This is a genomic window from Pseudomonas sp. 2995-3 (assembly GCF_002742565.1).
Classification (GTDB): domain Bacteria; phylum Pseudomonadota; class Gammaproteobacteria; order Pseudomonadales; family Pseudomonadaceae; genus Aquipseudomonas; species Aquipseudomonas edaphica.
This window is the reverse complement of sequence record NZ_LJSB01000210.1, coordinates 55,302-107,610: the sequence shown is the minus strand read 5'-3', so window position 1 is coordinate 107,610 and position 52,309 is coordinate 55,302. Positions and strand designations below refer to the sequence as shown.

General features: G+C 59.5%; 47 protein-coding genes and 2 pseudogenes (1 of these 49 running past the window's edge). 23 read left to right on the top strand and 26 right to left on the bottom strand.

Annotated elements, in window-relative coordinates; all coding sequences use genetic code 11:
- Both AOA62_RS32245 and AOA62_RS19465 read left to right on the top strand, forming a co-directional pair.
- A pseudogene (locus tag AOA62_RS32245) lies at positions 1 to 265 on the top strand (hypothetical protein); the annotation flags it as partial.
- 300 nt (positions 266 to 565) lie between these two features.
- On the top strand, positions 566 to 895 hold the full coding sequence (locus AOA62_RS19465; RefSeq protein ID WP_099489620.1) for a hypothetical protein: 330 nt from the start codon (positions 566 to 568) through the stop codon (positions 893 to 895).
- Between the two features lie 199 nt (positions 896 to 1,094).
- Here AOA62_RS19465 and AOA62_RS19455 read toward each other — a convergent pair whose 3' ends face one another.
- From AOA62_RS19455 to AOA62_RS19435, 5 genes are all read right to left on the bottom strand, one after another.
- On the bottom strand, positions 1,095 to 1,745 hold the full coding sequence (locus AOA62_RS19455) for a glutathione S-transferase family protein (RefSeq protein ID WP_099549468.1): 651 nt from the start codon (positions 1,743 to 1,745) through the stop codon (positions 1,095 to 1,097).
- A 47-nt stretch (positions 1,746 to 1,792) separates the two neighbouring features.
- Positions 1,793 to 2,428, bottom strand: coding sequence for a LysE family translocator (locus AOA62_RS19450; RefSeq protein WP_099549467.1), 636 nt, complete (start codon positions 2,426 to 2,428; stop codon positions 1,793 to 1,795).
- Between the two features lie 535 nt (positions 2,429 to 2,963).
- A complete protein-coding gene (locus tag AOA62_RS19445) occupies positions 2,964 to 3,272 on the bottom strand; it encodes a DUF3077 domain-containing protein (protein WP_017135426.1) in 309 nt (102 codons plus the stop codon).
- Between the two features lie 474 nt (positions 3,273 to 3,746).
- The gene (locus tag AOA62_RS19440; protein WP_099549466.1) at positions 3,747 to 4,322 is read right to left on the bottom strand and encodes a PIN domain-containing protein; all 576 of its coding nucleotides are present in this window, start codon (positions 4,320 to 4,322) and stop codon (positions 3,747 to 3,749) included.
- Positions 4,319 to 4,789: a helix-turn-helix domain-containing protein gene (locus AOA62_RS19435; RefSeq protein WP_017135424.1), complete on the bottom strand. Its 471-nt coding sequence runs from the start codon at positions 4,787 to 4,789 to the stop codon at positions 4,319 to 4,321. The genes AOA62_RS19440 and AOA62_RS19435 overlap by 4 nt, the downstream gene beginning before the upstream one ends.
- Before the next feature lie 191 nt (positions 4,790 to 4,980).
- Here AOA62_RS19435 and AOA62_RS19430 point away from each other — a divergent pair, with 191 nt between their 5' ends.
- Positions 4,981 to 6,132, top strand: a complete 1,152-nt coding sequence (locus AOA62_RS19430; protein WP_099549465.1) for a colicin E3/pyocin S6 family cytotoxin — start codon at positions 4,981 to 4,983, stop codon at positions 6,130 to 6,132.
- A 6-nt stretch (positions 6,133 to 6,138) separates the two neighbouring features.
- On the top strand, positions 6,139 to 6,396 hold the full coding sequence (locus AOA62_RS19425) for a colicin E3-like toxin immunity protein (protein WP_099549464.1): 258 nt from the start codon (positions 6,139 to 6,141) through the stop codon (positions 6,394 to 6,396).
- 197 nt (positions 6,397 to 6,593) lie between these two features.
- Here the strand turns inward: AOA62_RS19425 and AOA62_RS19420 are convergent, their stop codons facing one another.
- A complete protein-coding gene (locus AOA62_RS19420; RefSeq protein ID WP_099549463.1) occupies positions 6,594 to 7,967 on the bottom strand; it encodes an ATP-binding protein in 1,374 nt (457 codons plus the stop codon).
- Complete coding sequence (locus AOA62_RS19415; RefSeq protein WP_017135419.1) at positions 7,964 to 8,626, bottom strand: response regulator; 663 nt, start codon at positions 8,624 to 8,626, stop codon at positions 7,964 to 7,966. The genes AOA62_RS19420 and AOA62_RS19415 overlap by 4 nt, the downstream gene beginning before the upstream one ends.
- A 218-nt stretch (positions 8,627 to 8,844) precedes the next feature.
- Between AOA62_RS19415 and AOA62_RS19410 the strand changes: the two genes are divergently transcribed.
- The 3 genes from AOA62_RS19410 (at position 8,845) to AOA62_RS19400 (ending at position 12,818) form a co-directional block, all read left to right on the top strand.
- Positions 8,845 to 10,113, top strand: coding sequence for an exo-alpha-sialidase (locus AOA62_RS19410; RefSeq protein ID WP_099549462.1), 1,269 nt, complete (start codon positions 8,845 to 8,847; stop codon positions 10,111 to 10,113).
- Positions 10,113 to 10,724: a hypothetical protein gene (locus AOA62_RS19405; RefSeq protein ID WP_056858300.1), complete on the top strand. Its 612-nt coding sequence runs from the start codon at positions 10,113 to 10,115 to the stop codon at positions 10,722 to 10,724. Before AOA62_RS19410 ends, AOA62_RS19405 begins: the two co-directional genes overlap by 1 nt.
- Before the next feature lie 72 nt (positions 10,725 to 10,796).
- The gene (locus AOA62_RS19400; RefSeq protein ID WP_099549461.1) at positions 10,797 to 12,818 is read left to right on the top strand and encodes an LTA synthase family protein; all 2,022 of its coding nucleotides are present in this window, start codon (positions 10,797 to 10,799) and stop codon (positions 12,816 to 12,818) included.
- Here the strand turns inward: AOA62_RS19400 and AOA62_RS19395 are convergent, their stop codons facing one another.
- Positions 12,819 to 13,193, bottom strand: coding sequence for a cytochrome c family protein (locus AOA62_RS19395; RefSeq protein WP_017135415.1), 375 nt, complete (start codon positions 13,191 to 13,193; stop codon positions 12,819 to 12,821).
- Between the two features lie 181 nt (positions 13,194 to 13,374).
- On the opposite strand from AOA62_RS19395, the gene AOA62_RS19390 reads away from it, so the two are divergent.
- The 8 genes from AOA62_RS19390 (at position 13,375) to AOA62_RS19355 (ending at position 21,191) form a co-directional block, all read left to right on the top strand.
- Positions 13,375 to 13,755 carry a response regulator gene (locus AOA62_RS19390; RefSeq protein WP_017135414.1) on the top strand — a complete coding sequence of 127 codons (381 nt, stop codon included), beginning with the start codon at positions 13,375 to 13,377 and terminating at the stop codon, positions 13,753 to 13,755.
- Between the two features lie 194 nt (positions 13,756 to 13,949).
- A complete protein-coding gene (locus AOA62_RS19385; protein WP_099549460.1) occupies positions 13,950 to 14,564 on the top strand; it encodes a biliverdin-producing heme oxygenase in 615 nt (204 codons plus the stop codon).
- On the top strand, positions 14,561 to 16,789 hold the full coding sequence (locus AOA62_RS19380) for an ATP-binding protein (protein ID WP_099549459.1): 2,229 nt from the start codon (positions 14,561 to 14,563) through the stop codon (positions 16,787 to 16,789). The genes AOA62_RS19385 and AOA62_RS19380 overlap by 4 nt, the downstream gene beginning before the upstream one ends.
- A 142-nt stretch (positions 16,790 to 16,931) precedes the next feature.
- Complete coding sequence (locus AOA62_RS19375) at positions 16,932 to 17,129, top strand: hypothetical protein (RefSeq protein ID WP_017135411.1); 198 nt, start codon at positions 16,932 to 16,934, stop codon at positions 17,127 to 17,129.
- Positions 17,130 to 17,237: 108 nt separating this feature from the next.
- Positions 17,238 to 19,136 carry an alkaline phosphatase D family protein gene (locus AOA62_RS19370; protein WP_099549458.1) on the top strand — a complete coding sequence of 633 codons (1,899 nt, stop codon included), beginning with the start codon at positions 17,238 to 17,240 and terminating at the stop codon, positions 19,134 to 19,136.
- A gap of 166 nt (positions 19,137 to 19,302) precedes the next feature.
- Positions 19,303 to 19,686: a type II toxin-antitoxin system RelE/ParE family toxin gene (locus tag AOA62_RS19365; RefSeq protein ID WP_178075644.1), complete on the top strand. Its 384-nt coding sequence runs from the start codon at positions 19,303 to 19,305 to the stop codon at positions 19,684 to 19,686.
- A complete protein-coding gene (locus AOA62_RS19360) occupies positions 19,679 to 19,987 on the top strand; it encodes an XRE family transcriptional regulator (RefSeq protein ID WP_017135408.1) in 309 nt (102 codons plus the stop codon). Before AOA62_RS19365 ends, AOA62_RS19360 begins: the two co-directional genes overlap by 8 nt.
- Positions 19,988 to 20,177: 190 nt before the next feature.
- Positions 20,178 to 21,191 (top strand): sensor domain-containing diguanylate cyclase, encoded by a 1,014-nt coding sequence (locus AOA62_RS19355; protein ID WP_099549457.1) that lies wholly within the window; start codon positions 20,178 to 20,180, stop codon positions 21,189 to 21,191.
- A 331-nt stretch (positions 21,192 to 21,522) separates the two neighbouring features.
- On the opposite strand, the gene AOA62_RS19350 is transcribed toward AOA62_RS19355, so the two are convergent.
- Positions 21,523 to 22,539: an amino acid ABC transporter substrate-binding protein gene (locus AOA62_RS19350; RefSeq protein ID WP_026013555.1), complete on the bottom strand. Its 1,017-nt coding sequence runs from the start codon at positions 22,537 to 22,539 to the stop codon at positions 21,523 to 21,525.
- A 223-nt stretch (positions 22,540 to 22,762) separates the two neighbouring features.
- Here AOA62_RS19350 and AOA62_RS19345 point away from each other — a divergent pair, with 223 nt between their 5' ends.
- Positions 22,763 to 24,013 carry an aspartate aminotransferase family protein gene (locus AOA62_RS19345; RefSeq protein WP_099549456.1) on the top strand — a complete coding sequence of 417 codons (1,251 nt, stop codon included), beginning with the start codon at positions 22,763 to 22,765 and terminating at the stop codon, positions 24,011 to 24,013.
- Here AOA62_RS19345 and AOA62_RS19340 read toward each other — a convergent pair.
- Positions 24,010 to 26,025 carry a c-type cytochrome gene (locus AOA62_RS19340; RefSeq protein ID WP_099549455.1) on the bottom strand — a complete coding sequence of 672 codons (2,016 nt, stop codon included), beginning with the start codon at positions 26,023 to 26,025 and terminating at the stop codon, positions 24,010 to 24,012. The two genes, AOA62_RS19345 and AOA62_RS19340, sit on opposite strands and share 4 nt — an antisense overlap.
- 64 nt (positions 26,026 to 26,089) lie before the next feature.
- Here AOA62_RS19340 and AOA62_RS19335 point away from each other — a divergent pair, with 64 nt between their 5' ends.
- A complete protein-coding gene (locus tag AOA62_RS19335) occupies positions 26,090 to 26,728 on the top strand; it encodes a DUF6622 family protein (RefSeq protein WP_368665711.1) in 639 nt (212 codons plus the stop codon).
- A 70-nt stretch (positions 26,729 to 26,798) separates the two neighbouring features.
- A complete protein-coding gene (locus tag AOA62_RS19330; protein WP_099549453.1) occupies positions 26,799 to 27,518 on the top strand; it encodes a hypothetical protein in 720 nt (239 codons plus the stop codon).
- A 117-nt stretch (positions 27,519 to 27,635) separates the two neighbouring features.
- On the opposite strand, the gene AOA62_RS19325 is transcribed toward AOA62_RS19330, so the two are convergent.
- Both AOA62_RS19325 and glyA read right to left on the bottom strand, forming a co-directional pair.
- Positions 27,636 to 28,715, bottom strand: coding sequence for a pyridoxal phosphate-dependent aminotransferase (locus tag AOA62_RS19325; RefSeq protein ID WP_099549452.1), 1,080 nt, complete (start codon positions 28,713 to 28,715; stop codon positions 27,636 to 27,638).
- A 96-nt stretch (positions 28,716 to 28,811) separates the two neighbouring features.
- The gene (gene glyA / locus AOA62_RS19320) at positions 28,812 to 30,167 is read right to left on the bottom strand and encodes a serine hydroxymethyltransferase (RefSeq protein WP_099549451.1); all 1,356 of its coding nucleotides are present in this window, start codon (positions 30,165 to 30,167) and stop codon (positions 28,812 to 28,814) included.
- A gap of 274 nt (positions 30,168 to 30,441) precedes the next feature.
- Here glyA and AOA62_RS19315 point away from each other — a divergent pair, with 274 nt between their 5' ends.
- Both AOA62_RS19315 and AOA62_RS19310 read left to right on the top strand, forming a co-directional pair.
- The gene (locus tag AOA62_RS19315) at positions 30,442 to 31,047 is read left to right on the top strand and encodes a helix-turn-helix transcriptional regulator (RefSeq protein ID WP_017135066.1); all 606 of its coding nucleotides are present in this window, start codon (positions 30,442 to 30,444) and stop codon (positions 31,045 to 31,047) included.
- Positions 31,034 to 31,912 carry a queuosine precursor transporter gene (locus AOA62_RS19310; protein WP_017135067.1) on the top strand — a complete coding sequence of 293 codons (879 nt, stop codon included), beginning with the start codon at positions 31,034 to 31,036 and terminating at the stop codon, positions 31,910 to 31,912. The genes AOA62_RS19315 and AOA62_RS19310 overlap by 14 nt, the downstream gene beginning before the upstream one ends.
- A 128-nt stretch (positions 31,913 to 32,040) precedes the next feature.
- Here AOA62_RS19310 and queC read toward each other — a convergent pair whose 3' ends face one another.
- From queC to cyoA, 6 genes are all read right to left on the bottom strand, one after another.
- A complete protein-coding gene (queC, locus tag AOA62_RS19305; protein WP_017135068.1) occupies positions 32,041 to 32,739 on the bottom strand; it encodes a 7-cyano-7-deazaguanine synthase QueC in 699 nt (232 codons plus the stop codon).
- Positions 32,740 to 32,842: 103 nt separating this feature from the next.
- On the bottom strand, positions 32,843 to 33,730 hold the full coding sequence (gene cyoE, locus AOA62_RS19300; protein ID WP_017135069.1) for a heme o synthase: 888 nt from the start codon (positions 33,728 to 33,730) through the stop codon (positions 32,843 to 32,845).
- A gap of 11 nt (positions 33,731 to 33,741) precedes the next feature.
- A complete protein-coding gene (gene cyoD, locus AOA62_RS19295; RefSeq protein WP_010206434.1) occupies positions 33,742 to 34,083 on the bottom strand; it encodes a cytochrome o ubiquinol oxidase subunit IV in 342 nt (113 codons plus the stop codon).
- Positions 34,083 to 34,709 carry a cytochrome o ubiquinol oxidase subunit III gene (locus AOA62_RS19290; protein WP_010206435.1) on the bottom strand — a complete coding sequence of 209 codons (627 nt, stop codon included), beginning with the start codon at positions 34,707 to 34,709 and terminating at the stop codon, positions 34,083 to 34,085. Before AOA62_RS19290 ends, cyoD begins: the two co-directional genes overlap by 1 nt.
- Positions 34,710 to 34,712: 3 nt before the next feature.
- Entirely contained in the window at positions 34,713 to 36,731 is a 2,019-nt protein-coding gene (gene cyoB, locus AOA62_RS19285; RefSeq protein WP_017135070.1) for a cytochrome o ubiquinol oxidase subunit I, read from the bottom strand.
- A 3-nt stretch (positions 36,732 to 36,734) separates the two neighbouring features.
- Positions 36,735 to 37,676, bottom strand: a complete 942-nt coding sequence (gene cyoA / locus AOA62_RS19280) for a ubiquinol oxidase subunit II (protein WP_026013527.1) — start codon at positions 37,674 to 37,676, stop codon at positions 36,735 to 36,737.
- 27 nt (positions 37,677 to 37,703) lie between these two features.
- Here cyoA and AOA62_RS32665 point away from each other — a divergent pair.
- Positions 37,704 to 37,995: pseudogene (locus tag AOA62_RS32665) on the top strand (hypothetical protein).
- A gap of 474 nt (positions 37,996 to 38,469) precedes the next feature.
- On the opposite strand, the gene AOA62_RS19270 reads toward AOA62_RS32665, so the two are convergent.
- Complete coding sequence (locus AOA62_RS19270; protein ID WP_017135072.1) at positions 38,470 to 38,976, bottom strand: disulfide bond formation protein B; 507 nt, start codon at positions 38,974 to 38,976, stop codon at positions 38,470 to 38,472.
- A 197-nt stretch (positions 38,977 to 39,173) separates the two neighbouring features.
- Positions 39,174 to 40,355, bottom strand: a complete 1,182-nt coding sequence (hmpA, locus tag AOA62_RS19265; RefSeq protein WP_017135073.1) for an NO-inducible flavohemoprotein — start codon at positions 40,353 to 40,355, stop codon at positions 39,174 to 39,176.
- Positions 40,356 to 40,502: 147 nt separating this feature from the next.
- On the opposite strand from hmpA, the gene norR reads away from it, so the two are divergent.
- A complete protein-coding gene (norR, locus tag AOA62_RS19260; protein WP_017135074.1) occupies positions 40,503 to 42,047 on the top strand; it encodes a nitric oxide reductase transcriptional regulator NorR in 1,545 nt (514 codons plus the stop codon).
- Between the two features lie 95 nt (positions 42,048 to 42,142).
- Here norR and AOA62_RS19255 read toward each other — a convergent pair whose 3' ends face one another.
- Positions 42,143 to 43,045, bottom strand: a complete 903-nt coding sequence (locus AOA62_RS19255) for a DMT family transporter (protein WP_017135075.1) — start codon at positions 43,043 to 43,045, stop codon at positions 42,143 to 42,145.
- Positions 43,046 to 43,182: 137 nt separating this feature from the next.
- Here AOA62_RS19255 and AOA62_RS19250 point away from each other — a divergent pair, with 137 nt between their 5' ends.
- Positions 43,183 to 44,058 carry a helix-turn-helix domain-containing protein gene (locus tag AOA62_RS19250; RefSeq protein WP_017135076.1) on the top strand — a complete coding sequence of 292 codons (876 nt, stop codon included), beginning with the start codon at positions 43,183 to 43,185 and terminating at the stop codon, positions 44,056 to 44,058.
- Here the strand turns inward: AOA62_RS19250 and AOA62_RS19245 are convergent.
- The 5 genes from AOA62_RS19245 to AOA62_RS19225 all read right to left on the bottom strand — a co-directional run.
- Complete coding sequence (locus AOA62_RS19245) at positions 44,055 to 46,550, bottom strand: LuxR C-terminal-related transcriptional regulator (protein ID WP_099549450.1); 2,496 nt, start codon at positions 46,548 to 46,550, stop codon at positions 44,055 to 44,057. The genes AOA62_RS19250 and AOA62_RS19245 overlap by 4 nt on opposite strands.
- Positions 46,551 to 46,807: 257 nt before the next feature.
- Complete coding sequence (locus AOA62_RS19240) at positions 46,808 to 48,166, bottom strand: DUF1329 domain-containing protein (protein ID WP_099549449.1); 1,359 nt, start codon at positions 48,164 to 48,166, stop codon at positions 46,808 to 46,810.
- A gap of 26 nt (positions 48,167 to 48,192) precedes the next feature.
- A complete protein-coding gene (locus tag AOA62_RS19235; protein WP_099549448.1) occupies positions 48,193 to 49,983 on the bottom strand; it encodes a DUF1302 domain-containing protein in 1,791 nt (596 codons plus the stop codon).
- Positions 49,984 to 50,465: 482 nt separating this feature from the next.
- Entirely contained in the window at positions 50,466 to 51,377 is a 912-nt protein-coding gene (locus tag AOA62_RS19230) for an SDR family oxidoreductase (RefSeq protein WP_017135080.1), read from the bottom strand.
- 173 nt (positions 51,378 to 51,550) lie between these two features.
- Positions 51,551 to 52,309, bottom strand: partial view of an alpha/beta fold hydrolase gene (locus AOA62_RS19225; RefSeq protein ID WP_099549447.1) — the 3' portion only. The gene runs 144 nt beyond the window's last position; only the last 759 of its 903 coding nucleotides appear in the window; the start codon falls outside the window, past its right edge; its stop codon occupies positions 51,551 to 51,553.

Here is a 52,309-nt window from a genome sequence, read left to right as displayed (position 1 = left end):
TGCTGATAATCTTGTTGACTATCAGTCTGACTCCACAAGCACCCACACGAATTGCTTGATTCAGTTGTTAAAGAGCGATTGGTTAAGATCTTTCGTCTCAACCGAGGCGCGCATTCTACAGCAGCCTCATTTGCTGTCAAGCGATTTCTTTATCAAAATCAACTACTTGAACCAGAACCGGCTTCAAGCTGCTCGTCAGCGGGAGGCGAATAGTACAGCATTCAAATATGTGGTCAACCCCCTTCCTGAAATTCTTTTCGATTAATCCACAGTGCCACGGTTGCAGCTATTTAGAGTGTTCGATCGCCTGACAGCGCGGCTCATGGCAAACGCGCGACCTCGCCCAGGCGTTACGGTTTGCAATCGGCGGCGAGGAAAAGCCGGCGAATCAGCAGACCTGGCATTTGCGTAGGCGCGCAATGCCCCTTCAGCCCCTGACTATCAAACCCACTCTCACCCGCTTTTACACAGGTCCGAAAGAAAGCCATTGAAATTCAAGGGCTTTTTTTTCGCCCGCAGAAACGTGAGTATGTGCGGGCGAACGCAGACATGAGGAATCGGAACCATGGAATTGACGCTGGAAGCTGTTGCGCTTTTTGCTCTCAAGCTGGTGCATGAGACGGACGGCGCGAGCCCGTTGCTGCGCGATGACCTGGTGATGGATGGGTATGAGCGCGAAGTGTTTGGGTTGTTGGTGCGCCAGGGGGATTTGGCGACGATTCAACACAAGCTTAATGAGTGCATTGCCCAGGCCTTGAATGCACTAGGCGGCGCCGACACGGTGCTGGGCCGTGAACTGCTCAAACTGTTTACAGATGTGCAACAGGCCAGCAGCCTTGATGAGCTAAGTACCCCGCTGATTACCCTCAAAGACTATCTGAAAGATATCCAGTGAGTCGGTGATCAACATACCGGCCAGGTACACCATCAATACGGCTACGCCAGCGTCCAGGCATCGCCAGACCACGGGCGTGCGAAACAGCTAGGTCAATCGCTGGCATCCCAGCGCCAACCAGATTAACGGCGCCGGCAGGACTCGCTGAGCAACAGCTTTTCAAGACCAGAAGTTTCAACGCCCCTTCTGATCCCCTCGGCTAATAATCCAACCGACCGAAAAGCTCTTCGAAAGGGATCATGACGTGCTCGCGATAAGCTTCACGCTCCCGGAGTCTTTGATACCACGCCTCAACGTGAGGAATGAGTGGGCGGGAAATAGCTAAAGAGAAGTAACGGTACAGATGTGTGCCAACAGTAATGTCTGCCAACGACAAACGTTCCCCACCCAGAAAGGGCTGCTCGCTCAAGACCTGGTCAAGTAACTCAAAATATTGATCGCAGAGGCTGATGCTTTTTTCGATAGCTTGCGGATCCCGCAACGCCTCAGGGGTTCGGTAAAAGCCCCAAAACACACCATTTAAAAACGTCGGCTGCAAGCTGGTTTGAGACCAATCCATCCAACGGTCAACTTGAGAGCGCTGAGCTGGGTCCTCACTCCAGAAACCAGATGCCCCATGACGCGCGGCAAGGTATCTGAGAATACTGTGCGACTCCCACACCACTGTCCCGTCGTCATCTTTTATGACAGGCACGCGCCCATGGGGGTTCATGCGCAGAAACGCTGGCGAATCCTTGAGGCCGTATTGGCCGCCCGCGGGAATATGGCGGTGGGCCAGACCTAACTCACCTATAAGCCACATGACCTTCTGAACATTGAATGACGAACGTCGCCCCCACACTTCAAGCATGCAACCTCCTGTTAACCACCCCTAACTACAACGTTGCAACCACCCTCTTACCGCCGCCCTTCAACCGCCATCCGCACAGCCAAGCCCATCAGCACCGAACCCATCACCCAACGCTGAACCGCCTGCCAGCCTGGACGGGTGACGAAGAACACGGCGATGGAACCCGCCATCATTGCAATCACCGCATTGACGCTCACGCTGATGGCAATCTGCGTAAAACCCAGGATCAGTGATTGCATCAGCACACTGCCATGCCCATTCGGGTCAATAAACTGCGGCAACAACGACAAATACATCACCGCCACTTTGGGGTTCAGCAGGTTGGTCAACAAGCCCATCATGAACAACTTGCGTGGGCTGTCCTGGGGCAAGTCCCGCACTTGAAACGGCGACCGGCCACCCGGCTTCACCGCCTGCCAGGCCAGGTACACCAGGTACATCGCGCCACCGAGCCGCAACGCGTCGTAGGCAAACGGCACCGCCATCACCAATGCGGTAATCCCCAGCGCCGCGCAGAACATATAAACGAGGAAACCCAAGGCAACGCCACCGAGGGAAATCAACCCGGCCGTGCGCCCCTGGCAGATCGAGCGGGAAATGAGGTAAATCATATTCGGCCCGGGCGTCAGCACCATACCGAGGGAGATCAGGCCATAAGCAAGCCAGCTGGACAGTTCGGGCATGGTGTCGCTCCTGCAGTATTGTGCTGGGTGCCATGGTAGGGCGTTGAAAAGCAGGGCGTTAGATACAGATCCGCGAGCAAAACGTCATACACCGCTCACGGTAAGGTACATGATCGACTTCGCCTCGCTGCCGTACACAAACATCGCGCACGTTTGATCTGGATTCTGCAGGCAAAAAAAGACCCTGGCGTCCCAAGGTCTTTTTTACTGCTAACGCTGCTTCAACAGATGTACACCGACCGATGTGTGAGCTGGCTTGCCTGCGATGACCATAGGTATCTACACAACCGGTTAAAACGAAGTCTGTGGTAGGTGGGCTGTTGTGGCGAGCAGGCTTGTCCTGCGTTGGGCTGCGAAGCGGCCCCAGTAAAGGCACTGCAATTTTCCTGAAAGTACTCAGTGTCAGGGTTTGGGGCCGCTTCGCGGCCCAACGCAGGACAAGCCTGCTCGCCACAGGAGAAAGTGGCGGCCTTCAAAAGTTGTGTAGATACCTATGCTGCGATGACGCCAGCCGCCACACCCTCAAACCACCCACTTACACCGAAACAGCGTCCCCCTCCTCCATCACCCCATTGGGCAACATCCCATTCGCCAAATCATCCACCACAGCCTTCGCCATCTCCCCCAAATAATGCGCCGCCCAGGCATAACGGTCCGCGCCTTTGTCCATGGCCGCATCCAATGCGAGCATTTTGGAACAGTGCAGCAACTCGGAAGCATGCTCCAGGGCGTCACGAATGGGCACGCCAGCATTGACGCGGAATAGACGGTGCAGGTTGGGCTGTTTGCCGCAGGTGGAGAAGGTGATGATGCCGAGGGTTTTGTTGAGAGGTGGATTGATCATTGGGCACCTCCGGGCTGGGCGGTGGTGTGGGTTGCAGTATTACAAGGATAAAACCTTTCAGAAATGATCATTGGTATAGCTCCCATTCTTTATAGAGAGCTGCCCCATTCGTTTCCAGGCGAATGGGTGGCAGCTGTGCGCAGGCTGGAAACCGGGGGAATAGGCAAACCCGGCAGACTCGAAAGTCTCCCACGCACAGCCGCCATAACACGCATATGCTGGCACAAAAATGGCACCAGCGGTCGTGATAAATGGTGGCGCCTATGCGCCTATACCCACGGGTTTCCAGGCCCGGTCGCTGATTCGCAGCGACGAGCGAGAACTTAGCTTTAAAAAACAGATGATCAAAGCCGAGCCTTGTGACGAAAAATGTCATGAGGCTGGTACGGGGGTAAATGCCTGTTCTTTCGAGGAGGCCAAAGATAAGCAAGCCAACCAGAGTGATGCCCAGCAAATAGGCCCGCTCATTCGAACCTACAACATCACCCCATATGGCCCAAGCACCTTACTCGTCTGCACCAACCCCTGGCGCATCAACATCTCAAGATAACTCCCAGCCTCCATCGGCGGCCGCTTCAACGTTCGCCTTTGCTTCTGCGCCGCCCCCAACACCGCCGCCTGATCCAAATCCCACAGATCCGAAATAAAGTCATCCGGATGCATAGGCTCAATGTCATAGGCAGCCAGGATATGCGCCGGGAAATCTTTCAAATTGAAGGTCACGATAACTTCAGCCTTGCTTCGAATCGCCGCCGCCAGCACATGACGGTCATCAGGATCAGGCAAATCCAAACTTGAACACAGATCCTCGTACCCCGTCACCAATGCATCGGGTATCGCCTTATCCATCAGCGCCGACGTGCAATTGACTTGCTCAGCCGTAAGATCCGGTCGGTTTTTGAGAACGTTGCGCTTCCACTCCTCATGGATCTGGCTCGTCCATCGAGCTCGATACAGTCCCGACAAACCAAGCCACATCAGCAAATCCCGGAGTGCCGCCGGGTAGAGAACACACGCATCGTATACCGCAGTAAACGGCGAACACCTCATCCGTCATACCCCATTCCCAACGCCTGAGCTTGTTGCGCCAGCGCTTCCATTGCCTCTTGGCTTTCTTCATCACGGCGCTGCTTGAACGCCATCAGATCCGAAAACCGGATTCGCCGATGCCGGCCCGTTTTTGTAAAAGGAATGGCGCCCTCCTCCAGCATCTTGACCAGGTGCGGGCGCGAAACGTTGAGCAGGTCGGCGGCCTCCTGAGAGGTCAATTCGGCATGCACCGGCACGACCTTGACGGCGTTACCGATAGCCAATTCGCCCAGGATATCGACCAACAGGCGCAGGGCTGAGGTCGGGAGTACAAGTGTGTGGGGTTTATCTTCTTTGTCGAAGATGTCGATGCGCTGGGTTTCAAATTTGGTCGAAAGCAAAGATGCCAGTTCTCGCTGGCCTTGCACGGCGGCTTCGACTTCCTTTTCCAGCGGCAGGATCGTTTTGGGGAGTTGATTGGTGATCATGATGCAGCTCCGGTGTTACGCAATTCGGTTGAATCAAAGCTAAACGAAACAAACGAAAATCGCAATAATCGAAACAGTCCTGGCTAACCATACGCCAGTCTCCTTTTCCCACACCAACCATCGAACGAAGCCGACATAAGCCTCCGCTCCCACCTCATAGGCTCACTCCCACACAAGGAAGTGAGCCAGTCATGTCAGAACGCTCGTACCCCATTACCGAAGAAGAACAACTCAAACGGCGGATCCTGACGCCGCAGCCGAAGCGCGCGCCTTATTCACCGCCGATTGATTTATTTGAGCCGCCTCCCACCCCAGCGCCAACACCCGCCAAACCGCCAGGCTGCGTCTTCACAAAACCCTGCCAACTGCCCAACGGCATCATTCGCTACAACGACCCCACCGGTTACGTACCGCTGGAGTTGATCAAGGACTACGGCCATTTCAGCCTGTTGGGTGGCCACGAGGTAGACAGCCGTGGCGCGGTTGCCTTGCGCAAGATCAGCGGCAGTGCCCTGCCTGTCGGCTTGGGGCAATTGGCGTTGCGATCGGCGGCAGTGGAGTCGGCAGCGACTGCTGTTGGCACTGTCGCCGGTGGGCTGTTGAGTGGGTTGGTCGCGTTGTTATGGCCATCGGCGCTGGGCGATAGCGCGCTCTACAGCGAGGAGCAATTACGCTCGCTGCAACGGGCACGGTCGCAGATGCGTTTTGTCGAGCAGCGTGAGGACGGCACACTCAAGGGATATGGGTTTTACACGGGCAACAACCCCGATTGGCAGATGATCGATGTGGTGCAGTTCCAAAGCCGTGGCGATCAGTTTGTGGCGGATTTGGGTGAGGGCGTGGAGCTGATCTGGACGCCAGCGGTTGATCCGCGCGACACGCTGGGGATTCCCGCCTTGGAGGCTGCGCCGCAAGCGCCGGTGATCTGGATTTATCCGCCGACGGAGAAGGCGGCACAGATTCTGGTGAACCCGATTTACCCACCGCAGTATCGGGATTTTATTCTGGTGTTCCCGGTGGAGTCGGGGGTTCGGCCGCTGTATGTAGTGGTGAGTGTTCGGGCTGGGGATCACAAATACCACAAGCCGCCTAAAGAGGAGCAAATAAGCGGCTTTCTAAACCTGATAAAAACAAAGCCTAAAACTCCAAAACAGGGAGGTGGCGGGTTAAGAGAGCGCTGGATTGATGAAAAAGGACGAACGATTTATGAATGGGACTCACAACACGGCGAGCTGGAAGCCTATCTGGCAAGTGACGGAAGCCACCTCGGGGCTTTCAGTCATATAACCGGCGAACAGCTAAAGCCGGCAAAGAAAAAGCGAAACATCAAAAAATACTTGTGAGGCCGCATGGGACTTAAAGTGAGATTGGAATGGTTCGACAAAACCACGGAATACGCGTGTGGCACGGAAGACTCAAAGGACTTGGGCGAGGACTACTCCATCGTTACAAAGCTTGGGCTCTCGAAGGGAGAGGCCGTGAATAACGGTATGTTTGAACTACGCCGGGATTGGCTAACGCATGTGCAACCATTCTTCGTTCATGAAATCGTTCTTTCGAAAAGCGACTATTTCATTGCTCTCGATTACGAAGCTGCACAAATGTGAGCTCACTCGGAAAAACTAGATCCCATGCGCAGTGGTTCGCTGATAAACAAGAAACTCCGCCCGTCTCTGAATACCTGAGGGTACTCACGGTCGAGATGGACGTGCAGCAGTTCTATCTTTGGGGCTGCTTCGCAGCCCAACGCAGGGCAAGCCTGCTCGCCACAACGAGGCCGTTGGCTCGTAACAGGTGGGGATCATTAATCGGTTATGTTACGCGGCACTTTCTGGTCAAAAACCAACTGCGCGCACAAGCCGCCCTGCTCCAAATTTCGCAGGCTCAACGTACTGCCAATCTTCCCCACAATCATCTCCACAATCGCCAACCCCAACCCGGCGCCATTGGCGTTATCCCGGCTGTAAAACCGCTCAAACAAGCGCCCCACCTGCGCCTCATCAATCCCCGGCCCTTGGTCCTCCACGCGCAAACCATTAACGCCGATCACCACCCGTACCTCGCCACCCACCGGCGAAAAGTTAAGCGCATTGGTCACCAAGTTTTGCAGCGCAATCGCCAAGGCCACCGGCTCGGTTTGCACCCAACATTCTTCATCGCCTTCCAGCACCAGTTCCACGCCTTTCTCCATGGCCAGGGGCGTCAGCTCGGCGAGTTCTTCACGCACCAGTTCCGTCAGTTGCACGGGCTTGCGCACGGGGTTGCTCAGTTGTGGCTCGATGCGGGCCATGGTCAGCAGTTGGCTGCCAATGCGTGTTGCGCGGTCGACGCCGTTTACCAGAAAGTCCAGGGCTTCGCGCCGTTGTTCTTCGGTGGCAGCGCTTTGGGCGTTTTGCGCGTGGATGCGCAGGATCGCCAACGGTGTGCGCAACTCGTGGGCGGCGTCGGCGATGAAGCGGCGTTCGCGTTCCAGCAGGTCGTCCATCTGCACCAGCAGCCGGTTGAGTGCGGTTTGCATCGGCTCCAGCTCGCTCGGCAGTGGGTTCACGTGCAGCGGTTGCAAGGCGTTGGTGTTACGCCCGCGCAGCTTGCGGGCCATGGTGCGCAAGGGCGTCAGCCCCCAGCCAATGGCCAACCAGATCAGTACGGTCAGCAGCGGCACGCCTATCACGGTAGGCCAGAGGGTGTGGCGCACGATACGCTCGATCACACTCTGGCGAACGTCGTCACGTTCGCCCACCCATATCAGCAGGCCTTGTTGCGGGTCGGCGAGGAGGAAGGCGCACCAGTCGTTGCCGCTGTCCATCAGGTCATGGGCGCCGAGCGTAGTGGGCGGTGCAGTGAGGACAGGGGCTTCGGCAGAACGCATGAGCAGTTGCCCGTCGCTGCGCCAGACCTGGAAGGTCAGCCGGGTCTCATAAGGATGGGCCACGCCCTCCTCGCCCACGCGGCTCATGGCCTGGTCGAACGCCTCGTACAAGCGGCCCCAGTCTGCGTCGCCAGGTTCGCGCTGGCGCAGTACGCCTTGCAGCAGGCGGGCACTTTGGGCGAGTTGGGCGTCGTAGACTTCTTCGATTTCGTGGTGGCTGTCGCGCAGCACCAGCCAGCTGATCAGGGCGTCGCCGAGCAGGATCAGGACCAGCACCGGAATAATGATGCGTGCGCGTACCGAACTCATGGTTTGAGCGCCAGCACATAGCCCACGCCGCGCACAGTGCGGATCAGCTCTGTGGATAACTTCTTGCGCAGGTTATGGATCAACACCTCCAACGTATTGCTTTCCACCCGGTCCTGCCAGCCATACAGGGCGCGAGACAGCCGCTCGCGGGTCACAACTTTACCGGGGCGCACCATCAGTTGGTGCAGCAGTTGGTATTCCATCGGGGTGACGATGATCTCATCGCCCTGGTAGCGCACTTGCTGGGTGGCCGGGTCGAGGCTGACGCCGGCGTGTTCGAGCATGGGTTGGGCGCGGCCCTGGCTGCGGCGCAACAGCGCGCGCACGCGGGCTTTGAGTTCCTCGACGTCGAAGGGTTTGATCAGGTAGTCGTCGGCGCCGGCATCCAGGCCAGCGATGCGTTCGGCGGTGCCATCGCGGGCGGTGAGGATCAGCACCGGCAGGTCATGCTGCCCGGCGCGCAGTTGCTGCAACAGGTCGAGACCATCGAGGCGCGGCAGGCCGAGGTCGAGCAGCAGCAGATCAAAACTTTCGGTGCGCAGGGCGTGCAAGGCGCTGAGGCCGTCTTGCAGCCAATCCAGGGTGTAGCCTTCGGCGCCCAATGCCACGCGAATGCCTTGGCCGAGGGCGCGATCATCTTCGACAAGGAGTAGGCGCATAGCGAAATCTCTGTAGGAAACGGCGAAATCATGCCGGTTCTACGCAGGGCTATTCGGGCAAAGATGTTACGGCTCGTTGCCAACTAAGGTTGCGCTAAGGTTGGTTTTGCACTGTGCCGGCAGGTACGGGACCACCTGTCGTTATGCACGCTCACCGGCCGCAGGAAGCGCCTGCCGGGTGAACGTGCGCCGTCATCCTTTCTTCTCACAGGTTCCCTATGCGCTGCGCCCTACTGATCTTCAGCCTGCTAGGCGTCTTTATCGCCGCCTGGCTGAGCCATCCGCCCCACGTGCTGGCACCGTTTGCCCAGGCGAACCCGAGCCCGGCGAAGGTGGCGGCAGCCCCGCAATACACCAGCCGTTTTGTGTCCTCACAGCTCACCGACTTTGTGCACTCCTCCTCCGTGACCGCCCTGCCCGGCGGTGACTTGATGGCCGTGTGGTTTGCCGGCTCCCGCGAAGGCGCTGCCGATGTGCAGGTGCGCACGGCGCGGTTTGATGCACGCAGTGGCGAATGGGGCGGCGAGCAGGTGTTGGCCACGCGGGAAAGCACACGCGACGGCACCCAGCGTTACATTCGCAAACTGGGCAACCCGGTCATTGCCCTGGGGCCGGATAAACGCCTGTGGATGTTTTATGTGTCGGTGTCGGTCGGCGGCTGGGCCACCAGTGCGATCAACGTGATGGTCTCCGATGACCTCGGCGCGAACTGGTCGGCGCCTCGGCAATTGGTGACCTCGCCGTTTTTCAATATCAGCACCTTGGTACGCGCCGCGCCGGTGTTCCATGCCGACGGCTCGATTGGCCTGCCGGTGTATCACGAGTTCATGGGCAAGTTTGCCGAGTACCTGTACTTGAGTGCCGACGGCGCGGTGATCGACAAATTCCGTATCAGCCGCGGCAAACATTCGCTGCAGCCAACCATCGTGGCGCAAGACGGCCAGCGGGCCGTGGCGATGCTGCGCTACGCCGGTGAAACCCATCACCGCGTGCTCGCCAGCCGCACCGAGGATGCCGGGCAAACCTGGAGCGAGCCGTTCCCGCTGGAACCGGCCAACCCCAATTCTTCGCTGGCGGCCGTAGGGACTGAAGACGATGGTCTACTCGTCGCCCTCAACGACCTGCAAGACGGCCGCTTCAAGCTCAGCCTCTACGGCACCGACGCGCAAATGACGCAATGGCGCACGTTGGTGCAATTGGACCAGTCGCCGGACCCGCTCGGCCAACCGTTCTCTCCAGAGGCTTATAAAGAAATCATCGGCGAAGGCTTCCGCGCCTCCAGCGGCGCCAAGCGCCTGCCACTGGAACAGCGCTTTCTGAGCAACCTGGATTACCGCGTGTGCAAACCCCGTGGCTGTGATTTCGAATACGAATACCCGTACTTCAGCCGCAGCCCGGACGGCATGTACCACTTGGTCTACTCGTGGAATAACACCTTTATCAAACATGTCAGCTTCAACGAAGCCTGGCTGGCGGAGCGCTTGTGATGATGGCGTTGTGGCAAGCCCATTTGAGTTTTGTATTGCTGGGGTTTGTGCTGCTCAGCACGTTCCGATTTACCGCGCCGTGGCGGCCATGGTTGTTGCCGGTGTTGGTGGCGTTGAGCTTTATCCCGGTGAATGAGCTGCCGTTGGCCGCGTATGTACGCAGTTTTACCGATGACCTGGCGATTAGCACCTTGGTGTTGTTGGCGTGGGTGGCGGTGTGCCGGTTGGGGCTGGTGCAGCCGCTTGGCCGGCCACATCAGGTGCAACTGCTGGTGCTGTTTGGCGGGCTGTGCCTGGTGCTGTACCCGGCGGCGATGGGGCTGACGTATTTCGATCCCTACCGTTGGGGGTTTAACCCTCGGCCGATGATTGTGTTGATAGGCGCATTGACGCTGTTGATGCTGGCGCTGCGCAACAGGCTGGCGGTGTGGATGCTCGCCGTGGGCACGCTGGCATTTGCGCTGCGGCTCAAGGCGTCAGAGAACTATTGGGATTACCTGGTCGACCCGCTGTTGATGGGTTACTGCCTTGTAGCTGGATTAATGCAACTCAAACTGTGGGAGCTGGCTTGCCTGCGAATGCGCCGCCTCAGGCAGCACATCGGGCACTGACACACCGCTATCGCAGGCAAGCCAGCTCCCACAGTGGGTCTGCGTCGTTTTTTGAAATGGGGAAGGTTAACGATGACTGCGTTGCAATCACGCCGCCTGCGCTACGGCGTGGGCGCGATCGGGTTGGTGTTTGTGCTGCTGGCGGCGTTGCGGCTGGTGTTTTTAATCAGCTTTTCCGGCCTGGATTTAAATACCGAGGGCTTGCTGGAAACCCTCGGCATCGGTCTGCGTTTCGACCTGCGCCTGGCGGTGTTGCTCCTGCTACCCGTGGCCGTGCTCGCCTGGCTACCGCGCTGGAACCTTATCACCCTGCCCGCCCTGCGCTGGCTGGCACGCGGCTATCTGCTGATTGCACTGGCCGTGGTAGGCCTCATCTACATCATCGACTTCGGCCACTACGCCTACCTCGGCGTGCGCATCAACGCAACGGTGCTGCGCTATCTGCAAGACGCGCAGATTTCTCAACAGATGGTGTGGGAAACCTACCCAGTGCTGTGGATAACTGCCTGCTGGTTGGCGGCGGTGGCCGTGTGGGTGTGGGCGCTGGTGTGCCTGGAGCGATTGACGCTGGATCGTGCGCCCAAAACCATCGGCAAACTCACAGTGGCGTCGGTGTCCGTGATCGGTGTGGTCATTGTGCTGCTGGCCCTGCTGGGCCGGGTGGCCAATCTCAACCTGGAAAACCCGGTGCCGCTGCGCTGGAGTGATGCGTTCTTCTCCGGCAACAGCCAGGTCGCCGCCGTGGGCCTGAACCCGGTGCTGTTTTTGTACGACACGCTCAAGGTTGGCCAGTCGCAATTCGATGAAGCCCAGGTGCGCACGCATTACCCACAAGTGGCCGAGTACCTGGGCGTTGACCAGCCTGACGCGCAGCAGCTGAATTTCATCCGCGAACAAGGCGTGCAGCCTTACAAACTGGCAGGCGAGCGCCCGCCCAACGTAGTTTTCGTCATGCTCGAATCCCTGGGCACCAGCGCCGTGGGCGCCTATGGCAACCCGCTGAACCCCACGCCGAACCTGGACAAGCTGGCGACGCAAAGCTGGTTCTTCAAACACTTCTATGTGCCCGTCACCGGTACCGCCAAAACCGTGTGGGCGAGCATCACCGGCGTGCCCGACGTGACCCGCCAGGAGACCGCCACGCGCAACCCGCTGATCACGCGGCAACACACGTTGATCAACGCCTTCGAGGGTTACCAGAAGTTCTACATGATCGGCGGCAACGCTGGCTGGGCGAATATCAACGCGCTGATCCGCCAGAGCATCGACGGCGTGCAGCTGTTTGACGAAAGCCACTGGCGTTCGCCCCGCGTGGACGTGTGGGGCATCTCTGACCTGGACCTGTTCAAGGAAGGCGACCAACTGCTGCGCGCCGTGCCCAACGGCCAGCCGTTCTTTGCCTACCTGCAAACTTCCGGTAACCATCGGCCATTCACCATTCCCAAGCAAAATGATGGTTTCCAACTTAACAACGTAACTCTGGAACAAGTCCAGGCTGCCGGTTCGCGCAGTGTCGAGCAATACAACGCAGTGCGCCTGCTGGATTACAACATCGGCCGCCTGATGGACATCGCCAAGGCCGGTGGCTGGTACGACAACAGCATTTTTGTGTTCTTCGGCGACCACAACACACGCATCAGCCAGATCCCGCACATGGCGCCAGCTTTTGAGCAACTGGGCCTGGAAAGCAACAACGTGCCACTGCTGATCCACGCGCCGGGGCTTGAGCCACGCGTTATTGACGAGGCCGTGGGGTTGGCGGACTTACTGCCAACCGTGGCCGGCATGGCGGGCGTGCCGTTTCGCAACGGCGCGATGGGCCGCGATATCCAGCAGCCGGCGCCGGAAGGCGAACGAGTGGTGCCACTGGTGCTGCACGAGGGCACCTTCCCGATTATCGGCGGTGTAACCCAGCACTTCCTGTTGCAGATGCAGCACGACGGCGGCTCACCAACCCTGCACGACCTGGCTTCGCAAACTCCGCGCGAAGATGTAGCCGAGCAGCATCCCGAAGAGTTTCAGCGCCTGCAGGGGCTGACCCGTGGGCTGCATGAAAGTGCGCGGTTGATGCTGTTCAGGAACGTACGCGAATGATTACTTGGGTTGGAAGGTTTCCAGGTAGGCCAAGATGTTTTCGATCTTTTCCGGGTCGCTGATACCCCAGAAGATCATGCGCGTACCGCTCACCACCTTCTTCGGCGCTTCGATATAGGCCGCGAGTTTGTCGCGGGTCCAGACCACGCCGGAGTTTTTCATTGCGTCGGAGTACTGATAGTCCGTGGTGGTGCCGGCAGGTCGACCGATGATGCCGTTAAGCTCAGGCCCGAAGCCACCGCGTGCGCCTTCACCGATGCTGTGGCAGCCGCCGCAGGTTTTACTGAACAGTTTGCCGCCCGCCTCGGCATCGCCGGCCGCCAAGGCCGGGGCGGTGTTGAGGATCAGGGCGAGGGTCAGTAAGGTGTACTTCATGCAAGTCTCCACAGCAGGCAACGGTGCGCCAATTATGCCTGTATCCACCTTGCCGTGCCGCTGCGGACAACCCCACGCGACCGCTCTAAAACGACCACCCATCGTTTAAAAAACATCCAATCGAACCTATTCAGCCAGCGCCTACTCCACCCTACTGAACCCTGATGGTGGAGTAAGGATCATGGCTCAGCCATCGATTTTGGTATTGGAAGACGACGAAATCATTCGTGCGTTAATGGTGGATGTATTGGAGGACTTCGGGGCTCATGTGACGTCGTTTCCTTCGGCGGATGAAGGCATGATTTACCTGGAACGCGGCGATGATCCGGTAGACCTGATCGTCAGCGATATCCAGATGCCGGGGTTACTCAATGGCTATGACTTGAGCAAAGTGGTCGCGCATCGCTGGCCGTCGGTGCCGGTGGTGCTGACCTCGGGCAATACCAAGCTGGCGGCGCAACTCGGCGGCTCTGTACGTTTTTTACCCAAGCCCTGGAGTGCAGAGCACTTGGTTGAGTGCGTGCAAACCGCACTGACCCAGCAAGGCGCCTCCATGCACTAATAGCGTCGCGACATCACTTAAACCGAACTTGCTGCAGTGCCCTGTGGTCATTTATTACGCAAGGAGCGACTTTTCTGATCCGCCGGTCAGGCTTTTCGCCTTGTGCGTACAGTTGACGGCAATGACTTGTGTAGAATCGTCGCCCATTTCACGCGTCATTCATGGCCTTAAGGCCCACAGTTCGAGCTTATTGAATGCATTCACAGGCCCATGACGTTAGTGCGCCCTCATTGCTGGAAGCGTTGCGCACAGGCACGGGTTTGCTGCATGTGGCGTTGGAAAAGCGCTTGCCGTTTTTCTCCGATCAGTTGGATGCTGGCGGGTATCGGCGCTTGCTCCAGGCGTACTACGGGTTTTATGGGCCGATGGAAGCAGCGCTGTACGCCAGTGGCTTGATCCCCGACGGGTATGACGCTGTACTGCGTGTGAAAACCCCCACACTGCTGGGCGACTTACGCGCCCTTGGCTTGAATGATTACGCCATCAACGCCTTGCCCCGCTGCACCGAACACCCGACCTTCGACACCCCCGCGGCCTGCCTCGGTGCCCTGTATGTACTGGAAGGCGCCACCCTGGGCGGCCAAGTGCTGCGCCGGGAAATGGCCCGGCGCCTGGACATACACGCCGATAACGGCGGAGCGTTCCTTGATGTATACGGCGCCGAAACCGGTCGACGCTGGAAAGACTTTCTCGATTACCTGGGCCGCCTGCCGCTGGATGCTGACGCAAAACAGCGCGCGGTCGATGCGGCCCGCTCCACATTCAGTGGCTTCGAGCATTGGCTCGCCCGCCAGGAGGTACTGCTATGAAACCCGACGATTTTGAAGAGCTGCTTGCCAACTGTGCCGACGAACCGATTCGCTTCCCGGGCGCGATCCAGCCCCACGGTGTGCTGTTGACGTTGTCGGAGCCTGAGCTGCGCATCACTCAGGTCAGCGCCAACGTGGCCAGCCTGTTCGGCCACGCACCCGAAGCGCTGTTGGGCCAACCGCTGCACCAGTTAATTGGCGTTGAACCTGCCCAAGCCGTGCAATCGATCGCCGAAAACAACGCGTTTCTCGACGCGCCGGCGCTGCATGTCACGCTCAATGGTGCGCCATTTGAAGGCTTGCTGCATCGCCATCAAAACGTGCTGGTGCTGGAATTTGAGCCGCGCCTTGAAGATTTCAAACCTCGCGCCCTGAATGGTCGCACCAGTGACCTGGGCAAGATGCTGCAACGCTTGCAGTCGGCGAAAACCCTGCAAGCGCTGTACGAGATCAGCGTGACTGAAATCCAGGCCATGACCGGTTACGACCGGGTGCTGATCTATCGCTTCGAAGAAGAAGGCCACGGCCAGGTAATTGCCGAAGCGTCGGCGCCGTCCATGGAGCTGTTCAACGGGCTGTTCTTCCCCGCGTCCGACATTCCCGAGCAGGCCCGCGAGCTGTACCGCACCAACTGGCTGCGCATCATCCCGAACGCTGCCTACGAGCCGGTGCCGCTGCTGCCCAAGCTGCGTCCGGGCACTGACCAGCCGCTGGACTTGAGCTTTGCCACCTTGCGCAGCGTGTCGCCGATTCACTGCCAATACATGCAGAACATGGGCGTGCTGTCGTCCATGAGCATCTCGTTGATGGCCGGCGACAAGCTATGGGGCTTGATCAGTTGCGGCAACCGCGAGCCCTTGCTGGTGCCCAACGACCTGCGTGTTGCTTGCCAGACCATCGGCCAGGTGCTGTCGCTGCAGATCAGCGCCATGGAAGCCCTGGACTTGAGCCGCCAGCGCGAAGAAAAAGTCGAAGCCCTGGCATTGCTGGACCGCGCGATGAAAGCCTCGGAGCAAAACGTCTTCGATGGCCTGGCCCAGCAGCCGCAGGTGCTGATGGACCTGACCCTGTCGGGCGGCGTGGCGATCATCGAAGACAAACAACTGCACCGTTACGGCAATTGCCCCGAGCCTGCGCAGATCCGTGCGCTGCACAAATGGCTGCAAGAAAGCGACGAGCCGGTGTTTTCCAGTCACAACCTGGTCTCGGTATACCCGCCTGCCGCCGAGTTCCAGCAAGTGGCCAGTGGCGTTCTGGCCATGAGCCTGCCCAAGCCTGTGGATAACGGCGTGTTGTGGTTCCGCCCGGAAGTCAAAGAGAACATCAACTGGAGCGGCGACCCGAACAAGCCGTTGAACCTGGAAACCTCCGACGCCGGTTTGCGCCTGCGCCCACGCACCTCGTTTGAAATCTGGAAAGTCGAGATGGCCGGTATCTCCACCAAGTGGAGCCACGGCGACCGGTTTGCCGCCAACGACCTGCGCCGTTCCGCCCTGGAAAATGACCTGGCCCGCCAAGTGTTGCGCGAGCAGCAAGCCGTGCGCGCCCGTGATGAACTGGTGGCGGTGGTGTCCCACGACCTGCGCAACCCGATGACGGTCATCTCGATGCTCTGCGGCATGATGCAGAAAGCCTTCAGCTCCGACGGCCCACATACCTCACGGCGAATTTCCTCGGCCATCGACACCATGCAACAGGCCGCCGGGCGTATGAATGTGCTGCTGGAAGACCTGCTCGACACCTCGAAAATCGAGGCCGGGCGTTATGTGGTCAAGCCGGTGTCGTTGGACGTCAGCCAGATGTTCGAAGAGGCCTATTCGCTGCTCGCACCGTTGGCGATGGAGAAAGGCATCGACTTGTCGTTCAACGCCGAGCCCGGCCTGCTGATCCATGCCGACCCGGAGCGCCTGTTCCAGGTGCTGTCGAACCTGATCGGCAATGCCATCAAGTTCACCCCGCGCCAGGGCAATATCGGCATCAGCGCCATGAGCAATGGTGAAGATATCGTGTTTTCGGTGCGCGACTCCGGCGAAGGCATTGCGCCTGAGCAGTTGCCCCATGTGTTTGATCGCTACTGGACCCAGACCGAAAACAACCCCACCGGCAGCGGCTTGGGGCTGTATATCACCCAAGGTATCGTGCAGGCCCACGGCGGGCGGATTGAGGCTGAGAGTGAGTTGGGGCGTGGCAGTGAGTTCAGGTTTACGGTACCCAAGTCTGTCTGAAACGCATTCAGTCCTACGGATATTAAACATGCAGAAACCCATGGCCGGGAACGTTAACCCGGCCAGCGCCACTGAGTGGGTGCGCAGTCAAAGGGAGTATTGATGCGAGAACATCCCTCCAATTGAGCAAGAGGTTTTTCCCATGAGTATCGTCCACATGCTGCCCGGCTTTCAGTTCAACATAGCTTTCCAACTGGCCAACCAAATGGCTGAAATCGCCACCCGGTCCGCTGAAAAGCCCTCACGTCCTGACAGTAACCCCATGATGCAAAACGCACCGCCCAAGCCCAAGCCTTATCGAACGTCCCTGGAATCCCTGGGACAAGGCCATCTGCTCTAACACAACAAGGGTAATCGGCTGCAAGGTATCTGCGGCACGCCTTTAACAAAACGCTGACATCCTCTGCGTTACCCTTTTAAGTCCTACCTTGTATGAGCTGCTTGCTTCATGCCGCCATCCGACACACTGCCCGCCGTCATTGCCGGCCCACTGCTCAGGCGCCTGGAACCCCAGCGTCTGGTGATCTGGCTGGTGGGCAGCCGTGTCCTGCCATTGTGCTTAAAGCTGCAAGTGCCTCAAGGCCAAACGCTGACGATCGATCTGGACACCCAGCAGTGCCAAGTCGTGCCCGTTGGGCGCCACGCCTTTATCCACCTGATCGACGTTTCCCTGAGCGAAGCCCTGCCGCTGGACGTGAGCATCGACTACGACCTGCTGGTCGACGGCTGTGGCATTGCGCATTGGGCGCCGCACCTGCTGTATGCCGATGCTCCATCGGCGAATTTCGTAGTGCATAGCCGCATCCACCAGTTGGTGCATGGCTCGTGCCGCAAACCCCATCACCACGCCAATGACGGTTTGCTGTGCGTCGACCGCCTGCTGGCTGACGCGCGCACACCGGCCGAGCGCCCGGCGCTGCTGATGATGAGCGGTGACCAGGTCTACGCCGATGATGTGGCCGGCCCCATGCTGCGCGCGATTCATGCGCTGATCGCACGCCTGGCGTTGTTCGACGAATACCTGGAAGGCGCCGTGGTGGATGACAGCGCCAGCCTCTACGGGCATCGCGCCAGCTATTACCACCGCGCAGATCTGCTGCCCGCACTGGACAGCAACGAGACCCTGCGCGAACGGTTTTTCGGCGGTGTGAAAAAACCGATCTTTACCAGCAGCACCGCCGACAACCACCTGGTGACCTTTGCCGAAGTACTGGCGATGTACCTGTTGGTATGGTCGCCCACGCCCTGGACGTTGATCACGCCACAGCCGCCATCATTAAGCACGCCGGAACACCTGCGCTACGACCACGAACAAGTGCAGGTCGATCGGTTCCGTGACGGCCTGCCCGGCGTTGCGCGGGTCTTCGCGCACCTGTCGACGCTGATGATTTTTGACGATCACGACATCACCGACGACTGGAACCTCAGCGCGCAATGGGAGGCCACCGCCTACGGCCATCCATTCTCCAAACGCATCATCGGCAATGCCCTGCTCGCTTATATGCTGTGCCAGGGCTGGGGCAACCAGCCAGATGTGTTTGGCAAACTGTTGGAACACACCCAGGCGCTGACCGCCAACGTTCAAGACAACCACTTGCACGCCAGTGCCCACGATGAATTAGTGCAAACCCTGCTGAAATTCCAGCACTGGCATTACGTGCTGCCCACCACGCCCGCACTGGTGGTGCTCGACACTCGCACCCGGCGCTGGCGCAGTGAGTTTGCGCTCAAGCAACCTTCCGGCCTGCTGGACTGGGAAGCGTTGAGCGAACTGCAGCAGGCCCTGCTGGACCACCCGTCGGCCATCATCGTGTCGCCCGCGCCGATCTTCGGCGTCAAGCTGATCGAGACGGTGCAGAAGGTCTTCAGCTGGTGTGGCTACCCACTGCTGGTAGACGCCGAAAACTGGATGGCCCATCGCGGCGCCGCCCAGGTGATCCTGAATATCTTTCGCCACTCGCGCACGCCAGGTAACTACGTGATCCTGTCGGGCGATGTGCACTACTCGTTCGTCTATGAAGTGCTGATTCGCCACCGCAGCGCCGGCCCAAAAATCTGGCAGATCACCAGCAGCGGCATCAAGAACCAGTTCCCGGCGCGTTTGCTGGAATGGTTCGACCGCCTCAACCGCTGGCTCTACTCACCGCGCTCGCCCCTCAACGGTTTCACGCGCCGGCGCACCATGCAGGTAGTGCCGCATATCCCGGAACACGCCGAGGCGGGTGAACGGCTGTGGAATTCGGCGGGCATCGGCCAAGTGTTTTTCAATGCGCAGGGCCAGCCGGAGGGGATTTACCAGCACAACGCGGATGGCAAGCCGCGAACGCGCATGGTGGCGCCGAAGTGAGTTTTCTTACGCCTGGCAAACCAATCTCGCACATACCATTCAGAAAACTCACAACTCTTTATTTTTACTGATTTTTTTTGAAACGCTTCAACCTCAGCCACTCACAAAATAAGTGCCAGGCTCTGACCAATCTTCGCGAAAAGACCCTTCAATCGCTGATTGCCTTATGAACCTATTTTGGTGCACTCTCTGTGAACGACTACCTCTCGTGTTGAACGTCGCATTTTACCGAACCGAGGCTGGCAACGAGCCCGTGCGTGAATGGCTGATGGAACTGCCCAGGGAATCAAAAAAGCTTATAGGCACTGACATAAAATCGGTCCAACTCGGATGGCCGCAAGGGATGCCATTGGTTAGGAAGCTGGAGCATCGCCTTTGGGAGGTCCGAACCGATCTTGGTGAAAATGCTGCACGAGTCATTTTTACCTTGGTTGCCAGCCAAATGGTTTTGCTGCATGGCTTTATCAAAAAAAGTCGAAAAACACCTTTAGTCGACCTGAACACCGCCAGACATCGCAAAAACAAGCTTCGAGGAACATCCCATGAATAAGCATATCGGCTCCAACTTTGATGATTTTCTCAGCGATGATGGGCTCATAGAGGAAGTCTCTGCAGGGGCGTTGAAGCGTGTTATTGCCTGGCAGCTGGCAGAGGCGATGAAGGTGCAGAAGGTCAGCAAGAAAGCGCTGGCAGAACGTATGCATACCAGCCGCACCGCCGTAGATCGAGCGCTGGACCAAAACGACGCGGGCATGACGCTGTCCACCCTGGCCAGTGCGGCAAGGGCTCTGGGTCAACATGTCGAAATACGCCTCGTATCGAACACGCAAGCAAGGCCCGCCAGGGCGTGAAAGCTCGTGCCAGGCGAGCACAACGTATGTCGCCCCACCTGCTGATTAATGGCCTATCGCCACACCACTAAAGCAGCACACTCATCCTATTCAAAGCGCGCAAGCCGCGATGTAGAGTAACCTCAGCCACGGTGTACCGGCGTCAATGAAGACTGGCCTTGGAAGCCAGCACAGGCAGGGAAGTGCACAGATGAACGAGACATCCGGCAATAAACCGCTGCGCAATAACTTTTCCGAACTCAACGCCGACATGTTGCATGCGGTGATGGAACTGGTCAGCGACGGCATCTGGGACTGGAATGCCAACACGGGTTTCGTGTACCGCAGCCCCGGCTGGTACATGATGCTTGGCTACCCCCGCCACTCCCTGGAGAACAGCGTGTTCACCTGGGAGAACGTGATCCACTCCGAAGATTATCCACGCGTCATGGCCGTATTTGATGACTACATCAGCCAACGCGCGCCCCATTACCAGGCCGAGTATCGTTGCCGCAAGGCTGACGGCACTTACTTGTGGATCGAAGACCGTGGCTACGTCATTGCACGTAACCCCGACAATTCAGTGGCACGCATGGTCGGCGCACACCGCGATATCCATACACGCAAAATCTCCATCGAACAGCTGCAAAAGCGCAACCAGTCGCTGGAAGCGCTGGTGGCCGAACGCACCCTTGAGTTGTCACGGGTCAATCAGCAACTGCAAATGCAGTTGGACGAGAACCGCTCCCTGGCCGAACAGGATGCCCTGACACGCATCGCCAACCGTTATCGCCTGGAAAAGGTGCTGCTGGAGGAGTGCGACCGTGCCGAGCGCTTCCGCGTACCGCTGGCCTTGGTGGCCATGGATATCGACGACTTCAAGCCGATCAACGACAAACATGGTCATGGCGTCGGCGACCAGACCCTGGTGAGCGTGGTAGACAGCCTGGAAACCTGTATGCGCCAAGGCGACTTGCTCGCACGATGGGGTGGCGATGAGTTTATGGTGATCCTGCCCAAAAGCAGCTTGGACACCGCCAGGCAATTGGCCGAACGTATCCGTCAGGCCATCGCCGAGATGCCCGCCGTGGGCGACTTCAAAGTCACCCTGAGCCTGGGCGTGGTGGAGCGGCGAATGGGCGAAACGCCCGCCGCCTTGATGGCACGTGCCGATCAAGCACTGTACCGGTCCAAAGCCGCCGGCAAGGATGTGGCCTCGGAGTGATGTGGGAGCTGGCTTGCCTGCGCTAGCCGTGTGTCAGTAACCGATGCACTCACAGGTAGGCCGTCATCGCAGCATAGATATCTACACATACCACGTCTGTGACAAGTGGGCTGTTGTGGCGAGCAGGCTTGTCCTGCGTTGGGCTGCGCAGCAGCCCCAAAAAACAGACGCAGAGTTCTTTCAGGAGTATCACGGTACCCGCACTGGGGCTGCTGCGCAGCCCAACGCGGGCAAGCCCGCTCGCCACAGAGGAGTGTGGCGGCCTTAGAAAGTTGTGGAGATACCTGTGGCCATCGCAGGCAAGCCAGCTCCCACCTGAGGCAGTGTTCAGTCAACGCACCGGCGGTGCGTACTGGATGCCGCCATTGCTCCACAACGCATTGAGCCCGCGCTTGATCTTCAGCACGCTGCCCTGGCCGATATTGCGTTCGAACACTTCGTCGTAGTTGCCCACTTGCTTGACGATCTGCACCACCCAATCCTTGCGCAGCTTCAGGTCTTTGCCGTAATCGCCGTCGGCCCCGAGCAGCCGCGCAACGTCGGGGTTCTGAGTGGACTTGGCCTGCGCCTCGACATTCTGCGAGGTGATGCCCATTTCTTCGGCATTGAGCATGGCAAACAGGGTCCACTTGACGATGCTGAACCACTCATCGTCGCCCTTGCGCACCAGCGGCCCCAACGGCTCTTTGGAGATCACCTCGGGCAGCACCACGAACTCATCCGGGTGGGCCATCTTGATGCGCTGGGCATACAGGCCCGACTGGTCGGTGGTGAGCACGTCGCAACGCCCGGCTTCCAGGCCCTTGGCGCTCTCGTCGGCGGTGTCGAAGGTGATCGGCGTGTACTTCATGCCGTGGGTACGAAAATAATCGGAAACGTTGAGTTCGGTGGTGGTGCCGGCCTGGATGCAGACGGTCGCGCCATCGAGTTGCTTGGCGGCGGTCACGCCCAACTTGTTGTTGACCAGAAAGCCGATGCCGTCGTAATAGGTCACGCCGGTAAACACCAGGCCCATGCCGGAATCGCGGGAACTGGTCCAAGTGGTGTTGCGCGAAATCAGATCGATTTCGCCCGATTGCAGCGCGGTGAATCGCTCCTTGGCGGTCAACTGGGTGAACTTCACTTTTGACGCATCGCCGAACACAGCCGCGGCCACGGCGTGGCACACATCAACATCGATGCCGGTCATCTTGCCCTGGCTGTCGGGCACGCCGAAGCCCGGCAGGCCGTCACTGACGCCGCACTGGATAAAGCCTTTTTTCTGGATCGCGTCCAGGGTCACGCCCGCGTGGGCACTGCCGGCAAGCGCCACGGCCGTGGCAGCGATAAGGGTTTTGAGGTGGTTCATGCGAGGCACTCCCTGTGAGTCTTTTATTATTCGGCGCCGCACTGCCCGCGCCGGTTTCTGAGGTTGCCCGGCAGTATTGTCAGGTTTGCAGCGTGGCCACAAACGACCTTTAGGCAACAGCTCCTTCCGATTTGGAATGACCCGGCGACTTTATTTCGTTTGCGGCAAAGCCGGGCGCGCGGCTTAGATAAATACACGCCCGCCACTGCCGAGTCCCCGATTCATGAGCCGCGAAAGCATCAGCCAGTCGATTTCCATCGTTCACCCCATCAGCCTCAGTCACGGTAAAAATGCCGAAGTCTGGGACACCACGGGCAAGCGCTATATCGATTTTGTCGGTGGCATTGGCGTGCTCAACCTCGGGCACTGTCACCCAGGCGTAGTGGAAGCGATTCGCGAACAAGCCACCCGGCTCACCCACTATGCCTTCAACGCCGCGCCGCATGCGCCCTACATCGAGCTGATGGATCGCCTTTGTGCGTTTATCCCGGTGGATTACGCGGTAAGCGGCATGCTCACCAACAGCGGCGCGGAAGCGGCGGAAAACGCCTTGAAAATCGTGCGCGGCGCCACCGGCCGCACGGCGGTGATCGCCTTTGACGGCGCCTTCCACGGCCGCACCCTGGCCACCCTCAACCTCAATGGCAAGGTGGCGCCCTACAAGCAAAAGGTCGGCGTGCTACCCGGCCCGGTGTATCACCTGCCCTACCCCAGCGCCGATAACGGTGTGACCTGCGCCGAAGCCCTGAAGGCCATGGACCGTCTGTTCAGCGTGGAAATCGACGTCAACGATGTGGCCTGTTTCATCATCGAGCCGGTGCAGGGCGAAGGCGGCTTTCTGGCCCTGGACATCGAGTTCGCCCAGGCCCTGCGCCGCTTCTGTGATGATAAAAACATCCTGCTGATTGCCGATGAAATCCAGTCCGGCTTCGGGCGTACCGGCCAGCGTTTTGCCTTCTCGCGCCTGGGCATCGAGCCGGATCTGATCCTGCTCGGCAAAAGCATCGCCGGTGGCGTGCCATTGGGCGCGGTGGTCGGGCGCAAGGCGCTGCTCGACAACTTGCCCAAAGGCGGCCTCGGTGGCACCTATTCCGGAAACCCAATTGCCTGCGCGGCTGCTTTGGCAACATTGGATGCGATGACCGACGCGCAATTGAAAACCTGGGGGTCACAGCAGGAAGCCGCCATCGTTCGCCGTTATGCCGCCTGGCGCGAGCAGCAACTGTCGCCCTATCTGGGCCGCCTGACCGGCGTGGGTGCCATGCGCGGCATCGAGCTGGCCCATGCCGACGGCACGCCCGCTCCCCAGCAACTGACCCAACTGCTCAGCCTGGCACGCGATGCCGGCTTGCTGCTGATGCCCAGCGGCAAATCGCGGCATATCATCCGCCTGCTGGCACCGCTGACCACTGAGCCTGCGGTGCTGGAGCAAGGCCTGGATATTCTCGAGACCTGCCTTAAGCAGTTGAACTAGTAGCGCGCATCCACGGGCTTGCCGCCGTTGGGCCAGTCTCTGACCTTGTCCGGGAAATCCGGGCGCGGTTGGCCGGAGAAGTACGCCGCCACGTCCACAGCTTCCTGGTCCGACAAACCGCCCTGCCCCAACGGGAATTTTTCGTGGAAGCCGATCGGCATGTTGCGTTTCACAAACGCCGCCGCGGTGTAAGGCCGTGCCATACCGGCGCCGATGTTGAACGACTGCTCGCCCCACAATGGCGGGTACACCAGCTCGCCGTCGGAACGCACCAGGCCTTGGCCGTTATCGCCATGGCACACCGCGCATTGCTTGGTATACACCTGCTTGCCGTTGACCAGATCCGGCTTGATCGCCGGGTCGATCTTGCCCACGCCGCGCCCGGCGACTTTATCTTCAGGGCGGGTGTTGTTTTTCATCCAGTCAAAGTAGGCGACCATCGCCTGCATATCCGCCGACTGCGGCGCCAGCGGCTTGCCGTTCATGGAACGGCGGAAACAGCCATTGATGCGCTCCTCCAGCGTCACCACCTTGCCCGCACGCGGCGCGTAACTGGGGAAGAACGCCGACACACCCACAAACGGCGAACCATCCGCCACGGTGCCGGCGTTGAGATGGCAACTAGCGCAGTTGAGCGAATTGCCGACGTTATCCGGCAGCAGCGCCTTGGTTTGCAGGTGCAGGCGCATGCCGCGAATAACCTGGTCGGCGTTGGGTGCGGCGAGCAAATTCGCCAGCCTTGGGGTTTCGAAGGCTGACGAATCGGTGGTGTCAGGGTTGAGTTGGTCACGCAGTTTCTTCACTTGGCCCGCATTGATTGGCGTGCCTTCGTTGCCCCAACGGGTGCGCACGAAAGTGAGAATTTCGGCGATTTCCTGATCGGCCAGTCGGCTGAAACCGGGCATGGTGTAGACCCTTGGGTGGGCGGCGGTTTGCGCGGTTTCCCAGCCGGTCAGGGTGATATGCAACAGCGAAGTCGGGTTGTTCGAGGCAATGCTCGGGTTACCGGCCAAAGGTGGAAACAGGCCTTTTACGCCAGCGCCGTCACTGCGGTGGCAATCACTGCAAAACTGCATATAGCCCAGGCCGCCACGGCTGGTGAACAGGTCGGCTGGCGGTGCGGCCGGTGCTTGGGCGACCGCTGGCATTGGCAGATCATCTTTACCGGGCGGCAGGGATTTGAGGTAACTGGCGATGGCCGTGAGGTCGTCGTCACTGAAATGCTGGGTGCTGTGGTGGATCACATCGGCCATGTTGCCAGCGACCGTGGCAAAGCGGTTCTGCCCGGTCTTGAGCAGTTGCACGGTGTCTGGCACCGTCCACAGGTTGCGCAGGCTCAGGGCGCGCCAGTGCTCGACGGTTTCACCGGCCAGGTAATGCCGGCCGCTGCGGCCCGCATCGCTCATGGCTTTTTCCTGGAAGGCGATGCCCCGTGGCGTGTGGCACGAGCCGCAATGCCCCAGGCCCTGGACCAGGTAGGCACCACGGTTGAGCACCCCGCTACGCTGCGGGTCAGGTTGGAACGGTTGCTTGTCGAGAAAGGCAACATTCCACAGCGCCAGGCCCCAGCGCTGATTGAACGGGAAGCCCATGTCCGCCTCAAGGTTGGCCTGTTGCACCGGCTCCACGCCTTGCATCAGGTAGGCGTACAGGGCGCGCATGTCCTCTGCGCTCATCTTCGCGTAGGACGGATACGGCATCGCCGGGTAAAGGTTGATGCCCGCCGGCGTCACGCCTTCGCGCATCACCTTGTCGAACTGCTCGAAACTGTAGTTGCCGATACCGGTGTCGCGGTCCGGTGTGATGTTGCTCGAATAAATCGTGCCCATCGGCGTGCTCAGCTCCAGCCCGCCGGCCATCACCTGACCTTGCCTGGCGGTATGGCAGGCGATGCAGTCGCCCAGTTGGGCCACGTATTGACCCTGCTCGATTTGGGTTGGGGCGGCGTGCAGAGGTAGCGCAAGACACAGCGTCGCCCCCAGCAAGGCCAGGCGGGACAATGAAAAGGCCATTGCATTAATCCTTTAATAACCTGGCGTGGAGTAGTCCCCTCGGCGCAGGCCAGCGGTTGTTTTTATGGGTTCATCAGGCCGCTGTGTTGTAACGGGTTTTGCGCTGGAGGGTGTTGATGTGGGTCAGCGCCAAATCGATGGACAAAACGATGATGGCTCAACGACTATCAGCGCCACCAAACCCCGCAAGGAAGCACCCATGCTCGATATCCTCCAAGGCACGCCCCTGTGGGTGTACGCCATCTACCTGTGGATTTGTTATTACGGCATCAAGGCCTGCATGGGCGGGCGTGAGAATCGCCGCTCGCTGCTGATTTTGCCGGTGGTGCTGGTGGTGTGGTCGCTGATGTCGCTGGCGCCCTCGATCCTGTCGAGCGGCGCCTGGGTCGCGGGTGCGCTCGCGGGCAGCCTGCTGGGGATGTTGCTGTTCAACGCCGACGGCGCCCGGCTCGATGCCAATGGCGAAACGCTGGTGCTGGCGGGCACCTGGAAAACCCTGCTGATCTCGCAGCTGTTCTTTGCGGTGAAGTACTACTTCGGCTATCAGCAGGCCGTGCATCCACTGCTGTTAAGCACACCTGAAATGTTGATGGCCGTGGGCGGTGTGTCGGGGTTTACCGTTGGTCTGTTCTGCGGGCGGGCCGTGCGCTTGCAGCGGGCGCTGAGCGCATTACGCGGCGATAAGGGCAGTGTGCTGCCTTGACCTGATCTCCCATGCCGCCGAAAATGCGCGACGCTTTTTTGTCTCCGTTTACTGAAGTAGTGAAATTTCAATGTCTGATTCTTACACCGAACACGCCGCCGAAGAATCCGTAGTCGCCCTGCACTCGAAGGCCGAATACGAAAACGCCATCAATCTTTCACAGCATGTGCCTGCGGCCAAGATCATCAGCGAGATGGTGCTGGACGCGTTCCACACCTCCAAGGAAAGCGACCAGATCCGTGAACTGCGCGTGGCCATTCGCCAGGCCCATGACGCTTTCGACGACGACAAGGCCTACGACCTGATGGGCCAGCTCAAGCAACTCAAGGATGCCGAAGCGGCCGACAACATCGCCCTGGAAGACTTGAGCAGTAAGTTCTCGATCAGCCGCATCCTCTCCAGTTTCAAGGACGACCCCGAGTTCCAGGAGCTGGTCTACGGCCTGGCCCTCAAGGTGCTGAACCAGTCTCACCAGGCCATCAGCAACCCAAGCGCCGGTAAGGGCAAGGCTGCACGGGCCAAGAAAGAAGCCGAAGTGTTTGTGATCAGCAAGGATGGCATCAGCGTCACCCTGCCGCTGCGCACGCCGCGCTCCAAGCTCAACGTTGACCGTGAGGCATTCGAGTTTTTAGGCTTCAGCTTTGTGGGTGAAGGTGATGAGGCTGAGCTTGAAACCGAGAGCTTTGTGGATAACGCCGGCGCCGAGCAGCCGTTGAGCCGCAAGAGTGTGATTACTGCGCTGCAGCAGCAGACGGCGTTTGATGGGTACAGCATCGCGCAGCAGCAGTAACGCATTGCTCAAAAGGTGGGAGCTGGCTTGCCTGCGATAGCATCACCTCGGTTTGCCTGATAGACCGAGGTGCTGCTATCGCAGGCAAGCCAGCTCCCACATGGGTTTTGTGTTGCTTTAAAGACTCGCGAACACCTCGCGAAACCGCGCCATCTCCTGTTTGTTGCCCACCGTCACCCGCACCCACTGCGGCCAATCCTCCCACACCCGCCCGACCAATACGCCCTGTGCAGCCAGCTTCTCGATCACCTGTTCTGCAGGTTGTTTCACGTTAATCATGAAGCAATTGCTTTGCGACGCGGTGCAGGTAAAATCCCGCGCCTTGAGCCAGGCCACGGTTTCGTCACGCAGTTGGGCATTGAGCGCCTTGCGTTGCGGCACCAGCTTGAGGTCGTCCAGGCTTGCCCGTGCTCCGAGTAACGTGGACGCCGCCGGCACATTGTCGCCACCAAACACTGCCAGGCGTTCCAGCAACGCTGGGTGGCCTACCGCCAAGCCCAGGCGCGCGCCGGCCATGCCGTAGATTTTCGAGAAAGTGCGCAGCACCAGCAAATCGTCGTGGTCCTTGACCCAACTCACGCAGCTTGGGGCATCGCAGAAGTCGATGTAGGCCTCGTCCACCACCAGCACGCAGCCTTTGGGTTTGTTCGCAAGCGCCTGACGGATCGCTGCGGTGGGCGTCAGGGTGCCGGTCGGGTTGTTGGGGTTGCACAGGTACAGCATGCCCGCGTGAGGGTCGGCGGCGAGCATGGCCGGCACGTCATGGGCGTGGTTGGCATTAAGGCTCACTTCGTGCACCGGCGCCTGCCAGGCTTCGGCGGCCTGACGCGGTACTTCATAGGACGGCGTGGCCATCACCAGACCACGAGTCTGGCTGGTAAACGCCAGCACCGCGTAGCGCAAGGCGGCCATGGAGCCGGCAAATACAGCGACCTGTTCTTCGACAAGCCCGTGCGCCTTGGCGAACTGCTCGGCCAAGCCGTACATGTAACCATAGGGGTACAGCCCGGAGAGGCCGATGCCACGCTGCATCGCCTCGCGGGCGGAGTCCGAGGGACCGTAGGGGCTTTCGTTGTAATTAAGCCGCACCGTGTCCGCCGGAGCCGCTGGCTGGCTGGCGACCGCCCAATCCAGGCGGCCCAGCACCGGCAGGGCCGCGCCAAAGGCGAGAAGAGACCGACGACTTACGCTGAACATGGCGCGACTCCTTGTAGACGGGTGATGGTTTCTCACGGTTCGTACAAAGAAGTATGACGAGAAGGCGCTCGGCTGATTTAGCCACCTGCGCCGTGATCAACCCTCCAGGTAGTCGGCGATCGGGTAGTTCATGCACAGGGCCTCTACCGCTGTGCGCACCTGCTCGCGCACCTCAGGCTCAAGCCGATAGTCCTGTTCGCCCAGCGGGGTGACGTTTTCCAACACCCGGCACACCAGCGCAATCACCTGGCGGCAACCCTCGGCGTCGAGTTCGCGTTGCGCCATGCAGCCGGTGCCAATACACAAACCGCTGGTGACCAACTTCGAGCGTGTCTCGCCTGGTACGCGGTGCTTGCTCACCACAATGGCGCAAGACTCAAGGGCCGCCTCGGCGATGGCGCCGGTCATGGCGCCCGGCAACCGGATCAGTACCGTATGGTTGTCACTGCGCCCGCCCACCACGTCGTAACCCTGGGCCGCAAACGCACTGGCCACCTCATCGGCAAGCGCACGGCCACGCCCCATACAGGCATCAAACTCTGCTGACTTCGCGTACCCGAAGGCAGCCGCTTTTGCCGCGATCATATTCACCGCCGGCGCCCCTTGCATACGCGGGAACACGGCTTGGTCCAGCACACGGCTGAACGTCGACCGCAGGCCAGGCACCTTGGCCTCGGCGTCGCGGCCGCACAGGATCAACCCGCCCCGTGGGCCGCCCAATTGCTTGTGCGTGCAGGTGATGGTGACGTGGGCGGCGTTGATCGGGCTCGGGTGGCGCCCCGTCACCACCAACCCGGCGATAGCGGAAATATCCGCCAAGAGGATGGCGCCCGCCTCGTCGGCAATTGCGCGAAACCGCTCAAAATCCACCACCCTTGAGTACGCACCCGCACCGCAAATAATGATGCGTGGGCGATGGGCCAGGGCCAGGCTGCGCACTTGCTCATAATCGATAAGGCCATCGACGGTGGTGCCGTAGCGGATAGCCTTGTAATAGGCCCCGGTAAACACCGCCGGGCTGCCATGGGTGAGTTCGCCGCCATGGTCGTGGGCCATGCCCAGTAGCGTATCGCCCGGCTCAAGCAGCGCCGAAAGCACTTGGGATATGGCATTGGACGCCGAATGAGGCTGCACGCCGGCGTAATGTGCATCGAACAACTCCCGCGCCCTGCGGATGGCCAGGGATTCCACTAAATCGACATTTTCGCAGCCGGTGCGATAGCGTTTGCCGGGCGTGCCTTCGGCGCTCACGTTGACCAGTGCAGAGGCGCAGGCCACCAGAGTGCGGGGCTTGACCGCGCAGGAAGAAGCCACCATTGAGAGGGTGCGATGCTGGCGAGTGACTTCAGCATCCAGCAGGCTGGCGAGTTCGAAGTCTTCTGCGCGCAGATCCGCCAGGCCACGACGCAGCAGGTCGGCCTGGTCTTTCAGAGGTACGGTATTGAATGCCATCAGTGCGGGTCCCTTCCTGGGCGTTGCGTGCCGGTCCGTCCTGAACCGAGAGGATCAATTAAACAGGAAATTAAACATTTTCCAAATCAAATGTTCATTTTCCAGACTCCAGCCCCATCAAAAGCACGCCCGCAGCGCATCCGGACTTTATTGTTAGGGCCGACGCATGCAACACTCCCGCCGCCGCAAAACCACAAGCGCCCCCGGAACGGGCGCTCCCTGCTGTGGTTGCGCAAACAACGGACGTTAACGACTAAAAGGAAGTGGTGAGCACGTGATACACAGACGCGAAAAAACCGAGCACTTGAAGAGCAACATCAAGTACTTGATCAAAAGCCGCGGCGAGACGCAGCTGTCGCTATCGAATGCCGCCGGCCTGACCAGGACCACCATCTACAACATCCTGGAAGGCAAGGTCGTCAACGTGCAGCAGTCCACTGTCCGCAAGATCTCGGACTTCTTCGGTGTTTCCTACGATGAAATCGAGACCCTTGATTTTGAAGCCAAGGAAATCATCGAGAGCAGTGTTTCCCCACAGGGCAACATGAACCCGGCCGCCGTGCCGGTGCTCAAGGAAAGCCTGGTGATCCAGAACCTGGACAAGCGCATTGGCGAGTTGGCCACCCTGTATCCGCTGACCTACTACTTCGGCTCTTCCTACAACCTGATCGGTGTGCGCCTGGAACGTGGCATTCCCGGTATCAACGAGCCGGGCGATTTGCTCATCGTGCAAAAAGGCACGTCAACGCTGGGCAAAGAAAAGCTGGTGTACGACCGGGCCATCCAAAAGATGTTTATCACCCTTGAAGCCTGCGCTGGCTCAGAGCGCCTGTGTGTAATCGGCGACATCATTGAGGAGCGCTTCAATGACAACGTATGAAGCGGGCATCGAAAACAGCAAATACAAGCTGCTGGGCTTTGAGAATGACAAGCGCCTGGCGGTGATCATGGTTATCGCCACCGGCAAGGTCATCAAGATGAAGCTGAGTGAAGTCATCAACAGCGAAATCATGGACAACCTCAATAAAATGGAAGTTAAGAACATGTACAAGAAGTTTTATTCACAGGGAGGGACGCTGACGGCCTACGATATCAACGACCGCAACGAAAATTCCTGGATGATCTACATCATCCTGAACCTGTTGCTGTTCACGTTTTATATCTTCACCAGCATTGCCGCGACCAAGCCTATTTACCTGGAGTCGATGGGCATCATCGTCACGCCAGGCACGTTTCTGTACCCGCTGACGTTTTTGATCGTGGATTTGCTCAACGAGCAATTCGGCCTGCGGCTGGCCAGACGTGCCATTTTGTTTGCGTTCGCCAGTAACGCGATGATCATCATCCTGCTCTACGGCTCGACGTTTCTGCCAGGGCTGCCCGGCTGGAAACTCGATGGCCCTTACAACGATGTGATCATTCAGGTGTCCTCGGTACTGGTCGCGTCCTCGGTCTCGTTCCTGGTGTCGGAGAACATAAACTCCTACTTGCTGTGCAAGATCAAGGAACTGACCAACTCCAAATACCTGTACCTGCGGATTTTCCTCAGTACGTTCTTTGCGGTGATTATCGACAGTTTCCTGTTCTGCTTTATTGCGTTCTATGGCGCGATGCAGACCAGCGACATCTTGAGCATGATCTACGTGCAGATCGCGATCAAAGTCGGCTTTGCGTTTTTTAATATCCTGCCGGCCTATGGCGCGCGTGCGTTGTTCAAACGCTGGATTACCGGTAGCGCAGCCTGATGTAATGCGCTCTAAATGTGGGAGCTGGCTTGCCTGCGATGCAGACAACTCGGTATGTCAGTGACATTCAGTTGATGCTATCGCAGGCAAGCCAGCTCCCACAGTAGACCGAGTACGGTCCCTAACCCCTAGCTCAGTTGCAACTTCTGCTTCAGGCTGCTCATAACACCCGCCTTGTCCTGCAAATACTCATTCAAGCCCCGAGCCCGCAGGTTGCATGCATCGCAATTACCGCAGCCGGTGCCGATGATGCCGTTGTAGCAAGTCAGGGTCTGGTGCTGAACCAGGTCCAGTTGCTGGTGGTAATCTGCCAAAGCCCAGGTCTCAGCCTTGTTCAGCCACATCAACGGCGTGTCCAGGCGCAGCTTGTAGTCCATGCCCAGTTCAAGCGCCGTGTTCAGCGCTTTGACAAAGTCATCGCGGCAATCGGGGTAACCCGAGAAGTCGGTCTCGCAGACACCGGTAATCACGCTTTCAGCTTTGACCTGATAGGCGTAGATCGCCGCCAGGGTCAGAAACAGAATATTGCGCCCCGGCACAAACGTGCTCGGCAGGCTTTCGCCCGAGCTGTTCACGGTCGGCACCGGAATGTTGTCGCGGGTCAGGCTGCTGATCGCCAGCTCGTTGAGCAGCGACACGTCCATCACTTTGTGAACGGTGGCGCCCAACTGCTTGGCCAACTTCTGCGCGACTTCAACTTCGGCCACATGGCGCTGGCCATAATCGAAGGTAATGCAGTGCACTTCGTCATACTGCCCCAGCGCCTGGATCAGGCAGGTGGTCGAGTCCTGCCCGCCACTGAATACCATCACGGCTTTTTTAGTCATCACGTTGCTTCCTGCATTTGTAGAATGTGGGAATAGTTTAAAGGCCACTCAATAAAAAGCCCCGCGCTTCTTGCGAAGGCGGGGCTTTTTATTGCTCGGTGACTCAGTGTGCGTAGGTCAGCAACAGCTCTTTCGGCACTTGGAAATCCAGGGACATCATCACGCTGAGCGCGGTGATGGTGAAGATCGAGAACACGAACAGCTTGCGCGCCCAGACGGTGTCATCCACCGCCTTGTAGCCGGTCCAGGCCATGTACAACCAGTACATGCCCATGGCGGCGGCGACGGCGAGGTAGCTCATGCCGGCATAGCCACTGAAGGTCAACATCAAGGTCGCCACGAGGAAGGCCAGGATGTAGAGCAGGATGTGTTTCTTGGCCACCTGAATGCCACGCTTAACCGGCAGAACCGGAATCGACGCAGCCAGGTAGTCATTGAAGCGGAAGATCGCGATGGCATAGGAGTGCGGCATCTGCCACAGGCTGAACATCACCAGCAGCACCAGCGCAGCCATGTCGAAGCTATTGGTTACAGCCACATAACCAATCACCGGCGGCATCGCCCCCGACAGACTGCCCACCAGCGTGCCGTGAACCGACTTGCGCTTGAGGTACAGACTGTAAAGGCCGACGTAGATAACAAAACCGATCACGGCAAACAGCGCCGCCAACGGGTTGGCCACCTTGTACAACAGGGCTACACCGGCAACACCCAGGACGGTCGCGTAGATCAGTGCCAGTTTCAGGGAGATAAGGCCCTGCACCAGCACACGATTCTTGGTGCGTTCCATCTTCAAGTCGATGTCACGGTCGATGCAGTTGTTGAACACACAACCGGAAGCTACCACCAGGGACGTGCCGATCATCGCAGCCAAGAAAATGGCCAGATCGACATGCCCCTTGGAGGCCAGGAAGAAACCGCCTGCCACAGAAAGCACGTTACCGAAAATGATCCCCGGTTTGGTGATTTGGATAAAGTGCTTAAGCGACATCGGGTCTTACCTCACTTCGCCATCATGAACGTATGGATGCTGAACATGATCCATATCGACAGGCCAACCAGCAGCAGGATCACAAGACCTGCGAACACGAACGCAATCACGTTATCGCGCTGCTCTTTCGAGCGATCCAGGTGCAGGAAGTACACCAGGTGAACCAGAACCTGAATCACCGCGAACGCCAGGACGATCATCAAGGTGATCGACTTCGGCAAGGTTGGGTACATCACCAGGCCGAACGGGATCAGGGTCAGGATGACCGACAGGATGAAGCCGATAGCGTAAGACTTTACGCTGCCGTGGCTCGCATCATGGCTGTCATGGTCATGGGAGTGTGCATTAGCCATTACAGAGTCCCCATCAAGTAAACGACGGTGAATACGCAGATCCAGACCACGTCCAGGAAGTGCCAGAACAGGCTCAGGCAGCTCAGGCGAGTCTTGTTGGTGTTGGTCAGGCCGTGCTTATTGACCTGATACATCATCACCGCCATCCACAGCAGGCCGGCAGTTACGTGCAGACCGTGGGTGCCTACCAGCGTGAAGAACGCGGACAGGAAGCCGGAACGGTGCGGGCCGTAGCCTTCGGAGATCAGCAGGTGGAACTCGTTGATCTCCATGCCGATGAAGCCCAGGCCGAACAGGAAGGTCAGTGCCAACCAGCTCAGTACGCCTTTCTTGTTGCCCTTGTAGAAGGCCAACATGGCGAAACCGTAGGTGATCGAACTGAACAACAGCAAGGCGGTTTCGCCGAGCACGTAAGGCAGTTCGAAGATGTCGTGGCCCGACGGGCCACCCGCTACGTTGTTTACCAGTACCGCGTACACCGCGAAGATCGACGCAAACAAGATGCAGTCGGTCATCAGGTAGAGCCAGAAACCGAATACGGTCATTGGCCCCGAGTCGTGGTGATGGTCATCGTGCCCATGGTCATCGACATGGGCGTGTCCAGCATTGGTCACTAAGTTCGACATGGTTTAAGCCTGTTCCAACGAGGTTTCTACACGGTTGGCCGGGATTTTCTTCTCGGCTACCAGGCGAGCGTGCTGCTCGGCTTCGATGCGTTCGATCGTCTCGACCGGCACCATGTAGCCTTGATCATCACGGGCAGCGTGAATGATGAAGTAACCGATAGTGCCTACCAGGCCCACGATTGCCAGCCACCAGATGTGCCAGATCATCGCGAAACCGAACACGGTCAACAGCGCGCCCATCACCACGCCAGTGGCGGTGTTGTTCGGCATGTGGATCGGCTCGTAGTGCTTAGGACGCTGGTACGCAGTACCGTCTTCCTTGGCTTCGGTGAACGCATCAATGGTGTTCGCAGTAGGGATCACAGCGAAGTTGTAGAACGGCGGTGGCGACGAAGTCGACCATTCCAGGGTGTGGCCATTCCATGGGTCACCGGAGTCGCAAGCGTTCTGCTTACGGTCACGGATGCTCACGTACAGCTGGATCAGCTGGCAGGCAATACCGGCAGCAATCATCAACGCACCGAACATGGCGACGTACAGGTACGGCACCCACTCAGGGTTGGTAGTGGCGTTCAGACGACGGGTCATGCCCATGAAGCCCAGCGCGTAGAGCGGCATGAACGCGACGAAGAAGCCCGAGATCCAGAACCAGAATGCAGCCTTGCCCCAACCTTCGTGCAGCTTGAAGCCGAACGCTTTCGGGAAGTAGAAGCTGAAACCTGCGATGTAGCCGAATACAGCACCACCGATGATCACGTTGTGGAAGTGCGCGATCACGAACAGGCTGTTGTGCAGTACGAAGTCAGCACCCGGAATGGCCAGCAGTACGCCGGTCATGCCGCCGATGGCGAAGGTCACCATGAAGCCCAGGGTCCACAGAACCTGGCTGGTGATACGCAGACGGCCGTGGTAGATGGTGAATAGCCAGTTGAATAGCTTCACCCCCGTCGGGATCGAAATCAACATCGTCGCCAGGCCGAAGAAGGCGTTGACGCTGGCCCCCGAACCCATGGTGAAGAAGTGGTGCAGCCACACCATGAAGCCCAGTACAGAGATTGCGCCCGATGCATAAACCATCGAGTGGTGACCGAACAGGCGCTTGCCGGTAAAGGTCGAGATCACTTCAGAGAAGATACCGAACGCTGGCAGGATCAGGATGTACACCTCAGGGTGACCCCATGCCCAGAACAGGTTCACGTACATCATTGGATTGCCACCAAGTTCATTGGTGAAAATGTGGAAATCCAGGTAACGGTCAAGCGACAGCAGCGCCATGGTAGCGGCCAGGATCGGGAACGAAGCCACGATCAGGACGTTGGCCCAGGTGCAGGTCCAGGTGAAGATCGGCATGTCCATCAGTTTCATGCCAGGGGCGCGCATTTTCAGGACGGTGGCCAGGAAGTTGACCCCCGTCAGTGTCGTCCCGAGTCCTGATAACTGTAGCGCCCAGATGTAGTAGTCCACACCCACGCCCGGACTGTACTGAATACCCGACAACGGCGGATACGCAACCCAACCGGTCTTGGCGAATTCGCCGACGCCCAGGGACAGGTTGATCAGCACCACGCCGGAAACCAGCAGCCAGAAGCTCAGGGAGTTCAGGAACGGGTAGGCAACGTCACGCGCACCGATCTGCAGCGGCAAGGCCAGGTTCATCAAGCCGGTGAAGAATGGCATCGCCATGAAGATGATCATGATCACACCGTGAGCGGTGAAGATCTGGTCATAGTGTTCAGGCGGCAGGTAGCCAGGCGAACCCTCGGTGGCCATGGCCAACTGGGTACGCATCATGATGGCGTCGGCAAAACCACGCAGCAGCATGACCATGGCAACGATGACGTACATGACACCGATTTTCTTGTGGTCGACAGACGTCAGCCACTCGGTCCACAGGTAGGTCCACTTCTTGAAATACGTGATTGCAGCAAACAGTGCCAGACCACCCAGCGCGATCATGGCGATGGTCACCATCACGATCGGCTCGTGGAACGGGACCGCATCCCAACTTAATTTACCAAACATCGTTTACTCCTCTGCCCCAGCAGTTGAATGCGAGCCCGTGTCAGAACCTTCAACCACGGCCACTTCTTTCTTCTCGTGCTTGACCGGCTTGCCTGGCTTCATACCTTCGTACTTGTCGACGATTTTCTGAAACAGGTCCGGCTCAAACGCGGAGTACAGAGCGACTGGGTTGTTCTGGCTTGGTTTGGTCAGGGCGTCGTATTCAGCTTGATCAAGCTGTTTAGGTGCGGCCTTGACTGCGGCTACCCAGGCGTTGAAGTCTTCCTGGCTCGTCGAGATCGCTTTGAATTTCATGCCGGTGAAGCCAGCGCCGCTGTAGTTCGCGGAGATGCCTTCCATTTCAGCTTTTTCGTTGGCGATCAGGTGCAGGCGAGTCTGCATGCCCGCCATCGCGTAGATCTGGCCGCCCAGTGCAGGGATGAAAAACGAGTTCATCACGGCATCGGAGGTGATCCGGAAATTAAGCGGAGTGTTCTCCGGGAACTGGATCTCGTTGACCGTGGCGATACCCAGGTCCGGGTAGATGAACAGCCACTTCCAGTCCAGCGCGACCACTTCGATATTGATCGGCTTGACGTTGGATTCCAGCGGACGGTAAGGGTCCAGCTCGTGGGTCGACTTATAGGTGATGTAACCCAGGGCGATGATGATGAGGACCGGCACCAGCCACACGGCGATTTCGATCTTGGTGGAGTGCGACCACTTAGGCGCGTAGGTAGCGCTGGTGTTCGACGCGCGGTATTTCCAGGCGAAGGCGAAGGTCATGATGATCACAGGGACCACGACCAGCAGCATCAGCAGGGTAGCGGTGATGATCAGGTTTCGTTGATCCAGACCGATCTGTCCTTTTGGGTCCATCAAGGTCCACTTGCAGCCTCCCAGCATTAACAGCATGCCAATCAGCGGCAAAAAGCCTAGTAATCGGGGGTACCTGTTTTTACTCATCTCACGACCTCTAAAGCAGCTTGCGCAATGCAGTTGGGTTTTGATCGCCAACACTTCACCCTGCCAAGGGTTGGCATTTCTCTTCGATTGAATAAGAGCCTGCCCGTCACGCCATAACTGTACGTTTCACGGACCTGCGGTGAGTTCTTATTCGATTTCGTGGTTAAAGGCCTTGTTACAGACCAATTCCATTTGGTGCGGATAGTTGAAAGGCTGCCGGAACCTTGGGGTCGCACAGAGCCGTCCATCTGCCCCTCGACCGCTCCAGTGCTCAAATATTGAACAGCACCGGACATTCAGTGCGGGCGATTGTAGTTAGCTAGCGATGTATAAACCATGTCTTATAAAGAAATAATTTTTATCGATTACAGCAACAATCCTTCACTAATCCTGCAAAGGTTCGCGATCTTATCGTGTTCGATTCCCAACAAAAACCACAAAAATTGCCGTGTTATTGGGCACAACGCCACTTCCCTTACACCTTGTAAGGGCTTGCAAAACGGATCCAAGCCCCCATAAAACAAGGCATTCGGACATCACCCAATGGCTCGCACGGCGTGACATTCGCGGCATCGCCCAAACGATGAACTGACAGCACAATTTAGCCATCGGGTGCAAATTCAGGCGGCGGTTTGATGGGTCAGAAACGTCCTGCGGCAACGTCCGTGTGACAACATGTCGCACGCTGCGCACACCTATTGTTGCCCCTCGTCACGGCCCTTTCACAAATCCCTACAACCAAAAACGCCCCGGACTTCCTTCAAGGAAGACCGGGGCGTTTTGGCGAGCAGACTCAGGCCTGGCGTTGGCGATTGCGATAGATGCCCAGCGGCACCAGAATCACCGTTAGCACGAACGCCACCAGCGCCCATTGCGCCAGGGACAAGCCAAGGATGGGCGGGTACGGCGTGCTGCAGAAGCCGTCGACCTGGAAGCCCAGTGGGAACACCTTGGCCAGTGGCAGTTCATCGACAATCGGCTGCAGCACATCGACGCCGCAACTGACCTCCGGGAAGAACTGGGTGTAGACGTGGTGGCCTGCAACTGCGACGCCGCCCACGGCACTGAGGACTACCAGCCCTTCAAACACAGTCACCGCACCTTTGCGGCGCATGGCGGCGCCGATGAAGGCAAATATCGCAATCAACAGCAAAGCGTAACGCTGCAGGATACATAGCGGGCACGGCGCCTCGCCCAACACCACTTGCATATACAGCGCACCGCCAATCAGCGCCAGGCAGATGATGCCCAGCAACACCAGAAAGCGCCGCTCCCTGCCTAAACGCAATTCGTCACTCATCCCCGTTTTCCCTTTGTCGTTGTGCCAATGCCGGCAAGTTTACACACAGAGCATGGTTAAAACAGAGAGGGGTTAACTGCGGATTAATCGGGATAAATGTTGTGGCTGAGCGGACGCCATCGCGGGCAAGCCCGGCTCCCACAGGGAATCGCATTCCAATGTGGGAGCCGGGCTTGTTGTGGAGAGGGTAGATGTACTTATTCCAGCGCCGCCGCCGGGCCGAAGAACTCGTAGCGCGCCTGCTGCTCCGGCACACCCAACGCCTTCAGATGGCGTTTGATCGCCGCCATAAAGCCTTTAGGCCCCAGGAAGTACGCATCCAGGTCACGTTCCTCGGGTAACCACGCCGCCAATTGCTCCTGGCTCAACAGCCCCACCTTGTCCGCCGCAGGGCTCACGCCGTCGTCCTCGGCATAGCAGTAAAAGCGTTTGAGCTGCGGGTGCCTGGCCGCCAGGGCATCGACCCAATCACGGAACGCATGCACACCGCCGTTGCGGGCGCAGTGGATAAAGTGCACCGGGCGCTCGGTTGCCAGGGCCGCTTCAAGCATGGGCAATGTGGGGGTGATGCCTACCCCGCCGCTGATCAGCACCAGCGGTTTATCGCTGGCCGCCAGCGTGAACTCACCCGATGGCGGGAACAGGTCGATGGTTGCACCGACATGCATCTGGTCATGCAGGTAGTTGGACACCCGCCCACCGGCCTCGCGTTTGACGCTGATGCGGTACAGGCCCGCATCGCTCAGGGCCGACAGGGAATAGTTGCGGCGCACTTCTTCGCCGTCCAGCACCAGCTTCATGCCGATGTACTGGCCCGGCGCGGCTTGCAGGATCGGGCCGTTGTCCACAGGCGCAAAGTAGAACGAGATGATCTCGTCGCTCTCCTCCACACGCTTGACCAACAGGAACGGCCGCGCACCGCGCCAGCCGCCCGGCGCCTGGGCTTTTTCATCGTAGATGGCCGCTTCGGCGCCAATCAGGATGTCGGCCAACTGGCCGTAGGCCGCGCCCCAGGCATTCATCACCTCAGGCGTGGCGATCTCGCTGCCGAGCACTTCAGAGATGGCGCGCAGCAGGCAGGCGCCCACAATCGGGTAGTGTTCCGGCAGGATCTGCAAGGCCACATGTTTGTTGATGATCTTGGCCACCAGGTCACCCAGTTGGTCCAACTGATCGATGTGCCGCGCATACATCAGCACGCCATTGGCCAGCGCGCGGGGCTGGTCACCGCTGGCCTGGTGGGCCTGGTTGAACAGCGGGCGAACTTCTGGGTATTCGCTGAGCATCATGCGGTAAAAATGCGTGATCAGCGCTTCGCCGCCGCTCTCCAGCAGGGGCACAGTGGATTTGACGATGGCACGGTCTTGGGCACTAAGCATGGCAGACTCCTGGGTCTCTTTACTGATTACCTTTACCTATTCAGCATTCGTGCCAACTAATTAATCGTTATAATTCAATAAGTTAAATATAATGTAGTCAGTATGACTCCCTACACCTTATAGTCACAAGGACTACAAGGAGTCATTATGACTGCACAATCGCTGCTCACCACCCTGCTGCCCCTGGTCGCCGACCTGTCCCGCGAACTGCCCGAGGGCGAGCGCTATCGACGCCTGTTGCAAGCCATGCGCGCACTGTTGCCGTGCGATGCCGCCGCGTTGTTACGCCTGGACGGTGAGTGGCTGGTGCCGCTGGCAGTGGATGGGTTGAGCGCCGATACCCTTGGCCGTCGCTTCAAGATCAGCGAACACCCGCGCTTTGAAGTGTTGCTGAGCAGCCCTGGCCCTACCCGTTTTGACAGCGACAGCGAACTGCCCGACCCCTACGATGGCTTGGTCGACGGCCTGCACGGGCACCTGGAAGTGCACGACTGCATGGGTTGCCCGCTGTTTATCGACGACCAGCCCTGGGGCCTGCTGACCCTCGACGCGCTGGACACCGAGCGTTTCGAACGCGTTGAGCTGGATGCTTTGCAAGCCTTTGCCAGCCTGGCGGCGGCCACGGTCAATGTCGCCGAACGCATCGAGCGCCTGGCATTACGCGCCGAAGACGAACATCAGCGCGCCGAGATCTACCGCCAGGCCAGCGGCCAACAGCACAAGGAAATGATCGGCCAGAGCAAGGCGCACAAGCGTCTGGTCGAGGAGATCAAGCTGGTGGGCGGCAGCGACCTGACCGTGCTGATTACCGGCGAAACCGGGGTCGGCAAGGAGCTGGTCGCCCAAGCCATCCACGCCGCGTCCCCGCGTGCGGACAAGCCGATGATCAGCCTCAACTGCGCCGCGCTCCCGGAAACCCTGGTGGAAAGCGAGCTGTTCGGCCACGTGCGCGGCGCCTTTACCGGCGCGTTGAATGAACGCCGTGGCAAGTTCGAGCTGGCCAATGGCGGCACCCTATTCCTGGATGAAGTGGGCGAGTTGTCGCTGACCGTGCAGGCCAAATTACTGCGTGTGCTGCAAAGCGGCCAGTTGCAGCGCTTGGGTTCGGACAAGGAACACCAGGTGGATGTACGCCTGATTGCCGCCACCAACCGCGACCTCGCCGAAGAAGTGCGCAATGGCCGCTACCGCGCCGACTTCTACCACCGCCTGAGCGTGTACCCGCTGCAAGTGCCGGCGCTACGTGAGCGCGGGCGGGACGTGTTGCTGCTGGCGGGGTACTTCCTGGAGCAGAACCGTTCGCGCATGGGCCTGGGCAGCCTGCGCCTGACCAGCGACGCCCAGGCCGCGCTGCTGGCCTATAACTGGCCAGGCAATGTGCGGGAGCTGGAACATTTGATCGGGCGCAGCGCGCTCAAAGCCCTGGGTAACTGCCGCGAGCGGCCGAAGATTCTGAGCCTGAGCGCCCAGGACCTGGACCTGCCGGACGTCAGCGCGCCGGCTATCGAAGCACCGCTGCAAGCGCCGCTGGCCGCGACCGGCGACCTGCGCCAGGCCACCGAGCACTACCAGCGCCAAATCATCAGCGCTTGCCTGGAACGCCATCAGCACAACTGGGCCAGCACCGCCCGCGAACTCGGCCTGGACCGCGCCAACCTCGGCCGCATGGCCAAGCGCCTGGGCCTCAAATAGGGCAACTGTGGGAGCTGGCTTGCCTGCGATTGCGGTGGGTCAGCTAGCTCAACTTTGACTGACCCACCGCCATCGCAGGCAAGCCAGCTCCCACATTAGATAGCCTTCGCCTGCAAGACCGGTTGAACCAGCTTAGGCTTACGAAACACCAGCACATTCCCCAACATCACCAACACCAGCCCCATCAGCGCCGGGGCGGTCCACTGGTATCCCTCGGCAAACGCCGACACGTTCAGCGCCACCACCGGAAACAGCACCGTGCAATACGCCGCCCGCTCCGGCCCCATGCGCCCAACCAGGGTGAGGTACGCAGTAAAGCCGATCACCGAACCCGGAATCACCAAATACCAGAGAGCGCCGATATACCGCGCACTCCAGTCCATGTCGAAAGGAATGCCGCGCACCGCACAGTAAGTCGCCAGCATCGTCGCGCCATAGGCCATGCCCCATGCATTGGTGGTCAGCGGCTTGAGCCCGGCCTTCTGTTGCAGACTCGAGAGCATATTGCCCGCCGAGAAACACATCGTCCCCAACAATGCCAACCCTAGGCCGAGCAAGGTCTGCGGGCTGGCGGTATGCCCTGCCAGTTCCGGCCAGAATAGAAAGCCCAGCCCCAGCAACCCCAGCGCGCCGCCCATCAACACGTTACGTGCTACGCGCTGGCCAAAAAACACCCGGGCATTGAGGGCGTTCCACAACGTGGCGGTAGAAAACACCACTGCCACCAGACCGCTCGGGATCCATTGGCTGGCGGTCAGGAAGCACATGAAGTTGACGCAGAACAGGCACAGCCCCTGCGCCAGGCAGATCAAATGCCCGCGCCGGTTCATCACCTGCAACTTGCGGCTGAGCAGCAACAGCGCAAACAGCACCAGCGCCGCCAGGCCGAAGCGGTAGACGATCGACACAGGAATCGCCACGACGCCCAATTGCCATTTGAGGGCGATCCAGGTGGTGCCCCAGATCAGCACGGTGAGTAAATACAGGAAAAGGTTCATAGCGGGCTCCGTCGATTGAGCCACAGTGTCCCTTGGCAGCCGGCCGGCGCTCTTGCACATTCTTGCGCTTTTGTCGGGCGCAGGGATCACAGCCATCGCCGGCGGGAGTAGGATGCAAGACGTCGGAGAGCACAACCATGCCTGATCTGGAATCCCTGCAAGTCTTTCAAGCCCTTAACCGCTCGCCCAACGCACGCCTGGAAGCCTGCGCCGAGCTCGGTGACGGCTTGTCTGCGGCCTTGTGGAGCAACCATCACGACTCGCAGGACTACCAGGCGCCGACCCATCACACCTTGTCCTGCTACATCGGCGGTGGCACCGGCACCTTTCGGCGCGATCAGCCTGGCACCAAGGGCGGCCCGGATAAACTCTGCATACTGCCCGCCGAGCACCAGTCGGCTTGGGTGATCAACGGTGAGATCCGCCTGGCCCACGTGTATTTCAGTCCCGAGCAATTTGCCCTCGGCTGCGTCACGTTGCTCGATCGCGAACCGCGGGAACTGCAACTGCGCGAAAGCACCTTCCTCGAAGACGCCAGCCAGGCCCAACGCTTTCACCAACTGATCGCCCTCAACTGGCAGGAGCCCGCCGAGCGCCTGCTGACCAGCAGTCTGGCCCATGAAATGCTCAGCCACACCTTGCTCAGCCAAGTCGGCGCACGCGATGGCCTGCGTTTGAAGGGCGGGTTGGCGGCGCATCAGCGGCGGCTGTTGGTGGAGTTTATCGACCACCACCTGGAAGACCCGATCAGCCTCGGGCAACTGGCCGGCCTGTGCGCGCTGTCGGAATACCATTTTGCGCGAATGTTCCGCCAAAGCTTCGGCCTGCCGCCCCACCAGTACCTGTTGGCACGTCGCCTGGCGCGTGCGCAAGCCCTGTTGCGTGGCGGCGCCCTGCCCCTTGGCGAGATTGCGTGGCGGTGTGGCTTCTCCAGCGCCAGCCACTTTACCCACCGTTTTCGCCAGGCCATGGGCGCCACGCCCGGGGAATACCGCCAGGCGTTCTGCGCCTAGACCATCAAGCCCAATGTCTTGGCCTTGGCCACCGCTTGGGTGCGTCGCTCCACGCCGAGCTTGCTGTGGATACGCCGCGCGTGAGTCTTGACGGTGTGCAGCGAGATAAACAGCCGGTCGGCGATTTCCAGGTTGGAGTTGCCTTGGGCGATCAGCTGCAGCACTTCCAGTTCGCGTTGGCTCAGCGGGTTTTCCACCACGCCACTGGGCGCCGCCGGGGTTTCCAGACCCAGCTCAATCAATAGCCCCGGCGCACGCAAACGCAGCTCGCGAATCGCCTGCTGCACCTGGCAGCGTTGCGCCAGCTCCAGCCCGGTTTGCAGGCCGCGCCGGGCCACGGCTGAGTCGCCCAACTGCCAGGCCACTTCTCCCAGCACCAGGTGCAGCTCGGTTTCCAGGCAGAGCATGCCGCGTTGTTGGGTGGTGTCGAGCAAGGCATACAGGCGCTCCATGGGCTGAACGGCCACACCCAGCTTCACCTCGGCCAGCACCAGCAAGTACTCCAGCCGTGGAATCAGTTCCAGCGTAGCCGGCGGTGCTTGCCGGGCCTGTGGCCCACGGAAGTGGCGCAGCACCCGGCGCACTGCTTCCACGGTCAGTTCGGCACGGCCCTGTTGCAACCAGAAGTGCCCACTGACCAACAGCAGCACCGCGCGGTATACCGAGTCCGGCACATGGCGTTGCTGCATCAAGCGCTCCGCTTCGCGCAGCTGGGCAAACGCCTGGGCGTAATCGCCATGGTTGGCCGCCAGCAACGCCAGGCCGAGAAACCCATAGAGCACGCGCTTGTCCTGGCTGTGCAGGCACAGGCTCAAACCGCTCTCGAAACATTCACCGGCGAGCGTGTCCTGGCCTTGGCGCAACGCCAGATGCCCGCGCCGCAGGGCGATGCGCCCTACCAGTGGCCCCGCCTTGAGGCGCTGGCGCGCCAGCATCGCCTGCACATTTTCCAGCAGGCTTTGCGCCCGATACGGTGCACCGCGTTGCTCCAGCAATTGCGCATGATCCAGTTCCAGCAGCGCTTCCAGCACCAATGAACCATGGGCACGCGCCAGGCACAGCGCTTCGCGGTTCAAGGCTTGGCCCACGTCCAGCTCGCCGCGCAGCAAGGCTTGCTGGGTCAGGCCCGAAAGGCACATCAGCCGGGAAGTCCAGGCGCTGTCGGGCAACGCTTGCAAAGCCTCCAGAAAATGCTCGCGGGAGCGCTCGGCATCCCCATTGAGGTGCAACAACCAGCCCCATTGCGCCTGCCAGCGCGCCAGTAAATGCCGCTGTTTCGCCGCCGTCGGCTGTGGTGCAAACCGGGCAAGCTGGTCGATGCACACACCGGCTTGCTCAAAGCGCCCGGCGAACAACAATGCGGCCGTCACGAGCCCCACCAGTTGTGCGGAGCCAAGCATCAATTCATCGCCATGTTGCTCATGCAGACGCAGCAACAGCTGCGCATTCTGCTGACGGAACAAGTCTTCAAAACTGAAGTGTTGCAACAGGCTCACCGCCATCTCAAACGCTTCGGCCAGCAAGGCCTGTTCAAACGCGGCTTGCCAATCGCACTCGGCGGTAAACCATTGGCAGGCACGCCGATGCCAGGCGCGCTTGGCCGGCCAGGGCTCATCGCGCAACAAGCGTGCGAGCGGCGCAAAGACCTGCAGCCAATCGGTGGTGTCTTCCCAGGGCTGGATAAAGGCGCCCAATGCCTGCAACTGCCGCAGGTAGTGGGCGCCGTCGCCAGCGCCGAACAGGTGCTCACACAGACCCGGGTTGAAGCGCGGCAGGTGCGCCAATACCCGCCAGGCCTCAGCCAACTCGACCGGCAAGGTGCGCAGCAGTTCGTGTTGCAGGTAGTCGAGCAAGGTTTTTTCCGGGTGACCATCACCGAGCAAGGCAATGCGTACACCGGCGCACCAACCGCCGCTGAACTGCATCACGCTGTCGAAGCTTTGCCCGCCGCCGAGCAGTTGCTGGACTTGCGCCGGGCTGAAGTTCAGCTCGCTGCACACCAACAGTTCATCGTCGAGCAACAACCGCGGCCAGTTGCATGCCGGTCGCCGCCGCGCGCCCAGCCACCAGGTCAGCGCCGGGCTGGCGACACTGAGCAGGCGGTCGAGCAAAGCATCCAGCTCGGGCGCGGGCAGGCGGCAGTAATCATCCAGGAACAACCACGCCATGGGCTGCCAGCGGCTGAGGTCAAGCAACAAGGTAGCTTCATCGACAAACGCCAGCCCCAGGTTGTGCGCCAAGCGTTGGCACAACTCATCGGGGCTCAAAGCCGCACCATTGAGTGGCAGCCAATAGACCTGGCAACCCTTGGGCGCCTGCAAGGCACACTCGGCCAGTAACGCGCTTTTGCCACTGCCACCCGGCGCGCACAGCAACTTGACCCTCACGGTTGCTGCGAGCAACGGCTCGGTCAATTGCGGGCGTAACAGGTGATGGGCGGACAGCCGTGGCATGAATCCAGGACGGTCCAGGCAGCGGGTCATGGCGGTCATTGCTGCATCCTGCGTTTTTTTTGTTATGCAACCTGACGCCACCCTAGTCCTGTGGTTGGCGGTTGTTGAAGAAGTATTCAGCGGGGTGATTGAAGGGCATTAATTAAAGGCAGAATGCAGACAACTGTGGGAGCTGGCTTGTGTGGGAGCTGGCTTGCCTGCGATAGCATCACCTCGGTCTAACAGGCATACCGAGGTGATGCTATCGCAGGCAAGCCAGCTCCCACACAAGCTCGCTCCCATATTTTATATCTGAGTCAGCGAACGCCCTCGGACCGCAGCGCTGCTGGCGTGTAATCCGCCGCCTTGGCCGCGAAGCCGAACACGAAACTGCGCTTTTCCTCATTCTTCATGCCGAGCGCGATGTAGCGCCCGGCAATGATGTCGTACAGGGTTTCCACGGTGTAGGCCGGCACTTGGTGGTCGTAATAGAACTGCGCGTGGCCTTCAGCAACGCGCCACAGTTGGCCTCGCCCGTCGTAGTGGTCCACCAGCGCGACCTGCCAGCTGTCTTCGTCGATGTACATGTGGCGCTTGGCGTAGATGTGCCGCTCGCTTGGCTTGACGGTGCCGACCACTTCCCACACGCGGTGCAGCTCGTAGCGGGTGAGGTCCTGGTTGATGTGCCCGGCCTTGATGATGTCGTCGTACTTGAGGGTCGGCGAATCGAGCTTGTAGCTGTTGTAGGGGATGTACATCTCTTTTTTGCCGACCAGTTTCCAGTCGTAGCGGTCGGGCGCGCCGGAGAACATGTCGAAGTTGTCGGTGGTGCGCAGGCCATCGGAGGCGGTGCCCGGGCCGTCATACGAGACTTGCGGTGCACGGCGCACGCGGCGTTGGCCGGCATTGTAGATCCAGGCCAGACGCGGCTCCTTCACCTGGTCGAGGGTTTCATGCACCAGCAGCACGTTGCCCGCCAGGCGTGCGGGCGCCGTGACCGATTGCTTGAAGAAGCTCAGCACGTTGGCCGCCTTGGCCTGGTCGATGTCCGGGATGGCTTGCGGCACCGCCACTTCTTCTTCGAAGCGAATCGGCGTGTAGCTGCCATTCGTTTGCGGGGTGGCCTGGGTGATGATGCGCTTGAGGTTACCGCCGTGATAACGGGTGATGTGGTTCCACAACACTTCCACGCCATTTTTCGGGATCGGGAACGCGTAGTAACGGTTGCCGGTGAAGTTTTCCAGGCCATTACCGTCGTTAATCGCGTGCACGTTCAGCGCGCTGCGCTTGATCGACTCGTAGATATCCGGCGGCAGGTTGACCGTGCGATGGGTCGGGTACACCGGGATCTTGTAGGTCTCGGGGTAACGCTTGAACATCGCCACCTGGCCGTCGGAGAGCTTGTCTTTGTACTTGTCGACCGTGGCGGCAGTGATCACGAACAACGGTTTTTCATTGGCGAACGGGTCGGCCAGAAAGCCTTTGCTGTCCACCGCGCCAGCGTTTTTCGGGATGCCGCCGGTCCAGGCCGGGATCGAACCGTCGGCGTTGCCGGCTTTTTCGGCGCCGACCGGCGTCAGGGTGGTGCCGAGCTTGGCGGCCTCTTCGGGCGAGACGGCGGCCATGACGTGGGCGGCCAGTAAACTCAGGGCCATCACTGCAAATAGCTTACGCATAGGTTGTTGTCCTTCCTTAAACCAAGTCAGAAGTTCACGCCGAAGCTGAGGGCGATAAAGTCGCGGTCGGTGAGGGTGTTGTAGTCACCGCCGAAAAAGTCGGTGTAGCTCAGGCTCGCGGTGTAGGTGTTGCGGTAGTCCGCATCCACGCCGACGCTGATCGCCTTGGCGCCTTCGTTGAAAATGCCGTTGGGGCCGTAGCCGCTGACGTCATGGGACCAGGACAGGTTGGGCTTGAGGTTCACCCCGGCGAACACGTTGTTGTAGTCGAGGATCGCGCGGGCGCGGTAACCCCAGGAGTTCGCGGTGACGAAGCCGTCGGTGTCGCCGCCGAAACCATAGGCGCCATACACCGAATCGCGGCCATAACGCAGTTTGGTCTTGGCTTCCAGCCCGCCGACGTGCACATAGGCCGCCTCGCCCACCAGCGTCAGGCGTTCGGCGCCCAGCACCTGGTCGAAGAATTGGGTCATGGTGCTCTGGATCTGGGTGATTTCCTTGCGGCGGTAACCTGAGTTGTCCGAGCCGAACGAACTGCGGATCGGCGAGGCGGTTTGGCCGGCAATCGGGTTGACCAGCGCCAGGGTCAGGTCGGTGGTGTTGAGTTGCACCGGCGCATTCGGCCGATAGCTGATTTCGCCGGTCCAGGCCGTGCCGGTGGGCAAGGTGGTGGAGAAACTCGCGCCGTACAGGCGGATGTCTTCCGGGTAATCGAGGTAATACTGGCCACGCCCGAGCATGGTGCTCTGGGCCAGGCCCGAACCACTGCCGGGCGCGATGGCGTTGGCAGTGCTGACGATGCGGCCGATGGTGGCCAGGTTGGTGTTGGCGGTAATCGTGCCCACCGTTGGCGTGCGGCTGTGGTAGTTCATGAAGTAGAGGCCGTACTCGGTGTCATCGCCCAGCCAGCGCAAGGCCGCACCGAACTGGCCGCCATCGCGCGCTTCGCGGTCGTTGGCGCGCTGCACCACCACGCCTTCGCGCGTCACCTGAAAGCCCTGGCCAAATGCTGCGGCCACCGGTTGCAACGGCGCAATCGCCGGGCTGCCGACCGTGTAGTTGCCATTGCAGCCGTGAGCCACTACATCGTTACCGAAGAAGGTGCCGCAGTTATCCACCACGGTGTTTTCCCAGTTGAGCTGGTAGAAGCCTTCCACCGACAGCTGGTTAGTCAGGCTTTGGGACGCGAACAGCATGTTGACCGGGATCAGGCCTTCCTTGATCTCGGCGCCTGGGCGGCGGAACGCCGAGACGTCGATGGGGTTGATGCTGTTGATCGAGTTACCGATAAACGTACTTTCACCCCAGCTCACCACCTGTTTGCCGACCCGCACGGCGCCCGGCAAATCGCCGATGGAATAGTTGTGATACACAAAAGCATCCAGCAGCTCGTAGCCGGACGAGCGCGCACCTTCGTCGCGGTGGTTGTTGCTGATTTGCTTGAACTCGCGGTTTTCGTCCTGCAGTTCGAAGTCATACCAGTACTTGCCGCGCACAAAGATGCCGCTGTCGCCGTACTTAAGCTCCAGGTCGTGAATGCCCTTGAAGATCTTGGAGAAGGTCTCACCCTTCTTGAAGTTCAGCCGCCCGTCATCACCGGTGGACGCCTGCCCCGTGCCGCCGTTGGGAATGCCCACCAGCTTCTTGTCAGCATCGCGCATGCCCCAACTGGCGCCGACCGACAGCGAGGAATCGAATTGCCCTTCGATCTCGCCGATGTTGAATGAAACAGCCTGCGCCTGGGCGCAGAAACCCAGCGCAACCGCCGTGGCCAGCGCCTGTGGCGTGAAGATGGCGCGCATTGTTGTTTTTGTCATGCGTCTTCCCCGGTGAGTGACAGAAGGCCCCACCCTACTGCCGCCCCTCGGGAGCGATAAGCGCACCAAAGGGGTATTCGTGGTGTCGCTCGAAAGGATGAACAGGCGCTCTGGCCGCGGTTTGGGCGCCACCATGGATTAGGCAGATGGCGGATTATCAGGAGGATGGATAGCGCACCGGCGATCATTACTGAAATTGCAACAGTCCTTGTCCTGAACTGCTATTACTCATTTTGTTACAACCGACTATTCTTAACGCACTTTCAGGGCAAATGGCCCGCTTGGGTAAATCCAGGAAAAGTCTGATTCCAATAGATTGGCCTAATGTTTCAATCTATTACCGCTGTTCACTGACGTTGATTTGTCGCTCCTTGATCCAACGTCTTACTTCGGCCGCTGCGTTTGCAGCGGCCTTTTTTATACCCAAAATAAAACGGGGCGCCTTTAGCGCCCCGTATTATTCAACTGTGTTCAAGCAACGATCAGAGGCTGAACTTCTGCAAATTGGCCATCATCTCTTTCAACGCTTCGATGTTGTCCTTGGGGTGCGCAGCGCCTTCGAAGTCGCAGATCTGCGCCCAGTGCGCCGCCACATCGTCGGGTGAGAACCCGGCCTCAGGGTCAAACCCCACGCCCAGGCTGCGCTCCCAGCGGGTTTTGCCGATCCAGCCGCCGCCGACTTCAAACAAGCCCGAGGTGTCCTGGCACGCCTCGCTGCCCAGGTACACCACCAACGGGCTGACCAGTTCCGGCTTGAGGCGTTCGAACACCTGCGGCGGGATCAGGCCTTCGGTCATGCGCGTGCCGCCGGTGGGGGCGATGGCATTGACCAGGATGTTGTTCTTGCGCCCTTCCAGCGCCAGGGTGCGGGTCAAACCGTAGAGGCCCAGCTTGGCCATGCCGTAGTTGGACTGGCCGAAGTTGCCATAGATGCCCGAGGTGGACGCGGTAAAGATCACGCGGCCATAACCCTGCTCGCGCATGTGCGGCCAGGCGGCGCGGGTAACTTTGTAGGCACCTTCGACATGCACGCGGTACACCAGGTCCCAGTCACTGTCGTCCATTTTGTGGAAGGTCTTGTCGCGCAGGATGCCGGCGTTGTTGACCACCACGTCGACACGGCCGAACACGTCGAGAGCGTGCTGGACGATCTTGTCCCCCTCGGTTACGGAGTCATGGTTGGCCTCGGCAGTACCGCCCGCCTCGCGAATCTCCGCCACTACACGGTCGGCGGCCGAGGCATTCGCGCCTTCGCCCTGGGTCGAGCCGCCGAGGTCGTTGACCAGCACTTTGGCCCCGTGCCTGGCAAACAGCAGCGCATGGGCACGGCCCAGCCCGCCGCCGGCACCGGTGACGATCACGACCTTATCCTGGAACTGCACTGACTCACTCATACCGAACTCCGTTGGCGACATTGGCAATGGGTTGAGTGTCACGCACGCAGCCTTTGGTCACAATAAACACGGCCGAGGCTGAATGGTGCTCAATAAGACAGCGCGATGATCAACCGGCTGTTGTGGCGAGGGAGCTTGCTCCCGCTGGGCTGCGCAGCAGCCCGGGATTGGCCTCAGGAGTAGGCCACTCGCGGCGCCGGCTGAGCGATGCGTTCACGAAACGCCAAATAATGCTTGAGCACCAGCACCGGCGCTTCGATCTGCGGGTAGTGGCCGATATTGGTCAGTAATACCGAGTCGGCATTGGGCACCAACTGGCGATAACGCTCCACCATATGCGCACCGGAAATGGGATCGACTTCTCCATCGATTACCCGCAGCGGCACTTCATTGCGTTGCATCGCCACCACCCAGCGTTCACGCAGACGGCGGCGCTGGGGAATGTAGGCAATCAACTTATGCAGGATACGCGGGCCGTCATTGCAGTTGATCAAGCTCCAGAAGTCATCCAGTGCACTTTCACTGGGCCGCGTGTTCGGGCCGAAAATCTGGCTGAAACTGTTCGACAAAGCGTTGCGCCCAAAGGCACGGCCGATCATCCAGCCGAGTGGGCTGAGCAAGAGTTTCTGCACCAATGCCGGGCGATGGGTCTCGGGAAACAGCCCACCATTGAGGAACACGCAGCTGGCCATCAGGAAGCGGCCGTCGTAATGGCGCGCCAGTAATTCCTGGGCCACGCTGTCGCCATAGTCATGGGCCAACACATGCACCGGCCGCTCCACACGCAGGTGTTCGAGCAGCGCCTGTTGCAGGTCGGCCTGCTCCAGCAGGCAGTAATCGTGGTTCAGCGGCTTGGCCGAATCGCCAAACCCGAGCATGTCGCAGGCGATCACCAAGTTACGCTGGGCCAGGGGCTGCCACAGGTAGTGCCA

Coding starts and splice junctions, on each gene's coding strand:
- AOA62_RS19465 (WP_099489620.1), top strand. CDS start 566: ATGGAATTGACGCTGGAAGCTGTTGCGCTTTTTGCTCTCAAGCTGGTG.
- AOA62_RS19455 (WP_099549468.1), bottom strand. CDS start 1,745: ATGCTTGAAGTGTGGGGGCGACGTTCGTCATTCAATGTTCAGAAGGTC.
- AOA62_RS19450 (WP_099549467.1), bottom strand. CDS start 2,428: ATGCCCGAACTGTCCAGCTGGCTTGCTTATGGCCTGATCTCCCTCGGT.
- AOA62_RS19445 (WP_017135426.1), bottom strand. CDS start 3,272: ATGATCAATCCACCTCTCAACAAAACCCTCGGCATCATCACCTTCTCC.
- AOA62_RS19440 (WP_099549466.1), bottom strand. CDS start 4,322: ATGAGGTGTTCGCCGTTTACTGCGGTATACGATGCGTGTGTTCTCTAC.
- AOA62_RS19435 (WP_017135424.1), bottom strand. CDS start 4,789: ATGATCACCAATCAACTCCCCAAAACGATCCTGCCGCTGGAAAAGGAA.
- AOA62_RS19430 (WP_099549465.1), top strand. CDS start 4,981: ATGTCAGAACGCTCGTACCCCATTACCGAAGAAGAACAACTCAAACGG.
- AOA62_RS19425 (WP_099549464.1), top strand. CDS start 6,139: ATGGGACTTAAAGTGAGATTGGAATGGTTCGACAAAACCACGGAATAC.
- AOA62_RS19420 (WP_099549463.1), bottom strand. CDS start 7,967: ATGAGTTCGGTACGCGCACGCATCATTATTCCGGTGCTGGTCCTGATC.
- AOA62_RS19415 (WP_017135419.1), bottom strand. CDS start 8,626: ATGCGCCTACTCCTTGTCGAAGATGATCGCGCCCTCGGCCAAGGCATT.
- AOA62_RS19410 (WP_099549462.1), top strand. CDS start 8,845: ATGCGCTGCGCCCTACTGATCTTCAGCCTGCTAGGCGTCTTTATCGCC.
- AOA62_RS19405 (WP_056858300.1), top strand. CDS start 10,113: ATGATGGCGTTGTGGCAAGCCCATTTGAGTTTTGTATTGCTGGGGTTT.
- AOA62_RS19400 (WP_099549461.1), top strand. CDS start 10,797: ATGACTGCGTTGCAATCACGCCGCCTGCGCTACGGCGTGGGCGCGATC.
- AOA62_RS19395 (WP_017135415.1), bottom strand. CDS start 13,193: ATGAAGTACACCTTACTGACCCTCGCCCTGATCCTCAACACCGCCCCG.
- AOA62_RS19390 (WP_017135414.1), top strand. CDS start 13,375: ATGGCTCAGCCATCGATTTTGGTATTGGAAGACGACGAAATCATTCGT.
- AOA62_RS19385 (WP_099549460.1), top strand. CDS start 13,950: ATGCATTCACAGGCCCATGACGTTAGTGCGCCCTCATTGCTGGAAGCG.
- AOA62_RS19380 (WP_099549459.1), top strand. CDS start 14,561: ATGAAACCCGACGATTTTGAAGAGCTGCTTGCCAACTGTGCCGACGAA.
- AOA62_RS19375 (WP_017135411.1), top strand. CDS start 16,932: ATGAGTATCGTCCACATGCTGCCCGGCTTTCAGTTCAACATAGCTTTC.
- AOA62_RS19370 (WP_099549458.1), top strand. CDS start 17,238: ATGCCGCCATCCGACACACTGCCCGCCGTCATTGCCGGCCCACTGCTC.
- AOA62_RS19365 (WP_178075644.1), top strand. CDS start 19,303: ATGAACCTATTTTGGTGCACTCTCTGTGAACGACTACCTCTCGTGTTG.
- AOA62_RS19360 (WP_017135408.1), top strand. CDS start 19,679: ATGAATAAGCATATCGGCTCCAACTTTGATGATTTTCTCAGCGATGAT.
- AOA62_RS19355 (WP_099549457.1), top strand. CDS start 20,178: ATGAACGAGACATCCGGCAATAAACCGCTGCGCAATAACTTTTCCGAA.
- AOA62_RS19350 (WP_026013555.1), bottom strand. CDS start 22,539: ATGAACCACCTCAAAACCCTTATCGCTGCCACGGCCGTGGCGCTTGCC.
- AOA62_RS19345 (WP_099549456.1), top strand. CDS start 22,763: ATGAGCCGCGAAAGCATCAGCCAGTCGATTTCCATCGTTCACCCCATC.
- AOA62_RS19340 (WP_099549455.1), bottom strand. CDS start 26,025: ATGGCCTTTTCATTGTCCCGCCTGGCCTTGCTGGGGGCGACGCTGTGT.
- AOA62_RS19335 (WP_368665711.1), top strand. CDS start 26,090: ATGGGTTCATCAGGCCGCTGTGTTGTAACGGGTTTTGCGCTGGAGGGT.
- AOA62_RS19330 (WP_099549453.1), top strand. CDS start 26,799: ATGTCTGATTCTTACACCGAACACGCCGCCGAAGAATCCGTAGTCGCC.
- AOA62_RS19325 (WP_099549452.1), bottom strand. CDS start 28,715: ATGTTCAGCGTAAGTCGTCGGTCTCTTCTCGCCTTTGGCGCGGCCCTG.
- glyA (WP_099549451.1), bottom strand. CDS start 30,167: ATGGCATTCAATACCGTACCTCTGAAAGACCAGGCCGACCTGCTGCGT.
- AOA62_RS19310 (WP_017135067.1), top strand. CDS start 31,034: ATGACAACGTATGAAGCGGGCATCGAAAACAGCAAATACAAGCTGCTG.
- queC (WP_017135068.1), bottom strand. CDS start 32,739: ATGACTAAAAAAGCCGTGATGGTATTCAGTGGCGGGCAGGACTCGACC.
- cyoE (WP_017135069.1), bottom strand. CDS start 33,730: ATGTCGCTTAAGCACTTTATCCAAATCACCAAACCGGGGATCATTTTC.
- cyoD (WP_010206434.1), bottom strand. CDS start 34,083: ATGGCTAATGCACACTCCCATGACCATGACAGCCATGATGCGAGCCAC.
- AOA62_RS19290 (WP_010206435.1), bottom strand. CDS start 34,709: ATGTCGAACTTAGTGACCAATGCTGGACACGCCCATGTCGATGACCAT.
- cyoB (WP_017135070.1), bottom strand. CDS start 36,731: ATGTTTGGTAAATTAAGTTGGGATGCGGTCCCGTTCCACGAGCCGATC.
- cyoA (WP_026013527.1), bottom strand. CDS start 37,676: ATGAGTAAAAACAGGTACCCCCGATTACTAGGCTTTTTGCCGCTGATT.
- AOA62_RS19270 (WP_017135072.1), bottom strand. CDS start 38,976: ATGAGTGACGAATTGCGTTTAGGCAGGGAGCGGCGCTTTCTGGTGTTG.
- hmpA (WP_017135073.1), bottom strand. CDS start 40,355: ATGCTTAGTGCCCAAGACCGTGCCATCGTCAAATCCACTGTGCCCCTG.
- norR (WP_017135074.1), top strand. CDS start 40,503: ATGACTGCACAATCGCTGCTCACCACCCTGCTGCCCCTGGTCGCCGAC.
- AOA62_RS19255 (WP_017135075.1), bottom strand. CDS start 43,045: ATGAACCTTTTCCTGTATTTACTCACCGTGCTGATCTGGGGCACCACC.
- AOA62_RS19250 (WP_017135076.1), top strand. CDS start 43,183: ATGCCTGATCTGGAATCCCTGCAAGTCTTTCAAGCCCTTAACCGCTCG.
- AOA62_RS19245 (WP_099549450.1), bottom strand. CDS start 46,550: ATGACCGCCATGACCCGCTGCCTGGACCGTCCTGGATTCATGCCACGG.
- AOA62_RS19240 (WP_099549449.1), bottom strand. CDS start 48,166: ATGCGTAAGCTATTTGCAGTGATGGCCCTGAGTTTACTGGCCGCCCAC.
- AOA62_RS19235 (WP_099549448.1), bottom strand. CDS start 49,983: ATGACAAAAACAACAATGCGCGCCATCTTCACGCCACAGGCGCTGGCC.
- AOA62_RS19230 (WP_017135080.1), bottom strand. CDS start 51,377: ATGAGTGAGTCAGTGCAGTTCCAGGATAAGGTCGTGATCGTCACCGGT.